The organism is Amycolatopsis thermalba, assembly GCF_023376025.1.
Lineage (GTDB): Bacteria > Actinomycetota > Actinomycetes > Mycobacteriales > Pseudonocardiaceae > Amycolatopsis_E > Amycolatopsis_E thermalba.
Genome location: NZ_CP091196.1, coordinates 7,245,053 through 7,285,716 on the forward strand (window position 1 = coordinate 7,245,053; position 40,664 = coordinate 7,285,716).

Genomic DNA, 40,664 nt, shown 5'->3' on the forward strand with positions numbered 1-40,664 from the left:
AGGCCGCGCCGAGCAATGCGACCACGACGGCGGCCGTGCTCATCGCCGTGCTCCTCGGCTCGTGAACGGAGGCGGCAGTGCTGCGCCCACAGTGGTAGATGCGCTCATCGCGGTGCTCCTCGTTTTGTGAGGTGGGCGCTCCAGGCGCTGCCCGCGACGATCAGCGCGGCGCCGAGCAGGAGGAGTGCGTTGCCGCTGCTGGTGGCGAACAGGACGTGGACCGGGTGAGTGCCCATTCCCTCGCCGAGCAGCAGGCCGAAACCGGGTAGGGTGGCGAGGACCATCGCGCTCGCGCGGGGGCCGGACATCGCCGCCTCTGCCTGGCTGGTGAACCTCAGCTCCGCGGTGATGTCCTGGCGGGCCGCATCGAGCAGGTCGGCCAGTGGGAGTCCGTGCCGTTGGCTCAGCGACCACGCCCGCACCAGTCGCGCCCGGGCCGCGGACAACGGCTCGACCGTCGGGATCGTGGCCAGCGTTTCCGCGAGGTTCCCGCCGAAGCGCGCGGCACCGGCCACCGCTTCGAGGATCTCCGCGACCGGACGGGGTGCGTCGGCCGCGGCGGACTCGGCGGCCAGTGCGGGCGGGGCGCCGGCCCGGAGGTCCACCACCATCGCGTGCAGCGCCTCGGCCATCGCGCGCCGCATCGCCAGGCCGGACTTCGATCGCCGGCGCGCGTGCCAGTGGCGCCAGCCGGCCCAGCCGAGCAGAGCACCCGTCGCCCACACCATCGGCGGCATGACGAACAGCAGTGGCATCAGCCCGAGCGCGAAAGCTTTCCGCGGCTTCGGCAATCCGCGGCGTCTCACCGACGGTGCGAGCGCGCGCAGCCGGGCGACCGCGCCCCGCACCGGGGGCCAGCACAAGGCGGCCGCCGCCGCGCAGGCCAGAGAGTGCGTCAGCACGGCCCACCTCCGTGCGGCAGCAACGCGGAGAACAGCACCCGCCGCTTGGTCCACCCGCCGTCCTGCCACACCGGAAGCACGCGGACATCTCCGTTGTCGCTCCGGCTCAGCACACCGACCTCGCCCAGCTCCCGTTGTCCCGACGAGGACCGGCGCATGTGCAGCACGACCTGGACCGCGGCGGCGAGCTGGCTGTGCAGAGCCGAGCGGGACAGGCCACCGAGGGCGGCAAGCGCTTCCAGGCGGGCGGGCACCTCCGCCGTCGAGTTGGCGTGCAGCGTTCCGGCACTCCCGTCGTGACCGGTGTTCAACGCGCTGAGAAGTTCGCAGACCTCCTGGCCGCGCACCTCGCCGACCACGAGCCGGTCGGGCCGCATCCGCAGCGCCTGGCGCACCAGGTCCCGCAGGCTGACCTCGCCGGCGCCCTCGACGTTCGGCGGCCGCGCGGTCAACCGCACGAACTGCGGGTGCGCGGGCTGGAGTTCGGCCGCGTCCTCGACGCACACGATCCGTTCGGCCGGGGACACCGCCCCGAGCATCGCCGCGAGCAGGGTGCTCTTGCCCGCGCCGGTGCCACCGGTGACGAGGAAGGCGAGCCGGGCGGCGACCACCGACTCGACCAGTTCCGCGCCCTCGGCCCCGAACGTGCCCAGCTCGCGCAACGCGGCCAGGTCGTGCACAGCGGGACGAAGGATCCGCAGCGACACACACGTCCCGTCCGCCGCGATCGGTGGCAGCACGGCGTGCAGCCGCACCCGGCCGTGCGGTCCGAGGCCCGGGAGCCAGCCGTCGACGTAGGGCTGGGCGTCGTCGAGCCTTCGCCCGGCGGCCAGCGCCAGCCGCTGCGCAAGACGGCGCACTTGCTCCTCGCCGGAGAAGTGGACGTCAACGCTGCGCAAGCCGTCCGAGCCGTCCACCCACACCTCGTGCGGGCCGGTGACCAGCACATCGGTGACGCCGGGCAGGGCGAGCAGCGGTTCCAGTGGACCGGCACCGGCCAGCTCCTGCCGGATCAGCCGCAGGGCGTCGAGCAATTCCGTGTGCCCGACCGGACGTCCGGCCTCGGCGCGGACCGCCTCCGCCACCATCACCGGGTCCGTGCCGGCACCGGCGCCGGCCAGCCGGTGCCGCACCCGTTCGACCAGCTCGGTGTTCATGCCGCCAGCACCTGCTTCGTCTGGGCCTGCGCCAGGATCAGCCGCGCGGTCTCCAGCAGCGCACCACGTGGTCGCGGAGCGAAGTTGCCCCGCTCGATCTCCCGGTCCAGCTGGCGCTCGGCCGCCATGGACGTCAGCAGGGGTAGCCCGACAGCCCCGGCCGCGACGCCCGGCTCGAGGTCGCCCGGCGCCGGTCCGCGCACGACCAGCCGCACACGGCCGGCCGGATCACCCAGCTGCTTCACCACCCGCCGGGCCGCCAGGCAGGCTCGCATCTCCGCCGGGATCACCACGACCACCAGGTCGGCTCGTGCGATGACCGCCAGGCCCGGCCCGTCCAGGTGGCGCGGCAGATCGCACACCACCGTCCGCCCGGCCCGGCGCCCGGCCTCGACCACCGCCGCCACGCCTTGCCCGGTCGGCCCGTCACCGTTGCGGTGGCAGGACAGGAACGGCAACCGCACACCGCGGTACCGGAACTCGGGCAGTGACTTCAGCAGCGCGGGCATCGACAGCCGCCCGGCTCCGGGCCGCAGCTCGGGCCAGCGGAGCCCCTCGGTGTTCTCGGCGCCGAGCAACGCGTCGATGCCGCCGGCCAGCGGATCGCAGTCCACCAGCAGCGCGCCGGGATCGGTGCGGCACGCGGCCAGCGCGGTGGCCGCCGCCAGGACGGACGCCCCGGCACCACCGCGACCGCCGAGCACGCCGATGATCCGCCCGCCCGGTAGCCCCGGCCCGTCGACGACATCGGCGAGCGCCGCGGCCAGCGTCGTCTCGTCCTCCGGCAGCGACACGACATCCTCGACACCGGCGCGGAAAGCGCGTTGCCAGGTGCGGGAATCCGGGGCGCCCTTGGTGACGAGCAGGACGCCCGGACGCCGAGGCAGCTCGACGTCACCGTCGACGGCTTGCTCGTCGACCAGCACCAGCGGCGCGTCCGGCCAGCGCGGCCGGGCGGCGAGCAGGTCGGGTGCGTGCTCGGTGTCGCAGCCCACGGCCGCGGCGACGCGCAGGATTTCGTCGAGCATGACCTCGTCGTGGGCGACGACGAGCGGTCGAGCGTGGTCCATGACGGCCCCCAGGAGTGATCGGTGATTGACCTGACTCCACGGTCGTGCTCGCGCCATGCCGCGACAAGAAGCTCCGGCGCCGCCTGTGGACAACTGGGGTCATGTGGACAACTCGCGCCCGGAACGGCTCGGGCGAGCGGGATCGTCGGTGCGCGGTGGCAGAATCCGCGCGCGCGCGAAGAAAAGGGGCGACCCCCGCCAGGGGGGAGGGGCGGGGGTCGCCGAGGGTTCAGCCCCGGGGGGTTGGACTGAACCGCCGGTGGGAACACCGGATGCGCTCCACTGTAACTCCGCGAACCGGCCCGGAACTCCTCCCGCAGCGCCCACAATTCGGTAACGGCACCGGCAATCGATTTCCCGGGGGGCAACGAATTTCCGACCGGGCGACACCATTGGTGGTCACCTCACCGCCTGCCGGCCGGTCTCCTCCTATCCTGAAGCCGTGGCAGAACCTCCCACCTCGCCGCCGAGCGAACAGCGCGCCGCGACCGGAACCGGTGTCGCGGCCTTCTTCGACCTGGACAAGACGATCATCGCCTCCTCCAGCGCGCTGGCCTTCAGCAAGCCGCTGCTGCGCGAGGGGCTGATCAGCAAACGAGCGGCGCTGAAGAGCGCGTACGCGCAGTTCGTCTTCTCGCTCTCCGGCGCGGACGAGGACCGGACCGAGCGGATGCGCGCCGAGATCTCCGCGTTGTGCGCGGGCTGGGACGTCGCCCAGGTGCGGGCGATCGTCAACGAGACGCTGCACGACATCGTCGACCCGCTCGTCTACGCCGAGGCCGCCGAGCTGATCGCGTGGCACCAGTCGGAGGGCCACGACGTGATCGTGCTGTCCGCCGCCGGCGACGAGGTGGTGACCCCGATCGCGACGATGCTCGGCGCGACCGGCAGCGTCGCGACGAGAATGGCCGTGGTGGACGGCCGCTATTCCGGCGAAATCGCGTTCTACTGCTACGGCGAACAAAAAGCGGTGGCCGCGAAACAATTGGCCGCGGAAAACGGGTACGACCTCGCCGCGTGTTACGCCTATTCCGATTCCAGCACGGACGTCCCGCTGCTGGAGACGGTCGGGAAGCCGCACGCGGTGAACCCGGACCGCCTGCTCCGCCGGACCGCGCTCGAGCGGGGCTGGGCGGTTCTGGAGTTCACCAAGCCGGTGTCGCTGCGGAGCCGCTTCCCCGCGCCGTCACCAGCGACTTTGGCGGTCGGCCTCGGCCTCGGTGCGGTCGCCGCCGCGGGCGTGACCTGGTACGGCCTGACGCGCAAACGCCGTGGGGGAGCATAGAAGTCTAGTCGCTCAGGGTGCCCGCATCACCGGATCGAGCGTCTGTACCGGTGCACCCGTCCAACCCCTTGAAGTGACGGCGGTCACTGGGTAGAAAGTGAAGTGCGGACGTCGTTCGGCCAAGGATGAGACGAAGAGAAGTCTCGTTCCTCCCCGAAGACCTCCGTGCGCGGACTCCGGGCACCCACGCGCAGCGCGCCGCGGGAGGCTTGTCGTCGAGGGACTGCGTACCGGGACGCCGGACGCCGAGTCCACGTAGGTACGACATGAGTTGCAGCTTGGTCACCCGAGCAGTCCGCGCGGGCGGGCGCCGCTAGCGATGTCGCTGCGGCGCCCGCGCATTTTTATGTCCAGGGGATTAGCCCGCCAGAGTGATAGCGGCTGAAAGACACTTTCGGGCTCCTCCGAAAGTAAGGCAGTCGTTGACCAGCTCCGGAGTGACTGAGTAGCTTCCCCCAATGCCGGCTCCATCCGCCGGTGATCATCTTCAGGGGAGGTTTCGCGATGCGCCGGAGGGTTCATGTGCTTGCCGCGATCGTCGTGGGTGTTCTCGGCGTGAGCGCGGTCAGCGCTGCCTCCGCCGCACCCGGCGGGCGGCAGGAGGGCTGGGCCGAGCAGACGCTGCGGCGGATGTCGCTCGAGGAGAAGGTGGGGCAGCTCTTCGTAGCCGACGTCTGGGGCAAGTCCGCGGACCAGGCCGCCGAGGGCAACCGCACGAAGTACGGCGTCGACACGGCCGCGGAGGTCGTCCAGCGCTTCCACCCGGGCGGCGTCATCTACTTCAACAACTCCGGCACCGACAACGTGGATGACCCGGCGCAGGTCGCGCGCTTCTCGAACGGGCTGCAGCGGGCCGCGCTCGCCTCGGGCGCGAAGGTTCCGCTGATCGTCTCGACGGACCAGGAGGGCGGCCGGGTCACGCGCATCGCCGCACCGGCCACGGAGTACCCGTCCAACATGGCCGTGGGTGCCGGACGCAGCGCCGAGGACGCGCGGACGCTGGCCACGGTGAACGGTCACGAGCTGCGGGCGATGGGCATCAACCAGGACTTCGCGCCGGACGCGGACGTCAACTCCAACCCGCTCAACCCGGTCATCGGCACCCGGTCGTTCTCCGCCGATCCGGCGCTGACCAGCGAGCTGGTGGCCGCCGAGGTCGACGGCTACCAGAACTCCGGGCCGGCGACGGAGACCGTCTCGGCGGCGGCCAAGCACTTCCCCGGCCACGGTGACGCGGCCACGGACAGCCACACCGGTCTGCCCGTCATCAACCGGACCGAGGACCAGTGGCGGCAGATCGACCTGCCGCCGTTCCGGGCGGCGATCGACGCGGGGACCGACGTGATCATGTCCGCGCACATCACCGTGCCCAGCCTCGACCCGTCCGGCGAGCCCGCGACGCTGTCCAAGCCGATCATCACCGGGATCCTCCGCGACGAGCTGCACTACGACGGGGTGGTCGCCACCGACTCGCTGCAGATGGCCGGGGTGCGGCAGCTGCACAGCGACGCGGAGATCCCGGTACTGGCCCTGGAGGCCGGGGTCGACCAGATGCTGATGCCGCCGGACCTCGGGCTGGCCGTCAACAGCGTGCTCGACGCGGTCAAGAACGGGCGGCTCACCGAGGAGCGGATCGACCAGAGCGTGCTGCGGATCCTCAAGCTCAAGGACAAGCGCGGCATCGTCGCCAGCCCGCTGGTCAACACACGGGCCGTGAAGCAGGTCGTCGGCAGCGCGGCCAACCGCGACAAGATCCAGGCCCTCACCGACCGCACGACCACGGTGCTCCGCAACGACGCCGGGCTGCTGCCCCTGCGCGATCCCGGTAAGGTCCTGGTCACCGGCTGGAACAACCCGAACTACCCCGGCTACCCGGCGGAACCGGTGCGGGCGCTGGCCGAGCGGCTCGGCGGCACGGCCGTCTCGACGGGCGCCAAGCCGACCGCGGCCAAGATCGCCGATGCGGTCGCGGCGGCCGGCGAAGCGGACACGGTCGTCGTCCTGACCAACGGCCTGCGCAGCGACACCGGCCAGGGTGACCTCGTGCGTGAACTGCTCGCGACCGGGAAACCGGTGGTCGCCGTGAGCATCCAGGAGCCGTACGACCCGGGCTACGCCGACGTACCGACCTGGGTGGCGACGTACGACTGGCGGGATGTGACGATGGCTTCGCTGGCCAAGGTGCTCAAGGGTGAGATCGCACCACAGGGCAAGCTGCCCGTCGACGTACCGGCGGGCGACGACGCCGGCCAGATCCGCTATCCCTTCGGCACAGGACTGACATGGTGAGGCTCAACCGGCGCGGGTTCCTGGTCACCGGCGCCCTCGCGACACCCCTGCTGACCGGCGGGTCCGCCCTCGCGGAACCGGTGCCCGCCATCCCGTCCGGGGCCCGTGGACCGGTGGTCACCGGCGCCGACGCCCTCGCCCGCCAGGGCTGGCGCTCGCTGGCCGGGCGCAAGGTCGGGGTGCTGTCGAACCCGACGGGTGTGCTGGAGAACGGCGATCACGTCGTCGACTCGATGATCGCCGCGGGGGTCCGGCCGGTCGCCGCGTTCGGGCCGGAACACGGGTTCCGCGGCAGCGCCCAAGCCGGCGGCTCGGAGGGCGACTACACCGATCCGCGCACCGGCATCCCGGTGTACGACGCGTACGGCGCGGACGCGGCGAAGCTGGCCGGGATGTTCACCAAGGCCGGCGTGGACACGGTGGTCTTCGACATCGCCGACGTCGGGGCCCGCTTCTACACCTACATCTGGTCCATGTACACGGCGATGGCCGCCGCCGGCCGGACCGGGGCCGCCTTCGTCGTCCTCGACCGGCCGAACCCGATCGGCGGCAAGGCCTACGGCCCGATGCTGCACCCGAAGTTCGCCTCCGGCGTCGGGCTCAAACCGATCGTGCAGCAGCACGGCATGACCGTCGGCGAGCTGGCGAAGTACTTCGCCGCCGAGTTGCTGCCCGCCGAGGGCGTGCGGCTGGCCGACCTGCAGGTGGTGCAGGCCGAGGGCTGGCGCCGGGACACGTTCTTCGCCGGCACCGGGCTGACCTGGACGCCGCCGAGTCCCAACATGCCGACCGCGGACACCGCGCTGGTCTACCCGGGCACGGGCATGTTCGAGGGCACGGTGTTCTCCGAGGGACGCGGCACGACCCGGCCCTTCGAGATCATCGGCGCGCCCGGTATCGACTGGCGGTGGCGGGACGAGCTGACGGCGCTCGGGCTCGCGGGTGTGCGGTTCCGGGAGACCTACTTCGTGCCGACGTTCAGCAAGTTCGTGAACCAGACCTGCGGCGGGGTGCAGCTGACGGTCACCGACCCGGCCGCGTTCGACGCCATCCGCACCGGGGTCGCCATGCTGGTGACGGCCAAGAAGCTGCACCCGGACATCTTCGCCTGGCGCGCGGACAACGGGATCGACAAGCTGACCGGCTCCGACCGGGTGCGGACGATGGTCGACCGCGGCGCCGGTGTGGACGAGATCGTCGGGTCGTGGCAGGCCGAGCTCGACGAGTTCACCGCCCGCCGCCGGCCCCATCTGCTCTACTGGTGAGGCCGGCATGCGAACGGGCAAACTACTGGTCGCGGCGGTGCTGACCGTTTCCGCCCTGACCGTTCCCGGAGCGAGTACCACCATCACCGAGCAGGCCTACACCGGGCGGATCGACCGCCCGCAGTACGAGTTCGCACCGCCCGACACGGTGCTGCGTCCGGGGCTGCCCGGCGACGTCGGGCTCGATTCCGGGCCCCTGCGGGCCGCCGAGCAGTTCCTGGCCGACTGGACCAAGCCGGACCCGGCCACCGGACACCCGCACTTCTCCGGCGCGGCCGGGATCCTCGGGCACAACGGGGTGGTCGTCGCCGAGACCGCGGCCGGCGGGGCGCTCCGGTACGCCGACGCCGCGGGCACGGAGCTGCCGCCCGAACAGCAGGTCCCGATGCGCGCCGACACGATCTTCGACATGGCCTCGATCACGAAGCTGTTCACCTCGCTCGCGGTGATGCAGCTCGTCGAGGACGGCAAGGTCGCGCTGGACCGGCCGGTCGCCGAGTACCTGCCCGAGTTCGCGGCGAACGGCAAAGAGTCCGTTACCGTGCGGCAGCTTCTCACCCACACCTCGGGCTTGGCGGCCGACCCGCGCCCGTCGCTGTGGCAGGGCTACCCGGACATCCCGTCCCGGCGGAAGGCCGTGCTCGACAGCCCGCTGAAGAACCAGCCAGGGTCGACGTACCTCTACTCGGACATCAACCTGATGACGCTCGGTTTCCTCGTCGAGCGGATCAGCGGGCAGCCGCTCGACGCCGTGGTGCGGGACCGGATCACACAGCCGCTCGGGATGACCGATACGACGTTCAACCCGCCCGCCGAGAAGCTCGACCGGATCGCGGCCACCGAGTTCCAGGCGGATCCGCCGCGGGGCGTGGTCCGTGGCCAGGTCCACGACGAGAACGCGTGGGCGCTCGGCGGAGTCTCCGGTCACGCCGGCATCTTCTCGACGGCGCCGGACATGGCGGTGCTCGCGCAGGCCATCCTCAACGGCGGCGCCTACCGCGGCGCCCGGATCCTGCGCCCGGAAACGGTGCGGGACATGCTGACCGACTACAACCAGGCGTTCCCCGGTCACGCTCACGGCCTCGGGTTCGAGCTGGACCAGCGGTTCTACATGGGTGCGCTGTCCTCGCCCACCACCGCGGGCCACACCGGCTTCACCGGCACGTCGCTGGTCATCGACCCGGTGTCGCGGTCGTTCGCCATCCTGCTGACCAACCGCGTTCACCCGACGCGGAACTGGGGTTCGATCAACCCGGCCCGAGAGAAGTGGGCGAGCGCGCTGGCCGAAGCGATGTAGCGCCGGCTGTAGGGAGATTTACCCGCGGCCGGACAGGTGATCTTCCGGCCGGCGACGCGCCACGCATAGCCGAGCGGTGGGCGAGTAACCAGCACGAACGAATTTCGGACACCAGCGTCCGTCACGCAGAGCTACCTATCGGCTGCTCCATTGGTAGTGAAAGTGGCCAGACTCGCGTCATACCATCGAGGCGGGCAAGTCCCTATCACTGAGACGCGAGCGGGAGCCACCGACGATCGCCGGCTGTTTCGGGAACCACAGGAAGTTGCCAAGTCGTTAACTTGATGACGTTAACAACCACGACGTAGTTGGCGACTTTCCGGGCAACTGAGTCACCGCAGCTCGGCCGTGCAGGGGCGGACGAGTTGCGATCATCCCTAAGGATGTGGGTAACCTTGTCTCAAATGCCTACGGTTAGTAACTTTCCCACGGATCTGGATACCGATTCCGTAACCGAGCGGGCACCGAACGAGATCGGTTCGGCCGCTCGCGAGTCCGAAACCAGTCCTCTGGTCCGGATCCGTTCGCTGCTGCCCGGCCTGGCCCGAGCTGAACAGCGCGTAGCCAAGGTCGTCCTCGATGACCCGTCCGCAGTAGCGCGCCGCTCGATCACCGAGGTCGCCCTGGCCGCAAGCACCAGCGAGACCACGGTGACCCGGTTCTGCAAGGCCGTGGGCGTAGGCGGATACCCGCAGCTGCGCATCGCGCTGGCCGCTGACACCGCCCGCTCCGAGGCGCGGTCCACCCGCAACCTGGGTGGCGAGATCGCCGTGGACGACGACCTGGCCGCGGTGGTGGGCAAGGTCAGCTTCGCCGACGCGCGCGCCGTCGAGGAAACCGCTGAGCAGCTCGACATCGCGACCCTGCAGCGCGTGATCGACCTGCTCGCCGACGCCGGCCGGACCGACGTCTACGGCGTGGGCGCGAGCGCTTTCGTCGCCGCCGACCTGCAGCAGAAGCTGCACCGCATCGGCCGCGTGTGCTTCGCCTGGTCGGACACCCACATCATGCTGACCTCGGCCGCGGTGCTGGGCGCCGGCGACGTCGCCATCGGCGTCTCGCACACCGGCGCGACCACCGACACCGTCGAGGCGCTGCGGGTGGCCCGCGAGCACGGCGCGACCACCGTGGCGCTGACCAACTTCCCGCGCTCGCCCATCACCGAGGTCGCCGACTACGTCCTGACCACCGCCGCCCGCGAGACGACCTTCCGCTCGGGCGCGACGGCGAGCCGGATCGCCCAGCTCACGGTCATCGACTGCCTGTTCATCGGGGTTGCCCAGCGCCACATGGACAGCGCGTCCGCCGCGCTGGAAGCCACTCGCGACGCCGTCGGCGGCCACCGCCTCGGCGTGCGACCGGACGGCCGGAGGCGTCCGCGAGAGACCGGAAAGTGAGCACGAAGGAAACGGTGAGACGCATGATGACGGTGCCCAGTCAGGTGGTCCACGTCGATTCCCCGACCGAGCAGCGCAACCCCCGCACCACCGAGATCGACCGGATGTCGACGCTCGGCATCCTGACCACGATCAACGACGAGGACCGCCGGGTCCCCGACGCGGTCGCCAAGGTCCTGCCCCAGCTGGCGGACGCGGTCGATCTCGCGGTGGAGGCGTTGCGCACCGGCCATCGTGTGCACTACGTCGGCGCGGGCACGTCCGGCCGGCTGGCGACGCTGGATGCCGCTGAGCTGGTGCCGACGTTCAACGTGCCTGCCGACTGGTTCGTCGCGCACCACGCGGGCGGCGACCGGGCGCTGCGCGAGGCGGTCGAAAACGCCGAGGACGACGCTGCGGCGGGCGCCGCGGAAATGGCGGCTTCGGTCCGGGCGGGCGACTTCGTGCTGGGCCTGACCGCGTCCGGTCGCACCCCGTTCGTGCTGGGCGCGCTGCAGGCGGCCGGGCGGCTCGGCGCGTCGACCGGGCTGGTGTCGGGCAACGCGCGTGCGGTGCGGCCGGCCGGGGTCGACGTGTTCATCGCGGTGGACACCGGGCCGGAGGTCATCGCGGGGTCGACGCGGATGAAGGCGGGCTCGGCGCAGAAGATCCTGCTGACCGCGTTCTCCACGGCCACGATGATCAAGCTCGGCCGGACGTACTCGAACCTGATGGTCAGCCTGCGGGCGACCAACGCGAAGCTGCGCGGCCGGACCCTGCGGATCCTGATGGAGGCGACGGGCGCGGACGAGCGGGAGGCCGCCGAAGCCCTCGCCGAGGCCGACGGTGACCTGAAGGTCGCGCTGGTGCACCTGCTGTGCGGTGTCGACGCGGCGACGGCGGCCGCGATGCTGGCCGCGAACGGCGGGCACGTGCGGGAGGCGCTGCTCGCCTGCGCGACGACCTGAGGTCGCGCGGTCCCGGGGAGGTGCGCTGGGAGCGTCGCACGTCCCCGGAATCACGCGACTGCGCCCGTGGGTGAGGCTGGCTGGGGCGTGGCCGGCAGCTGTTCGGCCACGCGTGCCGGCTCCGTGGATCGGCCAGTGCCGATGGCCTGCGGCATTGCGGGGGCCGGTGGGCCGCGGAACAGCAGCCTCCGCCGGTGGGCAGCCACCGGCACCGGCTCGCGCACGGCGCGGCAGAGACGTCGGCAGCCCGCGGCCAGGACACCCTGGACAGGCCGGCGGCCAACCGCGCGCACCGAGCAGGCCGGCGCCTCTACAGTCACAGCCAGATCAGCCGACATCTGGGGCAGGCCAACGGCCCCGGCCCGCGCACCGAACAGCCCACCACCCCGGAAACCACCGCCAGGCAAGCCACCAGCCGGGGCGGGCCGACGACCAGCCAACCGCCCCGGTCCCCGCGTCGAACAGCCCGCCGCCGCGGCAACCGCGGTCAGGGTCAGCCGGCGGCGTCGGCGATGCTCTTGGCCTCTCGGGCGCCTGCTTCGAGCGCTTCGCAGCTGAAGAGGAGCCACTCGCGGACTCCGGTGGGCCTTCCGGTCGCGAAGGCGGCCGCCGCCTCCTCGTACCGGGCCGCTCGGCGGAAGAACGCCACCTCGGGCACGCTCAGGCCCTTCGGGTCGACGCCGGTCGCCGTCATGGTCAGGCGGGCGGCGGCGCGGGCCAGCACGCCGTCCGCCGTGCCGAACGGGCGCAGGCTCAGCAACTCACCGTGCACGACGGCCGTCAGCACCGCGCCCGGCACCGATGTCACGCCCGTGACCAGCTGCGTCAGCAGGTCCAGGCGGGCCCCGGCAGCCGGACCGGGACGGCCCAGCGCGTTCTGGTCGCCCACCAGATCAGCGGCCGCCAGGACGTGCATCCGCGCCAGTGCCTGTCGCGGGGCGCGGCGCCACGTCGGCAGCAGCGACTCACTCGCCGAGGCGACCCGCAGCGCGCCCGCCAGGATCGGGTCCTTCACCTCGGCGTCCGCCGGGATCTCCGGGTCCGCGCCGTCCAGCGCGGCGGACGCGCGGGCGGCCCGGACGGACGCCTCGGCCGCCGTGGCGGAGCCGCCGCGCAGGTTCACCGGGAGCCGGTGCACCGCGAAGACCGCGTCCTGCGCCTTCTTCGCCGCTTCGGCCACGCCCTCCAGCTCGAGCAGGGGCGCCAGTGGGTCGCTCATGCCGCCGGCACCTCCCGCGCCACCTCGGCGGCACCATCCAGCCCCGGCACCACACGACCAGCATCCGCCGCCCCGGCGACACCATCCAACCGGCCACTCACGCGTCCAGCACCTGCCCCTCGCGGCGGATTACCGGTGGCTGTTTCGACCAGGCGAAGTTGATCCACCGGTCCGTGCGGCGCCACACGTACTCGCACTTCACCTCTGACCAGGGCTTTTCGTACACCACCGCGCAGCGCACGTCCGCGACGTGGTCGGCGCAGAAGTCGCGCACCAGCTTGAGCGTCGCGCCCGTGTCGGCGACGTCGTCGGCCACCAGGACCTTCGCGCCGGTCAGGTCCACGGCGTTGGGCACCGGCGGCAGCATCACCGGCAGCTCCAGCCGCTCGCCGACGCCGGTGTAGAACTCGACGTTCATGACGTGCAGGTTCTTCACGTCGAGCGCGTAGCCGAGCGCGCCGGCGACGAACAGCCCACCGCGGGCGATGGACAGGACCACGTCCGGCTCGTAACCGCTGTCCGCGACCTGCTGGGCGAGCTCCCGGCTGGCCGAACCGAACAACTCCCAGGTGAGCTCTTCCCGCTCAGCCACTCGGACCTCCTTCGACGCGTACCGGGAGCATATGAGGCGACCGAGTGGACCTTGAAAGCAAGCCAGCACTGGCACTAGCAGACGTCCAATCGGGAGACGTAGCGTCCCCGGCATGACCTGGCATGACCGGCCCGCCCTGCACGGCAAGCACGTCCACCTCGAACCGCTCGGCCCGGAACACGCCGAGGGCCTGCACGAAGCCGGTCGCGACCCCGAGGTCTGGCGCTGGCTCAGCCTCCGCCAACCCGTCACCCTCGACGCCACCAAGGCCATGATCGACGACATCCTCGCCGAGCCCGGCCGCCTCGCCTGGGCCCAGGTCGATGCCACGACCGGCCGCGTCGCCGGCACGACCTCCTACTACGAGATCGTCCCGCGCCACCGCGCCCTCGCCATCGGCTACACCTGGATCGGCAGGCCGTGGCAACGCACGGCGCTGAACACCGAAGCCAAACTCCTGCTGCTGGAACGCGCTTTCAACGTGCTCGGCGCGCAGCGGGTCACCTGGCACACCGACCACCGCAACGAGCAGTCACAGCGCGCCATCGAACGGCTCGGCGCCAGCCGGGAGGGCGTGTTGCGCGCGCACCGCATCCGCCCGGACGGCAGCCGCCGCGACACGGTCGTCTACTCACTGCTCGCGGAGGAGTGGCCCACGACACAGCGGAAACTGCTCGATCGCGTGCGGTGACGGCCACGAGACCTGCCGTGAGGTGCTGCGCTCTTTCGTCACGGGGGCTAACGTCGCTACCGTGCATCCGGCGTCAGCCAGAGATGAGTGACTTCAGGAGGCCGTGCACCATGACAGAGCAGTCCCCCGCGCTGGACAACCTGCTCACCGAGAACCGGACGTTCCCCCCGGGCGACGAGTTCGCGGCGCAGGCCAACGCGAAGGCCGATTGGTACGAGAAGGCGGACGCCGACCGCGAAGCGTTCTGGGCCGAGCAGGCGGAGCGGCTGCACTGGGACACCAAGTGGTCACAGGTACTGGACTGGTCGAACGCGCCCTTCGCGAAGTGGTTCGTCGGCGGCAAGCTCAACGTGGCCTACAACTGCGTCGACCGGCACGTCGAGTCCGGGCACGGTGAGCAGGTCGCCATCCACTGGGTCGGCGAGCCGGGCGACACCCGCGACATCACCTACGCCCAGCTGAAGGACGAGGTCTCGAAGGCCGCCAACGCGCTGGCCTCCCTCGGCGTCACCTCCGGCGACCGGGTCGCGATCCAGCTGCCGATGATCCCCGAGGCGATCGTCTCGATGCTGGCCTGCGCGCGGCTGGGCGCGATGCACTCCGTGGTCTTCGGCGGGTTCTCCCCGGCCGCGCTGCGCTCGCGCGTGGACGACGCCGAAGCCAAGGTCGTGATCACCTCCGACGGGCAGTACCGCCGCGGCAAGGCCGCCCCGATGAAGACCAACGTGGACGAGGCCCTCGACGGCGCCCAGTCGGTCAAGAAGGTCATCGTCGTGCGCCGCACCGGCGAAGACGTTCCCATGAGCGAGCGGGACGTGTGGTGGCACGACCTGGTCGACGGCCAGTCCGCCGAGCACACCCCGGAGGCCTTCGACTCCGAACACCCGCTGTTCATCCTCTACACCAGCGGTACCACCGGGAAGCCCAAGGGCATCCTGCACACCTCCGGCGGCTACCTGACCCAGGTCGCCTACACCCACCACGTCGTCTTCGACCACAAGCCGGGCGAGGACGTCTACTGGTGCACCGCCGACATCGGCTGGGTCACCGGCCACTCCTACATCGTCTACGGCCCGCTGGCCAACCGCGCGACCCAGGTGGTCTACGAGGGCACCCCGAACACCCCGCACGAGGGCAGGCACTGGGAGATCATCCAGAACCACAAGGTCTCCATCTACTACACCGCGCCCACGCTGATCCGCACGTTCATGAAGTGGGGCGAGGACATCCCGGCGAAGTACGACCTGTCCAGCCTCCGCGTGCTGGGCAGCGTCGGCGAGCCGATCAACCCCGAGGCGTGGATGTGGTACCGCGAGCACATCGGCGCGAGCAAGGCGCCCATCGTGGACACCTGGTGGCAGACCGAGACCGGCGCGATCATGATCTCCCCGCTGCCGGGCGTCACCTCGACCAAGCCCGGCTCGGCGCAGCGCCCGCTGCCCGGCATCTCGGCGAAGGTCGTGGACGACACCGCGACCGAGGTCGGCAAGGGCGGCGGCGGTTACCTGGTGCTGGACAAGCCGTGGCCGTCGATGCTGCGCGGCATCTGGGGCGACGACGAGCGTTTCCGCGACACCTACTGGTCGCGGTTCGCCGACCAGGGCTACTACTTCGCCGGTGACGGCGCCAAGTACGACAGCGACGGTGACATCTGGCTGCTCGGCCGGGTCGACGACGTCATGAACGTCTCCGGTCACCGCATCTCCACCACCGAGGTCGAGTCGGCGCTGGTCTCGCACCCGACCGTGGCCGAGGCGGCGGTGGTCGGCGCGTCCGACCCGACGACCGGGCAGGGCATCGTCGCGTTCGTGATCCTGCGCGGCTCGGCCGCCGAGGGCGGGGACGAGGCCGTGCAGGAGCTGCGCAACCACGTCGCCAAGGAGATCGGCCCGATCGCCAAGCCGCGGCAGATCATGGTCGTGCCCGAGCTGCCGAAGACCCGCTCCGGCAAGATCATGCGGCGCCTGCTGCGGGACGTGGCCGAGAACCGCCAGATCGGCGACGTCACCACGCTGGCCGACTCCAGCGTGATGGAGCTGATCTCCAGCGGCCTGCAGTCCGGCAAGTCGGAGGACTGACGCATAAACAAAGGGGCCTGCACCGGTTGCCGGTGCAGGCCCCTTGTCGTGGGAACCCGAGGAAGAGCCGGATCAGCCGGTGACGTCCAGGTGGGCCTTCACCGGGGTCGGCCGCGGGGCCTTGCCGTTGGCGTCGGGCTTGTCGCCCGCACCCGAGCCGGCGCCGCCACCGGAGCTGGTCTTCGTCGAGGTCGGGGTGCTGGTGCCCGGCTTCGAGGTGCTGGTCTTGGTCGGCGCGGTGGTCGGGGTCTCGCCGCCGTTGTCGTCGTCGCCCGGCGCGCAGGTGACCGACGCGATGTCCAGCGTCTGCAGGTTGTCGATCTTGATCGAGATCGCGGTGACGGTGATCGAGCCGTCGTCCTTCTTGGTCTGCTTGTTCAGCACGACCGAGAGCAGGCCCGGCACGGCGACCGTGGTGTTGGTCGGCGCGTTGACGTCGAGGGTGACGTCACCGAGCTTCGCCTTGGCGAGCGAGGAGTTGCCCTTGCCGGCCTCGCACTCCGCCTCGATGGCGGTCGCGGTCAGCAGCGGCTTGCCGACGCCGAGACCGACGTTGACGTCGGCGACGCTGGCGCGCGCCTGGCCGGCACCGGCCGACGCGTTGAGCAGCTTCACCTGCGCCAGGCCCGGCACGTTCAGCGTGGCGAGCGACTTCTGCTCGAAGCCCTTCTCGTCGGTGACGTACGGGCTGGGGTCGATGCCGAGGAGGCCCTTGGCGGCGATCGCGTAGGCGGAGTTGACGCCGTCCGCGGTGGTGGTGGTCGCCCCAGCGGCGGGCGCGAGCAGCACCGAGGTGGCGAGCGCGGTCGCGAGCACGCCGACGCCGCCGGCCACAGCCTTCTTTCTGGACAAGGAATTCCCTTTCGTGAAATGGAAATGCGGGATGAATTCGCCGGTGGCCCCCCGTGACGCATTCCGGCCACCGGCGAGGTGGCGAAGAAGCTCAGGCCGTCACGTGATGTTCACGATCGTGCCGAGCGGCAGTTTGACCAGTTCGTCGAGCGCCTCCGAGGGGACCCGGATGCAGCCGTCACTGTTCGCCTGGCCGGCGAAGCTGTTGTTGGGCCAGGTGTGCAGGCCCACCGTGCCCGGGCCGCCGCCGAAGGTCTCCAGCGAATCGGAGTGGTAGCTCAGCGGCAGGACGATCGGGCTGTAGGTGTTCTTCGTTTCCTCGATCGAGGCGATGATGTAAGCACGCCCCGCCGGGGTCGGGTGTTCGGGCTTGCCGATGCCGATCGTCCACTTGCCGATCGACTTGCCGCTCTCCAGGATCTCCAGGCTGAACGCCGCACGGTCCACGTTGACCACGTAGTCGTTCTGGGCGGATTCGGCGGCGCCGTCGCTGAGGTGGACCCAGCCGGACGCGGCGTTGGGCCGGGTGGGCAGCAGGATCTGCGCCCAGTCGCCCTGCTCCGCGATCACCGGTACCCAGGTCGGCGATCCCATTTGGATGGACGGCAGCTTCGCGATCGCTTTGCCGCCAACGGAGTCGTACACGACCATGTCGGCCTTGGGGTGGATTACGCGGCCCGCCGTCGCGCCGCCGGAGGGCTGCGGGTCGAGCGGGGCGTTCGCGACCGTGGCGAACGTGGTCGCCTCCGGCAGCTGGGTCAGATCTTCCTGGCTCACGGCGGCCGGCTTCACGCCGCCCTCGTCGCCACTGGAGCAAGCTCCGGTCAGCAGAGCCAGGGTCGAGACTCCGGCCACGGCGAGGAGCCGGACCGGGAGCCGGCCGCGGCGCGCAGATCCGTTCTGCACGCGCGAGCTGCACGTCATGGGCATTACCACAATCCTTGAGGACCTACATCGGACAAGAATTCACCAAGGCGGTCTCCCCCGAAGACATGCGGCACCGCAACTGCGCCTTGGGCCTTATTGCTATCAGGACCCCCCTAGGTGATCAAACCTCCGGGTGACGGGGGCGAACTAGGGAGAGCAGGGCAAATGTTGCGTTTGCCGAGGTCGCGCGAAAAACGAGATACACCCGATCGGGTAGAGATACGTAACGCCCACGTCAGCAAGCCCCTATCGAGCGACATCGCTTCCTCACCCTGCTGGGTGAGGATCGCAGAGTATCGACACCCGTTGCGGCGCGACGCCCCGGGGTACCCCGGCGCAGGCAGCGCGGGACAATCCAGGGGCACGACCCCAGCGAGCGGCTATCGAACGCCTGTTCTACAATTCGGGCCGACGTAGCCGGACCCCACGAGAGGGAGACCGCAGCACCGATGAGCTTGGACACCACGACCACCCCGCAGGAGCAGGAAACTCCCGTCGCGCCGGCTCCGGTCGCGGACGACTCCGCGGCCGCTCCCGCTCCCGCCTCCGCGTCCACCGAGACGGAGGAGGCCAAGCCCAAGCGCGGCCGCCCGAAGGGCACCGCGGCGAAGAAGACCCGCACCGTCGAGCTCACGCTCACCGTCACCGGCACCGCCGACGGCGAGTGGCAGGCCGAGCTCAAGCACGGCTCCAAGTGGGTCGCACAGGGACTGAAGATCCCGGCCTCGGCCGTGTCCCGCGCGGCCAAGGAACTGCACGAGGACCTGTCCATCCCGATCGACGAGGTGATCAACGCCGCCGTCGAGCAGCAGAAGGCCAAGGTCGCCGCGCTCGAGGCCGAGCTGGAGCAGGCCAAGCAGGCACTGGCCGAACTCGACGGCTGACCTCGGCCGTTCCCGCGGTCGCCCGCGGCGACCAGGACTCGCCGGGGCGGATGTCATCGATCAGGCATCCGCCCCGGCGTTCTTTTCGGTCCGGCCACTTTCCGCGTACCATCTGTATACAACGTGTATGGAGGGAGCCCGGATGCCGGCGACGAGCAAGCCCGCCCTGTCCGGGCGGGCCAAGGCCTACGACTACCTGAAGAGCACCGTGCTGGCCGACCCCGACGCCGAGGGCACGTTCATCAGCGAACAGGAGATCGCCGAGCACGTCGGCGTCTCACGCACGCCGGTGCGGGAGGCGCTGCTGCAGCTCGCGGCCGAGGAGATGGTGCAGCTCGTGCCCAACCGGGGCGCCTACATCGCCCCGCTGACCGGGCGCGACCTGCGGGACCTCGTCGAGCTGCGCGGGCTGCTCGAACGGTTCGCGGCCGAGCGGGTGATGGCGGCCGGGACCGTGCCGTGGCGGGCCATGCAGAAGGTCCTCGAGCAGCAGGAGCGCTGTGACGACCCGGCGTCGGCCAAGGAGTTCATCGAACTCGACACGCACTTCCACACCCTGCTCGTCGAGGCGGCCGGCAACGCGATGCTGAGCCGGACCTACACCGCGCTGCGAGCCCGGCAGGTCCGTGCCGGGCTCGTCGCGCTGCGGCGGTCGGGGACCCGGCACGCGGAGGTCTGCCGCGAGCACCAGGCCATCGTGACCGCACTGGCCAACCGCGAGGTCGAGGCGGCGCTGGCCGCCATCGACGACCACCACGCCCGGACCCTGAAGCATCAGCTGACGACCACCTGAGTCTCGTCGCGGGCCGCCCGCGCCAGCGCAAGACCGATGATGGTGACGACCGCGGTCACCACCACGTACAGCGCGAGCGCCAGCCAGCTGTCGAAACCGGCCAGCAGCGAGGTGAACAGCAGCGGCGCGACGGCCCCGCCGATCACCCCGGCGAGCGTGTAGGCCAGCGAGCTGCCGGTGTAGCGCAGGCGCTCGGAGAACTGCTCGGTGATCAGCGCGGCCTGCGGGCCGTACAGCGCGGCGTGGATGACGAGCGCGATCACGATCCCGACCAGCAGCAGGCCGAACGAGCGGCCGGAGACCAGCGGGAAGAACACGAACGGCCAGATCGCCGCGGCGATGGTCGCGAAGAGGTAGAGCTTGCGGCGGTTCACCCGGTCCGACAGCGCGCCGAAGGCCGGCATCAGGACGAGCTGGCCAGCGGAACCGATCATGACCGCGGTCAGGCCCTGGCTGCGGGACATGCCCAGCTCCTGGGTCATGTAGGTCAGGACGAAGACGGTGAACAACGCGTACAGCACGTCCGGGCAGACGCGGACGAAGATCGCGGCCACCAGGGCGCGGCGCTCGTGCTTGAAGACCTCGGAGATCGGCGCGCTGGGCCGCTCGCCGCTCTCCGCGATGCGTTTGAAGACCGGGGTCTCCTCCAGCTTGAGCCGGATCCACAGGCCGAACGCGACGAGCACGGCGGAGAGCAGGAACGCCACGCGCCAGCCCCACGAGTCGAACTGCGCCTCGGTCAGCAGCAGGGCGAGCAGGGCCAGGACACCGTTGGCGAGCAGGTTGCCCGCGGGTGGTCCGACCTGGGCCGCCGACGCCCAGAACCCGCGCTTCTTCGGATCGCCGAACTCGCTGGACAGCAGCACCGCGCCGCCCCATTCGCCGCCGATGCCGACACCCTGGGCGAAGCGCAGCAGCACCAGCAGGACCGCGGCGGTGCCACCGATCGAGGCGTGGGTGGGGAGGACACCGATGAGGAAGGTGGCGATGCCGGTGAGCAGCAGGGTGATCACCAGCACGCGCTTGCGGCCGAGCACGTCACCGAGGCGGCCGAAGACGAAGCCGCCGAGGGGGCGGGAGAGGTAGCCGACGGCGTAGGTGGAGAACGCGGCCATCGTGCTGACCAGCGGATCGCCTGCCGGGAAGAACTGGTGGCCGAACACGGTGGCGGCGGCGACCGAGTAGGCCGCGAAGTCGTACCACTCCAGCGAGGTGCCGGACAGGCTCGCCAGGAAGGCACGCCGCAGCGATGCCCTGTCCACGGTCGGCGTTACCGAGGTCATTGCTCACATCCCGATCTCTTGGGTGCCACGTTGCGGTAATACTCGTTGTATACAACCTGCATGCGCAAGCCCCCGCAGGTAAGAACTGGGTTACCCGACTTTACGGAGGACGACATGCCGACGCTGAGCTTCGACCTGCCCGACGGCACGACGGTGACCACGCCGGTCACGACGCTGCTCAACGCCGGGTACGCGGGCCGCGACCAGGCCGACGTCGCGGCGCACGTCGCGGAGCTGGCGGAGCTGGGCGTCCCGGCGCCGAAGGTCACGCCGGCGCTGTACCCGGTCGCCCCGTACCTGGCCGCCCAGACCGACGAGGTGCCCGTCCAGCACGACCGCACCTCGGGGGAGGCGGAGTGGGCGCTGGTGATCACCGCGGAGGGGGTGCTGCTCACGGTGGCCTGCGACCACACCGACCGGGAGCTGGAGGTGCACGGTGTGGCGTGGAGCAAGAACGCGGCGCCGGACGTGCTGGGCCGCAAGGCGTGGCGGCTGGACGACGTGGCGGACCGGCTGGACTCGCTGACGCTGCGCGGATGGGCCGACGGACAGCTGATCCAGGACGGCACGCTCGCGGAGCTGCTGACGCCGCAGCACTGGCTGGACGTGCTGCGGGAGCGCGGGCTGTACGAGCCGGGGGTCGTGCTGATCTCCGGGACCATCCCGATGGTGCCGGGGGTGAACCAGTTCGCCGCCGAATGGCGGGTGGAGCTGGGCGACCCGGCGACCGGAAACACCATCGAGGCCGGTTACCAGGTGCGCCGACTGCCCGAGGCGATCGGCTGAATCGAGTGGGGCTGTGGGCGCAGGGCCAGGGCTGGGGTACCGGCGCCCAGCGCGGGTGGAGGCACGGCAGTCGCCGAAGGCAACCACCCGGCAGGGGCTGCAGCGCTTGCACGGCCGGCATGGCCGGGGGGCCGGACGGGTCCCGGCGTGGGTAGAGGCGCGGATTACCGGAGGCCATCGCCCGGCAGGCCCTGCTGCGCCCGCGTAACGGGCATGCCCGGGGCGCAACTGGAGGCCTGACACCCGGCGCGGGTAGAAGCCGCAGGGTGCCGGAGGCCACGACCCGGCAGGGGCTGCTATGCCCGCGAACGGGCACGCCCGGGGCGCAACTGGAGGCCTGACACCCGGCGAAGGTAGAGGCCGCAGGGTTGCCGCAGGCCATGACCCGGCAGAGGCTGCTATGCCCGCGAAGTGGGCACGCCCGGGGCGCAACTGGAGGCCTGGCACCCGGCGCGGGTAGAGGCCGCAGGGTTGCCGCAGGCCATGACCCGGCAGAGGCTGCTATGCCCGCGAAGCGGGCACGCCCGGGGCGCAACTGGAGGCCTGACACCCGGCGCGGGTAGAGGCCGCAGGGTGCCGCAGGCCATGACCCGGCAGAGGCTGCTGCGCCCGCGAAGCGGGCACGCCCGGGGCGCAACTGGAGGCCTGACACCCGGCGCGGGTAGAAGCCGCAGGGTGCCGCAGGCCACGACCCGGCAGAGGCTGCTGCGCCCGCGAAGCGGGCACGCCCGGGGCGCAACTGGAGGCCTGACACCCGGCGCGGGTAGAAGCCGCAGGGTGCCGCAGGCCACGACCCGGCAGAGGCTGCTGCGCCCGCGAAGCGGGCACGCCCGGGGCGCAACTGGAGGCCTGACACCCGGCGCGGGTAGAAGCCGCAGGGTGCCGCAGGCCACGACCCGGCAGAGGCTGCTGCGCCCGCGAAGCGGGCACGCTCAGAGAGCATGGGCGAGCCAGGTCCCAGCGCGTCCCGGCGCGGGTAGGGGCGCGCCGGGGCGTCGGGGTCACCCTCGCAGCTGGGCGTTGATTCGTGCGGCTTGTCGTGTGAGGTGGTCCCGCTCGGCGAGGTTTGGTGCCTTCGCCGCGGCCTCGGCGTACAAGTGGGCCGCCGTCGCCAGGTCGCCGTTGCGTTCGTGCAGGTGGGCGGCCACCGCGGCGTACCTGGGCAGGCCCGAGTCGAGCGTCTCGAGTTCCGCCAGCCCCGCGCGGGGGCCGTCCGCCTCGCCCACTGCCACCGCTCGGTTCAGGCGTACCACCGGGCTGTCGGTCAGCCGCACGAGCTCGTCGTACCACTCGACGATCTGCGGCCAGTCCGTCTCCTCCGCGGTGCGCGCGTCGGCGTGCAGGGCGGCGATCGCGGCCTGCGCCTGGAACTCACCGAGCTGGTCGCGGGCCAGCGCCGCCTGCAGGATCTCGACCCCCTCCGCGATCGACCGCGTGTCCCACCGGCTCCGGTCCTGCTCGGCGAGCGGCACCAGGCTGCCGTCGGGCGCGGTCCGGCTCGCGCGGCGGGCGTGGTGGATCAGCATGAGCGCCAGCAGCCCCGCCACCTCGGAGTGGTCGATCGCCGCCGCGAGCCGGCGGGTCAGCCGGATCGCCTCGGCCGCCAGGTCGACGTCTCCGGAATACCCCTCGTTGAACACCAGGTACAGCACGCGCAACACGGTGCCGACGTCGCCGGGCCGGTCGAACCGCACACCGGACACCGTGCGCTTGGCACGGCTGATGCGCTGCGCCATCGTCGCCTCCGGCACCAGGTAGGCCTGGGCGATCTGCCGCGTGGTCAACCCGCCCACCGCCCGCAACGTGAGCGCCACCGCGGACGACGGCGTCAGCGACGGGTGCGCGCACAGGAAGTAGAGCTGAAGGGTGTCGTCCACCGCGGGCGCCGGCCCGGGCTCGGGTTCCTCGTCGACGAGCTCCTCCCGGCGGCGGCGGGCGGCGTCCGCGCGGGTGGCGTCGAGGAACTTGCGCCAGGCCACCGTGACCAGCCAGCCCTGCGGATCCCGCGGCGGGTCGGACGGCCACACCCGGACCGCCTCGACCAGTGCCTCCTGCACGGCGTCCTCGGCCGCCGCGAAACCGGCTCCGCGGCGGACGAGGATCCCGAGCACCTTCGGGGTGAGGCTCCGCAGCAGCGCCTCGTCCATCGGTGCGGTCACTCCGTCACAGTGGGCTGGTTCCCGAGGAACGGGCGCACCTCCAGCCACTCGTGGATCGGCTTCCCGCCCGCCCCCGGCGCCGCCGACAGCTCACCGGCCAGCTCGACCGCCCGCTCGTAGCTGTCCACGTCGACCACCATCCACCCGGCGATCAGGTCCTTCGTCTCGGGGAACGGACCATCGGTCACCGGCGGCCGCCCCTCCCCGTCGTACCGCACCCAGGTGCCGTCCGGGGCCAGCGCCTGGCTGTCGACGTACTCGCCGGTCTCCTCCAGCCGCTTGGCGAAATCGTTCATGTACCGCACGTGCGCCGAGATCTCCTCCGGCGTCCACTGCGCCATCGGCACGTCGTTCACCGAAGCCGGAGCGCCGCGGTAGTGCTTGAGAAAGAGGTACTTCGCCATCGTCCACTCCTCGCTGTGATGCGACCCATTCTGGCCGCGTTCGCACCGGGGACGGAGCCGTTCACCGGATCTCGACACCGGCGGCCGGACTTTTCCTCCGCGTGCGCACCTGCCAAGATCCACACGTGACCGATGTCCTGTCCGCGCTGGACGCGCACGTGCGGGCGTTCAACGAACGCGACCTCGCCGCCCTGCTCACCGGGTTCACCCACGACGCCACCTGGATCACCGGCACCACGACCGTCCGCGGCAGCGCGGAACTGGCCGACCTGTTCGAGGGCGCGATGCGCGGGCTCCTGCCGACGCTGACGATCGACAACGTCATCGCTTCGGGTGACCAGGCCGCGGCGCAGCTCACCGAGACGCTCACCGCCGACGGCACCGAGCACACCTTCGCGATCGCCGGTTTCTACCGTTTCCGCGACGGGCGGATCGCGGCCGCGAAGATTTACCGCGAGGGTTCCGCGGAGATTTAGGTAAGTCTCAGCTAATGCGGGAAATTCGCCGCGGGATGCTTCAATAATGACGTGACCGAGACGAAGGACGCCGCTGCGGCCCACGCGCACGAACCCCACCACGAGAGCCTGGGCAGCCGGCTGAACTGGCTGCGCGCCGGGGTTCTCGGGGCCAACGACGGGATCGTGTCCGTCGCCGGGCTCGTCGTCGGGGTCGCCGGGGCGACCACCGACCACGGCGCCATTCTGATGGCCGGAATAGCCGGACTGGTCGCCGGCGCGCTTTCCATGGCCGGCGGGGAATACGTTTCGGTGAGCACCCAGCGCGATACCGAACAGGCCGCGCTCAAGCTCGAGAAACAAGAACTGAAGACCATGCCGGAGGCCGAGGAACGAGAACTCGCCGACATCTACGAGGACAAGGGCCTGTCCCGCGAACTGGCCGAGCGGGTGGCCCGCGAACTGTCGGAGAAGGACGCCCTCGCGGCCCACGCCGAAGCCGAACTCGGCATCGACCCGGATGACCTGACCAGCCCGTGGCAGGCCGCGTGGGCGTCGTTCGTGTCGTTCTCCCTCGGCGCGCTCATCCCGCTGCTGGCGATCGCGCTGCCGCCGACCTCCTGGCGGGTGTGGACGTGCGCCATCGCCGTCGTCGTGGGCCTGGCGCTGACCGGGTACACCAGCGCCCGCCTCGGCAACGCCGGTGTGCGCCGCGCGGTGATCCGCAACGTGGGGGTCGGCGCGCTGACGATGCTGGTCACCTACTACGTCGGCGCACTGTTCGGCATCACCGCGGGCTAGCGCACGCCGGACATCAGCTTCCGCACGAAGGGGCTGATCAGCGCCAGCACCACACCGATCGCGATGGCCGCTCCGCCGACGACGCCGAAGTACGCGGCCTCGTGGTCGGTGCCGTAGTACTCGGCCAGCGAGCCGGACAGCGCGGTGCCCAGCGAGACCGACAGGAAGTTCAGCGCGACCATCTGCGTGCGGAACGCGTCCGGCGCCAGCTTCGTCGACAGGGACAGCCCCACCGGGGACAGCATCAGCTCCGCGACCGTGAACACCACCAGGATCCCGGCCAGCGCGAGCAGCGGCGTGCTGTTCCCGGTGCCGCCGGCGAAGAACAGGAACAGCAGGAACGCCGCCCCCATCACCGACGTGCCGAGCGCGAACTTGATCGGCGTCGACGGCTGGCGCTCGCCCAGCTTGATCCAGATCGCGGCCATCACCGGCGCGAGCAGCAGGATGAACACCGGGTTGATCGACTGCACCCAGCTCACCGGCATCTCCCAGCCGAACAGGTCACGGTCCAGCCGCTGGTCCGAGTACACCGCGACCACGGTGAACTGCTGCTGGTACAGCGACCAGAACGCGGCGCTCGCGATGAACATCGGGATGAACGCCAGCACCCGCCGCCGCTCGATGGCGGTGATCTTGCGGCTGGTCAGGATCACCGCGAAGTACCCCACCGACGCGATGCCGACGATCCACACGACCACGTCGGACAGGTTCGCCGCGGTGACGATCCCGGTCAGCACGGCCAGCACGATGACGCCGACCAGCACCACCAGCACGCCGCCGACCGCGGGCCGCCGCCGCGCCGGCAGCGGGTTCGGGACCTCGCGGGCGGTGTCGGGCAGGTTGCGCCGGAAGATCGTGTACTGGGTCAGGCCGATGGCCATGCCGATCGCGGCCAGGCCGAACCCGAGGTGGAACCCGACCTCGCTCTGCGCGAGCCCGGTGAGCAGCGGGCCGATGAACGCGCCCAGGTTGACGCCCATGTAGAAGATCGTGAAGCCGGAGTCGCGCCGCGGGTCCTGCTCGCCGTAGAGCGTGCCGACGACCGCGGTCGCGTTGCCCTTCAGCCCGCCGCTGCCGACCGCGACGCAGGCCAGGCCGACGCCGATCCCGAGGAAACCGGGCAGCAGCGCCAGGCTGATGTGGCCGATCATGATGAGCACCGCGCTGTAGAACAGCGTGCGCTCGGAGCTCAGCAGGCGGTCGGCGACCCACGCGCCCACGATCGTGGACAGGTACACCAGACCGCCGTAGGCCCCGACGATGCTGGTGGCGGTGGCCTCCGGCATCGCGAGGCCGCCCTCGGCGACCGAGTAGTAGAGGTAGATCGGCAGGATGCCGAGCATCCCGTAGTACGAGAAGCGTTCCCACATCTCGACGCCGAACAGGTTCGCGAGACCGATCGGGTGCCCGAAGAACCGCGCGTCGCGCTTCGCCTCGGTAGAGGTCGTCACTGCCGCCGCCCTTGAGGTCTAGACAACGTTGGCGAGTGACATGCTACGACGCTTTCCCGGGATGTTGTTACCGGCCCGTAAGGTATGATGTTGACGGTGCGCCGGGAAGTCTGGTCGGCAACAGCCCGATCGATCCCGGAGGAGTCATTCGTGGGCCAGCCGCGCCAAGCCGCCGCCGAGTTCGTGCGTTACCTGCGCACCGAGACCACCGGCGGCATGATCCTGCTCGCCGCCACCGCCATCGCCCTGCTCTGGGCCAACTCCCCGCTCGGCGAGTCCTACCGGGTGGTGCGGGACTTCCACATCGGACCGCACCTGCTGCACCTGGACCTGTCCGTCGGCGACTGGGCCAAGGACGGCCTGCTGGCCCTGTTCTTCTTCGTCGCCGGGCTGGAGCTCAAGCGGGAACTGGTGGTCGGCGAGCTGTCCCGGCCGAAGAAGGCGGTCCTGCCGATCGCCGCCGCGCTCGGCGGGATGGTCGTGCCCGCGGTCGTCGCCCTGATCGCCGGCGGCGGCGCGCCCGGCATGGATCGCGCGTGGGCGATCCCGACCGCGACCGACATCGCGTTCGCCCTCGGTGTCCTGGCGCTCACCGCGTCCAACCTGCCCAGCAGCGCACGGGTCTTCCTGTTGTCGCTGGCCGTGGTCGACGACCTGGGTGCGATCTTCCTCATCGCCGTGTTGTTCACCACGTCGTTCAACCTGGTGGCCGCGCTGGTCGCGGTGGTGTCGCTCGCGCTGTACGCGTTCCTGCAGTACAAGCGCGTGCGCACGGCGTGGATCTACGTGCCGCTCGCGATCGTCGTGTGGGTCGCAGTGCACTCGGCGGGCGTGCACGCCACCATCGCCGGGGTCGCGCTGGGCCTGCTCACGCGGGTGCGCCCGGACCAGGGTGAGGAGGAGGCGCCGGCGATCCGGCTGGAGCACCGGTTGCAGCCGTGGTCGGCGGCGGTGGCCGTGCCGGTGTTCGCGTTGTTCGCCGCCGGGATCGCGGTCAGCGGCGAATCGCTCGGCCGCGTGTTCACCGAGGCCGTGCCGCTGGCGGTGTTCCTCGGGCTGGTGGTGGGCAAGGCGGTCGGCATCTTCGGGGCCTGCTTCGCGGCGGTGAAGCTGCGGCTCGCGGAGAAGCCGAGCGGGGTCGGCTGGCGGGACATCGCGGCGTTGTCGCTGCTCGGCGGCGTCGGGTTCACGGTGTCGCTGCTGATCGCCGACCTCGCGCTGGAGGGCGAGGCGAGCGAACTGGCCCGCACCGCGGTGCTGCTGGCCTCCGCGGTGTGCTCGCTGGCCGGGGCGGCGATGCTGGTGCGGCGGAACAAGGTACACGCCGCTGCGGAGGACTAACCGAGCCCCGGGTGGGGTCTTCTGGCACGATGACCCCCGTGAGCAGCCAGGAGCACGAACGCAACGGTCGGGATGCCCACGGGGCCGTGCCCTACATCCCGCTGAGCCCGGAGGCCGAGTCCTCCGCCGACGGCCAGTCGATCGGGAGCCTCGTCAGCCAGGCGACCCAGCACCTGTCCACCCTGGTCAGGGCCGAGGTCGAGCTGGCCAGGTCCGAGGTCGTGGGCGAGGTCAAGAAGGGCGTCAAGGGCAGCGTCTTCTTCATCGTCGCCGGGGTGATCGGGCTCTACAGCTCGTTCTTCTTCTTTTTCTTCCTCGGCGAGCTGCTGTCCGAGTGGCTCAAGCGCTGGGCCGCGTTCGGCATCGTGTTCCTGCTGATGCTGCTGGTCGCCGGCCTGTTCGGCCTGCTCGGCTGGCGCAAGGTCAAGAAGATCCGGGCGCCGGAGCGCACGATCACCAGCGTCAAGGACACCGCCGCGGCCCTCAAGCCGCGCCGGGACACCGTCCCCGAACACAGCTGAACCGCTCAGTCGCGACCGTGACGCCGCCCGACCCGTCCATCGTCCGGATCGACGGGCCCTGGGCGCACCGCGACGTGTCCGCGAACGGCATCCGGCTGCACGTCGCCGAGGCCGGGCACGGGCCGCTGGTGTTGTTCCTGCACGGCTTCGGGCAGTTCTGGTGGACCTGGCGGCACCAGCTCACCGCCCTGGCCGACGCGGGTTACCACGCGGTGGCGGCCGATCTGCGTGGTTACGGCGATTCGGACAAACCCCCGCGCGGCTACGACGCCTGGACGCTGGCCGGTGACGTCGCCGGCCTGGTCCGCGCGCTCGGCGAACGGCAGGCGCACCTGGTCGGGCACGCGTGGGGCGGGCTGCTGGCCTGGACCGCGGCCGCGCTGCACCCGCGGGTGGTCGCGTCGGTGACGGTGCTGGGTGGGGCCCACCCGCTGGCCCTGCGCAGCGCGCTCGCCCGCACCGCGTTCCGCCGCAAGCGGTCCAACCAGACGCGGGCGCTGGCGCACCTGTTCCGGTTCCAGGTGCCGATGGCGCCGGAGCGGTGGCTCACCGAGGACGACGGGGCCAACCTGGAGACCCTGCTGCGCGCCTGGTCCGGTCCGCGGTGGACGGCCACCGCCGACTTCGACACCAGCGCCGCGATGTTCCGCGAGGCGGTGCGGATCCCGGGCGTGGCGCACAGCGCGCTGGAGTACTACCGGTGGGCGTTCCGGGCCCAGTTCCGCGGCGAAGGACGCCGGTTCGCGGACGCGGTCGGCACCCGGGTGGCGGCGCCGGTGCTGCAGATCCACGGCGCCGCGGACCCGTGTGTGCTGCCGGAGACCGCCCGGGCGTCCGCGCCGTGGCGGGGGCCGCACTCGGCGCTGGAGGAGCTGGCGGACGTCGGCCACTTCCCGCAGCTCGAAGCACCCGCCGAGACGACCAAGACGCTGCTGGACTTCCTGGCGAAGGCCTGACGGCGGCAGACGGCGGGCGGAACTCACGCGGCTGAACGTGGAACTCGCGGCCGGGAACGTGGAACTCGCGGCCGGGAACGTGGGACTCGCGGGCGCGAGCGTGGGACTCGCCGCCCGGAGCGTGGAACTCGCGGCCGCGAACGCAGAACTCGCGCGCCTGAGCGTGGGACTCGCGGACGGGAGCGTGGGACTCGCGGGGGGTCAGGCGGCGCAGGCGCCGGTGGAGACCCGCGCGCTCAGGGACGGCGCCGATTCGATCACCGGGCGCACCTGGTTGCCGGTCAGCGTGAAGCCGGTGTCGGAGTCCTCCACCGAAGCCCCGAACACCACGCCGACGACCTGCCCCTGCGGATCCACCAGCGGGCCGCCCGAGTTGCCGCTGCGCACCTGCGCCCGCACGGTGTAGACGTCCCGCCGCACGGTGCGCGAATCGTAGATGTCCGGGCCCTGCAGCGTGATCTCGCTGCGGATGCGGGCGGGCGTGGCGCGGTAGGGGCCGTCCAGCGGGTAGCCGAGGACGATCGCGCTGTCACCCGCCTTCGCCGGCTCGGGCGCGAGGCTCAGCGGCGCCGCCTCCAGGCGGGGCACCGCGAGCACCGCGACGTCGACCTCCGGGTCGAAGTACACGACCCGCGCGGGCAGCCGGCCGGCCGAGGTCTCCACCGCCGTCGTCTCCGTGCCCGCCACTACGTGCGCGTTCGTCATCACCCGCTGCGGCGCGATCACGAACCCGCTGCCCTCCAGCGTGCGCGAGCACGACTCGGCGGTGCCGCGGATCTTCAGCACGCTCCCGCGCAGCTGCTGCACCACGGCGCTGTCCTGCAGCGTCGTGTCCGGCGGCGCGGTGTCGTTGATCTGCGTCTTCTGGAACGGGTCCACAATGGACGGGAATCCGGAGACGTCGAGCAGCTTCCGCAGTTCGCTGGGCAGACCCTCGGCGGCCGGCGGCATCGCCTTGTCGACCGTGCCCAGCACCGTCGAGTTGTTGATCGCGCGCGCCAGGCCGGGCAGCGCCGCGACCCCGGTCAGCGGCACCGCGATCAGCCACGCCACCACGAACACCACGACGGCCTGCACGATCGCGCCGAGCGTCTGGTCGATGCCGGTCAGCTTGTCGGTGTTGACCCGCCGCTTGACCGCGTACTTGAACCGCCGCCCCAGCCACACGCCGAGCGTCTCGCCGAGCGCGACCAGGAACACGACCGTCGCGACGGCGAAGGCGACCTTGGCGGCCGGGTTCTCGAACAGCTCGACGACCCACGGCGCGATGCGGATGCCGAGGATCGCACCGCCGATCACGCCCACCAGCGCGGGCAACGCGATCACGACGCCCTGACGCGCGCCGGAGACCGCCGCCACCAGCGCCAGCAGAATGACCAGGACGTCGACCCAGTTCACCGCGTCTCCTCAGTCGGTCGCGAGCAGATGATCGCGCAACGCTACGTCAAGATCCCGGACGTCGCCGCGATCCCACTCACGTGCCCAGCCGCCCAGTTCGAGCAGGACGGTCAGCAGTCCCGCGGTGAAGCCCCACACGAACAAACCGTTCACGGTGAACGCCGGCCCCTGGTACGTGGTGCCGGACCGGCGCACCTGGAACCGGTTGGCCGGATCGGCCAGGTCGGCCAGCGGCACCCGGGCCACCGCCGCGGTCTCCGCCGGGTCGACGGCGTGCACCGGCGAGGGCGCGTGCCAGTGGGCGAGCACCGGCGTCACGGCGAACCGGGACACCGGGATGAACAGCTCCGGCAGCACCGCGACCGGCCGCACCCCGGACGGGTCGACCCCGGTCTCCTCCTCGGCCTCGCGCAGCGCGGTGGCGACCGCGTCGGCGTCCTCGGGATCGGCGCCGCCGCCGGGGAAAGCCACCTGGCCGGCGTGCGAGCCGAGCGTGTCGGCGCGGCGCAGCAGCAGGACGTCCGGTCCGCGCTCGCCGTGGCCGAACAGGATCAGCACCGACGCGGCGCGGGTGAACTCGTCCTCGGGCGGGGTGAACCGGGTGAACGCGGTCGAGTCGAGGTCACCGCTGATCTCGACCAGCGGGCGCAGCCAGTCCGGCACCGACGCCGGCTCGACGAGCGGTCCGTTCACGACAGCCTCCGCACGACCTCACGCACCTGCTCAGGATCGGTGAAGGTGCGTGGGCTTTCGATGAGGCGGACCTGGCCGTCCGCGGTGACCAGGTAGGACGTGGGCAACGCGGGCGGCACCTTCAGCGCGCCGCGCACCGGGCCGGTCCCGCCGTCGCCGTCGCCGTCGCCGTCGAACACGGTCGGCAGGCGCACCCCGAGTTCGGCGAGCAGCGCCAGCCCGTCGTCCGGCTTGCTCTGGACCTGCACCGTGAGCACCCGCGCCGCGCCCGGCTCGTCCGCGTACCGCTGGAGCACGGGCAGCTCGGTCCGGCACGGCTCGCACCAGGTGGCCCAGACGTTGACCAGCGTCACCTGGCCGGCCAGCGCGCTGCCCAGGTCGACGGTGGACCCGTCGCCGAGGCACTCCGCGCGCACGCCCGCCAGCTGGGCCACCTCGCCGGTGCCGGACGGGCACGGCGCCAGCGCGGCGGCGGCCCGGGCGGCGGTCAGGTCCGGGCCCGCGGGCGTGTCGTCCGACCGCACCTGCGGCAGCACCGCGATGATCACCGCGAGCACCAGCACCCCCGCCGCGAGCGCCCACCTGGTCGCCGTCGTCACCGCTGGGTCACCATCGCGAGCAGGTGGTCCCGCTCCGGGCCCTTGACCAGCTTCGCGGCCTCCTCGAACTCGATCGGGCCGGTGCCGAAGGAGGGGCAGTCACGGGCCAGCGGGCACGCGCCGCAGGCCGGTTTGCGGGCGTGGCAGACGCGGCGGCCGTGGAAGATCACCCGGTGCGAGAGCATCGTCCACTCCTTGCGGGGGATCAGCTCGCCGATCGCGTGCTCGACCTTGACCGGGTCCTCCTCCGCGGTCCAGCCCCAGCGGCGCACCAGGCGGCCGAAGTGCGTGTCGACCGTGATCCCGGGCACGTCGAAGGCGTTGCCGAGCACGACGTTCGCGGTCTTGCGGCCGACGCCGGGCAACGTGACCAGGTCGTCCAGCTTGCGCGGCACCTCGCCGCCGAACCGCTCGACCAGCGCCGCGCCCAGCCCCATCAGCGAGTTGGCCTTGGCCCGGTAGAAGCCGGTGGGCCGGATCAGCTCCTCCAGCTCGGTGCGGTTCGCGCCGGCGTAATCGGCCGCGGTGCGGTAGCGGGCGAACAGGGCGGGAGTCACCTCGTTGACCCGCACGTCCGTGGTCTGCGCCGACAGCACGACCGCGATCAGCAGCTCCAGCGGCGTGGTGAAGTCCAGCTCACAGTGTGCGTCCGGATACGCCTCGGTCAGGCAACGGAGCATGCGGCGTGCGCGTCTCACGAGCGCGAGGCGGCTCTCTTCCCCCTTGGCGGGGCTAACACGAGACGCATTCGGCACGCCGCTAGCCTACGGAAGCCGACACGCCGGACCCCGGACACCACCCCCGAACCCGTGATGAGCGAGGATCAGAACCGATGACTGTCTGGTTCGTAGTAGCGGTGCCACTCGTGATGATGTTCTTCGCGCTGGCGATGGAGCGAGTTGAGCACCGGCTGCGCCACGTCGCGGTCCAGGAGGAAGAGGTCGAGGAGTTCCTGGAGCAGGCCCGGCCCAACGAGGTCAGGGCGCTCTACGGGCACGGCATCGGTCGCGCGCTGGAGCTGTTCCGGCTGCGCCGCCTGGGTGGTCGCGCGGCCAAGTTGCGCCCCCGGAAGACCCGCTGACCTCAACCGATTCAGCGACGATTACTCCCGCCCGTCGCCCACCACCACCCTCAGCGGACGCGCTTCGCGCGACAGTTAGTCCCACCCGTCGCCCACCACCACCCTCAGCGGACGCGCTTCGCGCGACAGTTAGGCTGTTCCCTCGGAGCGAGATCGCCCTCGCCCGGCCGGGCGGTGATCGGTCTGTCCTCGGCGTGCCCTGAGGCGATCTCGTCCGAACGGCCTAGACTGCACGCAAGTGATCGGCGACACGCCCCGGTTCGCGGGAACACGGTCGCCACCGACGAGGAGGCACGAGGTGGACGAGACCCTGGCCCGGGCGGGCATCTTCCAGGGGGTGGAGCCGGCCGCGGCTGAGGCGCTCGCCCAGACCCTGGAAACTGTGGAGTTCCCGCGGGGTCATGTGATCTTCTCCGAGGGCGAGCCCGGCGACAAGCTGTACATCATCCTGTCCGGCAAGGTGAAGATCGGCCGCAAGTCGGCCGACGGCCGGGAGAACCTGCTGTGGATTGCCGGTCCCTCGGACATGTTCGGCGAGCTGTCCATCTTCGACCCCGGCCCGCGCACCTCGACCGCGACGACGGTCACCGAGGTGCGGGCGGTGTCGATGGACCGGCCGTCGCTGCGCAAGTGGATCGCGAACCGGCCGGAGATCGCCGAGCAGCTGCTGCGGGTCATCGCCCGCAGGCTGCGCCGGACGAACAACATGGTCGCCGAGCTGATCTTCACCGACGTCCCGGGCCGCGTGGCGCGGGCGCTGCTGCAGCTGGCGCAGCGGTTCGGCAGCCAGGAGGCCGGCATCCTGCGGGTCACGCACGACCTGACGCAGGAGGAGATCGCCCAGTACGTCGGCGCCTCGCGGGAGACCGTGAACAAGGCGCTGGCGGACTTCGCGCACCGCGGCTGGCTGCGGCTCGAGGGCAAGTCAGTGCTGATCCTGGACCCGGAGCGGCTGGCCCGCCGCGCCCGCTGACCCAGCGCCACACCAGCAAAAACAAAGGAACCGGGCGCCACCCCCGACGTGGCGCACCGGTTCCTTTGCATTTCGCGCGGGCCATCCCCCGACAGACCGCGCTCCCCGCCCTCCGGTTCTGGCCCCGACCCTTCGCCGGAGGGAGCTATATCTATTTGTCAACCTTGCCACGGCCAGTACCCCGAAGTTCAAGGCCGTTCACCCTCACAGACGCGCCCGTTGCGGGTTCGTTGCGTCGGTCCGGCGAAAAAGTCCCGCCGTTACCGAACCGAGACCTGAGCGGTAATCAACTGGTACCGGCGTACCAGTCTGAGGCATACTGGTACGCGTGTCCCAGACTTCCCTCGCCGACTACCGTGCTGCCCTGACCACGCCGGGCGCGACCCGTCCGGTGATCGCGTCCATCCTCGCGCGCCTGCCGATCGCGATGATCGGCCTGTCCGCGCTGCTCTACGTGCAGCAGGAGATGGGGTCGTTCGCCGTCGCCGGGCTGGTGTCGGCCAGCTCGCTCGTCGGCGTCGCGGTGGGGTCGGTCGTGCAGGGCAGGCTCATCGACCGCTTCGGCCCGACGCGCCCGCTGCTGTCCACCGCGGCGATGTTCGCGGTGATCCTGGTGACACTCTCGCTCGCGATCGAGGCCCACGCGGCGACCCCGGTGCTCGTCGCGCTCGCGTTCGGGATCGGCATCACGGAGCCGATGGTCGGTTCGGCCTCGCGGGCGCTGTGGGGACGGCTGGTGCCCGCCGAGGCGACGCGCAACGCGGCCTACGCCTACGAGGCGATCAGCATGGAGGTGTTCTTCATCCTCGGCCCCGGCCTGGCCGGTCTGCTGGTCGCCGCGCCGTGGCCGGGCACCGGGATGGTGGCCGGCGGCGCGTGCATGGTGGTCGGCGCGACCCTGTTCGCGCTGAGCCCGGCCGTGCGGGCGTGGGGACCGGCCGGCCGGACGCACCGGTCGCTGCTGGGCGCGCTGAGCAGCCCGGGCATGCGCACCCTCGCCCTGGCCGCACTCGGGTTCGGTGTGGTGATCGGGTTCGTCGAGGTCGCCGTGCCCGCCGCGGCCACCGAGGCCGGGGAACCGGCGCTCGGCGGGGTGCTGCTGTCGGTGTGGTCGGTCAGCTCGGTCGCGTTCGGCGTGGCCTACAGCCTGCGGCCGTGGCCGCGGGAGATGTCGCTGCGCCTGCCGGTGCTGCTGGCCGGGTTCGGGGTGCTCGTGGCGCTGCTGGCCTGGCCGTCGACGCTGTGGGGCCTCGCGATCGCGATGCTCGCCGCCGGTGCGCTGATCACCCCGCAGTCGGCCACGCACTCGGCCGCGATCGAACTGGTCGCGCCGAAGGGCACCGCGGCCGAGGCCTTCGGCTGGGTGCTGACCGCGGTGACGCTGGGGCTGGCGTTCGGGCAGTCGGTCAGCGGCTACCTGGTCGAGCACTCGGGCCCGTCGACGGCATTCCTCGCCGCGACGGCCGCGGCGCTGGTGATCGCCGCGGTGGTGTACCTGCTGCGCGGCACGGTGAAGGCACCGCGCGAGCAGGTCCTGGTGCCCTAGACGGCCGTCGAGCGGCTGACGCCTTCCGCGAGCGCGACCCAGACGTCCGGCCGCGCACCGAGGACACCTCGGTCTCCTCCCTCGTCGCGGGGCTGCGCGACGGCCGCTACGACGCCGCGTTCAGCCGCCCGTCGCTGGTCGACGGGCTCGCCGCGCGCGCTGGCGGTCGAGCAGGTGTGCGCCGTCCTGCCGGAAGGGCACCCGCTCGCCAGTCTGGACGAGCTGACGCTGGCCGACCTCGCGGACGAACCCTGGGTGCTGGCCGAGCGCGGCTCGTGGCCGCCGTGGCACCGCGAGTACGACGAGGACTTCCGGCGGGCCGACTGAAGATCGTCCAGCGTGCCGAGCCTGCTCGGGCTGGTGGCCGCCGGGGTCGGGATCTTCCAGCTGGCCCGTTCGACGCACAGCCTGCGCCGCTCGGGCGTGGTGTTCGTGCCGCTGGCCGGCGAGCCGGCGCGCACGGCGGGTCCTGTGGCTGCCGGACGCGGACACACCGGCCCTGCACAACCTGCGCTACGACCGCGCCGCCCGCGCGGAGCGGCCTCACCCAGGCCGGTGGGACCGCAGGTACGCCAGCTGCGCGTTGACGCTGTGTTCGGCGGGCGCCCACAGCGCCCGGTCCACGTCCGCGTACACCAGCTCCACCACCTGGCGCGCGGTGGCGTCCGCGCCCAGCTTCTCCAGCGCCGCCCGCACCTGGGCCAGCCGCTGCTCGCGGTGGTCCAGGTACTCCTGCGCGACCGCCCGCAGGTCGGCCATCTCCGGGCCGTGCCCGGGCAGCGCCAGCAGCCCGGACGGCAGCTCGATCAGCCGCCGCAGGGAGTCCAGGTACGCGCCGAGGTCGGTGAGCACCGTGGTGCCGCGGCCGAGGATCGTGTCACCGGTCAGCACCTGGTCGCCGACGCGCAGGCACACCGAGTCGCCGGTGTGGCCGGGCGTGTGCAGGACCTCGATGTCCAAACCCCCGGCGGAGATCACGTCACCGTCGGCGAACGGGCCCGCGTCCCGGCACAGCGCCGCGTCGAAGGCCCGCACCGGCGCCTGCACCCGCTCGGCCAGCCACGGCGCGCCCTCGACGTGGTCGGGGTGGTGGTGGGTGAGCAGGATCACCGCCACCGGCCCCTGCTCGGCGAGCAGCGACAGGTGATCGAGGTCCTGGTAGCCGGGGTCGACGATGACGCACTCGGCCGAGCCGGGCGCCCGCAGCACCCACGTGTTCGTGCCCTCCAGCGTCATCGTGGACGGGTTGTTCTCCAGCACGACCGCGGCGGAAGGCGAGACCTCGCGGCGCACGCCGTACGCGGGGTGGCTCATTCCGCGACCACCCGGATCACGTCGCCCTCGCGGATCAGCTTCGGGATGATCGCCTCGACCGTGCGCTCGCTGGCCAGCGCCTCCGCGGCCGTGCCGAACTCCGCCAGCTCGCTCAGGGTGTACCAGGTCGGCGGCATCAGCGTGCTGCGGCCCGCCTCCGCGTCGGCCAGCGCGTCGGCCGGGCGCCACCAGCCGGACGACTCGGCCTCGGTGGTCTTGCCGTCGGCCTCCTGGCCGGCGGGCAGGATCGCGGCGAAGAACCGGGTGTCGTAGCGGCGCTTCTCCTGCGCCGGCGTGATCCAGTGCGCCCACGGGCGCAGCAGGTCGGAACGCAGCGTCAGCCCTTCGCGCGCCAGGAAGTCGGCCAGCGACAGTTCCCGCGACACCAGCGCCTCCCGCGCCCCGGCGTACTCCGCGGTGTCGGTGACCACCTCGTCGGCCGTGCCGGCGAGCAGCACCCCGGACTCCTCGAACGTCTCCCGCACCGCCGCGCACACCAGGGCCCGCGCGACCTGCTCGGTCCCGTTGAACCAGCTCGCCCAGTCGGTGGCGGGCGGCCCGGCCCACGCGATCGTCGCGTCGGCGTCGCGCTGGTCCACCCCGCCGCCGGGGAAGACCGTCATGCCGGCGGCGAACGCCATCGCGTTCACCCGCCGCTGGAGGAAGACTTCGAGACCGTCGTCGCCGTCCCGCAGCAACAGCACCGTCGCCGCGTCGCGGGGCACGGCCGGTTCGGCCGGCACCGCGTCGGAGAAGTTCATGCTCCCCGGGATCCGGAAATCAAGTTGCACCACACGAGGCAACTTACGGGGTAATCAGGAACCGGAGAAGCCGTCGACCCAGCGCGGGTCGTCCTCGGGCCGCCCGGAACCGTTGGCCCGCACCTTGGCGGCCTCGGCGCGTTCCCGCTCGGCGAGCTCGGCGTGCAGCTCACGCAGGAGCTGGCGGTCGCGCTCGGACAGCTGCGGGTCGTTGAGGTCGAGTTCCGGGATTTCGATCACTTCACCCGGGCCGATCGTCGCCGAAGCCACGGCTCTGGGCTTCTCGCCGTCCTCCGCCGCCAGCTGCGCCCGCAGCTGCGCGACCTCCTCGGACGTCATGTCCATGGTGTTCTCCACGCGGCTGGGCTCGGGGCCCTCCTCGCGCGGCTTGAACATGTGGCCCGGCCCGCCCGGGGACCGGACGACCTCGGTCGTCTCGGTCTCGGCGGCCACTTCGGTGGTGGTGGTCTCCGGCGCGGCCGGAGGTTCGGGCTCCTCGGGCTCGTCCCCGGCGGCGACCGTGGCGTGCGCCACATGCCGGCCGGAGCCCTGGCGCTGCGCCGGCGCCGTGGGAGCGGACGACGGGACGGCCCCGCCGGAGAGCCAGACGGCGGTGGCCGCGGTGAGCGCCTGCTCGTGGTAGCGGGAGCGCTCGGTGGACGGCCCGGTGACCTCGACGACCGACCGGATCCCGGCGCGCCGCAGGGCGGCGTCGATGCGGTACGCGGCGGCCGGCGGGTTGCCCTCCGGGCCGATCTCGACGAGCACCACGCGCTGCGGCAGCGGGCCCGGCACGCTGCCGGCCGGGGTGTTGCGCCACACCGCGTGCACCGACCGCAGGTCCGGCAGCACCTGGAGGGTGCGGTCGAGCGCGTCGGCGATGCCCTGCTCGGGCTGGTCGTCGCCGGTGAAGCGGTGCACGACGCCGGTCTCGGCCTCCGGGTCGTTCACCACCAGCTGGTCGGCGAGCGTCGCGTCCGACCGCGTCAGCTCCAGGACCAGCGCCAGCTCGTGCCGCTCCGCCTCGCGGACCGGCAGGCGGCCCGCGATCAGCGCGCCCGTGGTCAGCTCGGCGGCCTCGTCGAGGCGCGCTCGCGCGACCAGCTCACGCGCCTCCGACAGCAGGCTGTCGTCCAGGCGGCCTGCCAGCCCCAGCAACAGGTTGTGCAGCCGCAACGGCACCGCGAACCCGTCGCCCGCGATCCCGTCGTGGACGTCCACCATCTAGCTTCTCCCTCCAGCTCGGCAGGAGTGCCGTTACGCGGCGACGAGCCGGTTCCCGGTGTCCACCGCACCGACGCAGACGAGCTCGGAGCTCGCCAGTGCGGCCTGGTGGTACTCCGGCAGCTCGAACCGCGGCGGCATCACCTCGACGCTGGGTTCCTCGTCCCCCAGCACCCGCAGGACCCGCTGCAGCTCCCCGGTCAGCCTCGGCAGTCCCGACAGGGCCGTGATCAGCAGCACGCGCTTGGATTCCTCCCCCGTGCGCTGACGCCAGCTCTGCCGCACCTCGCCGACGTCCGGCCGGCCCCGCAGGGTGGCGTGGACGAGCGCGGACACCGAGTCAACCGAGTTCACCTGATCGGGTGCACTCGGGGTGAATGTGTACCGGTTCTCGCCGACCTCGTCCACCCCCAGGGTCGAACTCACCTGGTGCCAGTCCGCGCCGTGCGGCACGAGACCCGCCACGAGCAGGCGGTATTCCGGCTGGTCGAGATCGATGTTGTGCTTGAGCAGCGTGCGCGGCAAGGTTCGAGCCAAGGTCGACATCGCGCCCTCGCCCAGCCAGTCCCGGTAACGCCAGAGCAGGCGGTCGGGCATGCGGCCGGCCAGCCGCAGCAACAGCTCATGACACGAGGCTTCGATATCCGGGTCCATCAGCTCACCTCGACAATCAGTTCGACCTCGACCGGTGCCCCCAGCGGCAGCTCGGCCACACCCACCGCCGAGCGGGCGTGCGCGCCCGCGTCGCCGAAGATCTCGCCGAAGAGCTCGGACGCGCCGTTGATCACAGCCGGCTGGCCGGTGAACCCCTCCGCGGACGCGACGAACCCGACGATCTTCACGATCCGGACGATCGATTCGAGACCGACGAGCGCGTCCACCGCCGCGAGCGCGTTCAGCGCCGCCGTCCGCGCGTAGCGCTTGGCCTCCTCCGGGCTCACCTCGGCCCCGACCTTGCCGGTCGCCTGCAGCTTGCCCTCGACGAACGGCACCTGACCCGAGGTGTAGACCTGCGACCCGCTGCGGACAGCCGGCACGTAGGCAGCCACCGGCGCGGGGACGCTCGGCAGCTCGATCCCCAGTTCGGCCAGACGCTCGCCCCAGCTCATGCCTTGGCCCGCTTCAGGTAGGCGACGTGCTGCTCCCCGCTCGGGTTCGGCAGCACCGTGACCAGCTCCCAGCCGTCCTCACCCCACTGGTCGAGGATCTGCTTGGTCGCGTGGATCAGCAACGGAACCGTGGCGTACTCCCACTTCGTGGCGCTCATGGG

Annotated in this window: 41 protein-coding genes and 1 pseudogene (1 of these 42 cut by a window edge); 20 read left to right on the forward strand and 22 right to left on the reverse strand. The window is 71.6% G+C overall.

Annotated elements, in window-relative coordinates; all coding sequences use genetic code 11:
• The 4 genes from L1857_RS35090 to ssd all read right to left on the reverse strand — a co-directional run.
• Window positions 1–43, reverse strand: the 5' end (the start) of a protein-coding gene (locus L1857_RS35090; RefSeq protein WP_116110197.1) for a type II secretion system F family protein. Its footprint begins 539 nt before the window's first position; only the first 43 of its 582 coding nucleotides appear in the window; it begins with the start codon at window positions 41–43; its stop codon lies beyond the left edge, outside the window.
• A 61-nt stretch (window positions 44–104) separates the two neighbouring features.
• Window positions 105–902: a type II secretion system F family protein gene (locus tag L1857_RS35095; protein ID WP_249467332.1), complete on the reverse strand. Its 798-nt coding sequence runs from the start codon at window positions 900–902 to the stop codon at window positions 105–107.
• Window positions 896–2,059 carry a TadA family conjugal transfer-associated ATPase gene (locus tag L1857_RS35100; RefSeq protein ID WP_116110196.1) on the reverse strand — a complete coding sequence of 388 codons (1,164 nt, stop codon included), beginning with the start codon at window positions 2,057–2,059 and terminating at the stop codon, window positions 896–898. Before L1857_RS35100 ends, L1857_RS35095 begins: the two co-directional genes overlap by 7 nt.
• On the reverse strand, window positions 2,056–3,129 hold the full coding sequence (gene ssd, locus L1857_RS35105) for a septum site-determining protein Ssd (RefSeq protein WP_249467335.1): 1,074 nt from the start codon (window positions 3,127–3,129) through the stop codon (window positions 2,056–2,058). Before ssd ends, L1857_RS35100 begins: the two co-directional genes overlap by 4 nt.
• A gap of 442 nt (window positions 3,130–3,571) precedes the next feature.
• On the opposite strand from ssd, the gene L1857_RS35110 reads away from it, so the two are divergent.
• From L1857_RS35110 to L1857_RS35135, 6 genes and pseudogenes are all read left to right on the forward strand, one after another.
• Window positions 3,572–4,414 (forward strand): HAD family hydrolase, encoded by an 843-nt coding sequence (locus L1857_RS35110; protein WP_116110194.1) that lies wholly within the window; start codon window positions 3,572–3,574, stop codon window positions 4,412–4,414.
• Between the two features lie 504 nt (window positions 4,415–4,918).
• Complete coding sequence (locus tag L1857_RS35115; RefSeq protein WP_167481533.1) at window positions 4,919–6,703, forward strand: glycoside hydrolase family 3 protein; 1,785 nt, start codon at window positions 4,919–4,921, stop codon at window positions 6,701–6,703.
• Complete coding sequence (locus L1857_RS35120) at window positions 6,700–7,968, forward strand: exo-beta-N-acetylmuramidase NamZ family protein (RefSeq protein ID WP_116110239.1); 1,269 nt, start codon at window positions 6,700–6,702, stop codon at window positions 7,966–7,968. Before L1857_RS35115 ends, L1857_RS35120 begins: the two co-directional genes overlap by 4 nt.
• A gap of 7 nt (window positions 7,969–7,975) precedes the next feature.
• Window positions 7,976–9,262: pseudogene (locus L1857_RS35125) on the forward strand (serine hydrolase domain-containing protein); the annotation flags it as partial.
• A 407-nt stretch (window positions 9,263–9,669) separates the two neighbouring features.
• On the forward strand, window positions 9,670–10,662 hold the full coding sequence (locus tag L1857_RS35130) for a MurR/RpiR family transcriptional regulator (protein ID WP_205413206.1): 993 nt from the start codon (window positions 9,670–9,672) through the stop codon (window positions 10,660–10,662).
• A gap of 23 nt (window positions 10,663–10,685) precedes the next feature.
• Complete coding sequence (locus tag L1857_RS35135; protein WP_094005589.1) at window positions 10,686–11,609, forward strand: N-acetylmuramic acid 6-phosphate etherase; 924 nt, start codon at window positions 10,686–10,688, stop codon at window positions 11,607–11,609.
• Window positions 11,610–12,102: 493 nt separating this feature from the next.
• Here L1857_RS35135 and L1857_RS35140 read toward each other — a convergent pair whose 3' ends face one another.
• Both L1857_RS35140 and L1857_RS35145 read right to left on the reverse strand, forming a co-directional pair.
• Window positions 12,103–12,828, reverse strand: a complete 726-nt coding sequence (locus L1857_RS35140; protein WP_094005588.1) for an oxidoreductase — start codon at window positions 12,826–12,828, stop codon at window positions 12,103–12,105.
• A gap of 97 nt (window positions 12,829–12,925) precedes the next feature.
• Window positions 12,926–13,420, reverse strand: a complete 495-nt coding sequence (locus L1857_RS35145; RefSeq protein WP_116110191.1) for a phosphoribosyltransferase — start codon at window positions 13,418–13,420, stop codon at window positions 12,926–12,928.
• Between the two features lie 112 nt (window positions 13,421–13,532).
• On the opposite strand from L1857_RS35145, the gene L1857_RS35150 reads away from it, so the two are divergent.
• Window positions 13,533–14,111 carry a GNAT family N-acetyltransferase gene (locus tag L1857_RS35150; RefSeq protein WP_116110190.1) on the forward strand — a complete coding sequence of 193 codons (579 nt, stop codon included), beginning with the start codon at window positions 13,533–13,535 and terminating at the stop codon, window positions 14,109–14,111.
• A gap of 110 nt (window positions 14,112–14,221) precedes the next feature.
• Window positions 14,222–16,189: an acetate--CoA ligase gene (acs, locus tag L1857_RS35155; RefSeq protein WP_116110189.1), complete on the forward strand. Its 1,968-nt coding sequence runs from the start codon at window positions 14,222–14,224 to the stop codon at window positions 16,187–16,189.
• 72 nt (window positions 16,190–16,261) lie between these two features.
• Here the strand turns inward: acs and L1857_RS35160 are convergent, their stop codons facing one another.
• Together L1857_RS35160 and L1857_RS35165 are read right to left on the reverse strand one after the other, a co-directional pair.
• Window positions 16,262–17,041, reverse strand: coding sequence for a choice-of-anchor P family protein (locus tag L1857_RS35160; RefSeq protein ID WP_233157273.1), 780 nt, complete (start codon window positions 17,039–17,041; stop codon window positions 16,262–16,264).
• A 99-nt stretch (window positions 17,042–17,140) separates the two neighbouring features.
• Window positions 17,141–17,971, reverse strand: a complete 831-nt coding sequence (locus tag L1857_RS35165) for a L,D-transpeptidase (RefSeq protein WP_094005583.1) — start codon at window positions 17,969–17,971, stop codon at window positions 17,141–17,143.
• A gap of 446 nt (window positions 17,972–18,417) precedes the next feature.
• Between L1857_RS35165 and L1857_RS35170 the strand changes: the two genes are divergently transcribed.
• On the forward strand, window positions 18,418–18,852 hold the full coding sequence (locus tag L1857_RS35170; protein ID WP_094005582.1) for a DUF6319 family protein: 435 nt from the start codon (window positions 18,418–18,420) through the stop codon (window positions 18,850–18,852).
• A gap of 142 nt (window positions 18,853–18,994) precedes the next feature.
• Entirely contained in the window at window positions 18,995–19,645 is a 651-nt protein-coding gene (locus tag L1857_RS35175; RefSeq protein ID WP_116110188.1) for a GntR family transcriptional regulator, read from the forward strand.
• Here L1857_RS35175 and L1857_RS35180 read toward each other — a convergent pair.
• Window positions 19,627–20,928, reverse strand: coding sequence for an MFS transporter (locus L1857_RS35180; protein ID WP_094005580.1), 1,302 nt, complete (start codon window positions 20,926–20,928; stop codon window positions 19,627–19,629). The two genes, L1857_RS35175 and L1857_RS35180, sit on opposite strands and share 19 nt — an antisense overlap.
• A gap of 114 nt (window positions 20,929–21,042) precedes the next feature.
• On the opposite strand from L1857_RS35180, the gene L1857_RS35185 reads away from it, so the two are divergent.
• Entirely contained in the window at window positions 21,043–21,714 is a 672-nt protein-coding gene (locus L1857_RS35185; RefSeq protein WP_094005579.1) for a DUF2848 domain-containing protein, read from the forward strand.
• A 1,001-nt stretch (window positions 21,715–22,715) separates the two neighbouring features.
• Here the strand turns inward: L1857_RS35185 and L1857_RS35190 are convergent.
• Together L1857_RS35190 and L1857_RS35195 are read right to left on the reverse strand one after the other, a co-directional pair.
• A complete protein-coding gene (locus L1857_RS35190) occupies window positions 22,716–23,861 on the reverse strand; it encodes an RNA polymerase sigma factor (protein WP_116110187.1) in 1,146 nt (381 codons plus the stop codon).
• Window positions 23,862–23,869: 8 nt separating this feature from the next.
• Window positions 23,870–24,277, reverse strand: coding sequence for a YciI family protein (locus L1857_RS35195; protein WP_116110186.1), 408 nt, complete (start codon window positions 24,275–24,277; stop codon window positions 23,870–23,872).
• 125 nt (window positions 24,278–24,402) lie between these two features.
• On the opposite strand from L1857_RS35195, the gene L1857_RS35200 reads away from it, so the two are divergent.
• Window positions 24,403–24,753: a nuclear transport factor 2 family protein gene (locus tag L1857_RS35200; RefSeq protein WP_116110185.1), complete on the forward strand. Its 351-nt coding sequence runs from the start codon at window positions 24,403–24,405 to the stop codon at window positions 24,751–24,753.
• Window positions 24,754–24,804: 51 nt separating this feature from the next.
• On the forward strand, window positions 24,805–25,533 hold the full coding sequence (locus L1857_RS35205; RefSeq protein ID WP_094005575.1) for a VIT1/CCC1 transporter family protein: 729 nt from the start codon (window positions 24,805–24,807) through the stop codon (window positions 25,531–25,533).
• On the opposite strand, the gene L1857_RS35210 is transcribed toward L1857_RS35205, so the two are convergent.
• Entirely contained in the window at window positions 25,530–26,987 is a 1,458-nt protein-coding gene (locus L1857_RS35210) for a peptide MFS transporter (RefSeq protein WP_094005574.1), read from the reverse strand. The two genes, L1857_RS35205 and L1857_RS35210, sit on opposite strands and share 4 nt — an antisense overlap.
• Before the next feature lie 87 nt (window positions 26,988–27,074).
• Between L1857_RS35210 and nhaA the strand changes: the two genes are divergently transcribed.
• Genes nhaA through L1857_RS35225 form a run of 3 tightly spaced genes read left to right on the forward strand, consistent with a single transcriptional unit; the run spans window position 27,075 to window position 29,805 of the window.
• A complete protein-coding gene (gene nhaA, locus L1857_RS35215; protein ID WP_429728325.1) occupies window positions 27,075–28,328 on the forward strand; it encodes a Na+/H+ antiporter NhaA in 1,254 nt (417 codons plus the stop codon).
• A 38-nt stretch (window positions 28,329–28,366) separates the two neighbouring features.
• Window positions 28,367–28,849: a phage holin family protein gene (locus L1857_RS35220; RefSeq protein WP_094005572.1), complete on the forward strand. Its 483-nt coding sequence runs from the start codon at window positions 28,367–28,369 to the stop codon at window positions 28,847–28,849.
• 17 nt (window positions 28,850–28,866) lie between these two features.
• Window positions 28,867–29,805 (forward strand): alpha/beta fold hydrolase, encoded by a 939-nt coding sequence (locus L1857_RS35225; protein WP_116110183.1) that lies wholly within the window; start codon window positions 28,867–28,869, stop codon window positions 29,803–29,805.
• Between the two features lie 201 nt (window positions 29,806–30,006).
• On the opposite strand, the gene L1857_RS35230 is transcribed toward L1857_RS35225, so the two are convergent.
• The 4 genes from L1857_RS35230 to nth are packed head-to-tail and all read right to left on the reverse strand — an operon-like array spanning window position 30,007 to window position 33,175.
• Entirely contained in the window at window positions 30,007–31,203 is a 1,197-nt protein-coding gene (locus L1857_RS35230; protein WP_094005570.1) for a MarP family serine protease, read from the reverse strand.
• A gap of 9 nt (window positions 31,204–31,212) precedes the next feature.
• The gene (locus L1857_RS35235) at window positions 31,213–31,896 is read right to left on the reverse strand and encodes an NUDIX hydrolase (RefSeq protein ID WP_094005569.1); all 684 of its coding nucleotides are present in this window, start codon (window positions 31,894–31,896) and stop codon (window positions 31,213–31,215) included.
• On the reverse strand, window positions 31,893–32,495 hold the full coding sequence (locus tag L1857_RS35240; RefSeq protein ID WP_116110182.1) for a TlpA family protein disulfide reductase: 603 nt from the start codon (window positions 32,493–32,495) through the stop codon (window positions 31,893–31,895). The genes L1857_RS35235 and L1857_RS35240 overlap by 4 nt, the downstream gene beginning before the upstream one ends.
• Window positions 32,492–33,175 carry an endonuclease III gene (gene nth / locus L1857_RS35245; RefSeq protein ID WP_094005567.1) on the reverse strand — a complete coding sequence of 228 codons (684 nt, stop codon included), beginning with the start codon at window positions 33,173–33,175 and terminating at the stop codon, window positions 32,492–32,494. The genes L1857_RS35240 and nth overlap by 4 nt, the downstream gene beginning before the upstream one ends.
• 152 nt (window positions 33,176–33,327) lie before the next feature.
• Here nth and L1857_RS35250 point away from each other — a divergent pair, with 152 nt between their 5' ends.
• The 4 genes from L1857_RS35250 (at window position 33,328) to L1857_RS35265 (ending at window position 36,422) form a co-directional block, all read left to right on the forward strand.
• Window positions 33,328–33,576, forward strand: a complete 249-nt coding sequence (locus L1857_RS35250; RefSeq protein WP_094005566.1) for a hypothetical protein — start codon at window positions 33,328–33,330, stop codon at window positions 33,574–33,576.
• 298 nt (window positions 33,577–33,874) lie between these two features.
• Complete coding sequence (locus tag L1857_RS35255; RefSeq protein WP_017985500.1) at window positions 33,875–34,549, forward strand: Crp/Fnr family transcriptional regulator; 675 nt, start codon at window positions 33,875–33,877, stop codon at window positions 34,547–34,549.
• A gap of 328 nt (window positions 34,550–34,877) precedes the next feature.
• Window positions 34,878–36,095 (forward strand): MFS transporter, encoded by a 1,218-nt coding sequence (locus L1857_RS35260; protein ID WP_116110181.1) that lies wholly within the window; start codon window positions 34,878–34,880, stop codon window positions 36,093–36,095.
• A gap of 174 nt (window positions 36,096–36,269) precedes the next feature.
• Window positions 36,270–36,422 carry a LysR substrate-binding domain-containing protein gene (locus tag L1857_RS35265; protein ID WP_233157271.1) on the forward strand — a complete coding sequence of 51 codons (153 nt, stop codon included), beginning with the start codon at window positions 36,270–36,272 and terminating at the stop codon, window positions 36,420–36,422.
• 216 nt (window positions 36,423–36,638) lie between these two features.
• On the opposite strand, the gene L1857_RS35270 is transcribed toward L1857_RS35265, so the two are convergent.
• The 6 genes from L1857_RS35270 to sp36 are packed head-to-tail and all read right to left on the reverse strand — an operon-like array spanning window position 36,639 to window position 40,661.
• Complete coding sequence (locus tag L1857_RS35270) at window positions 36,639–37,409, reverse strand: MBL fold metallo-hydrolase (RefSeq protein WP_116110180.1); 771 nt, start codon at window positions 37,407–37,409, stop codon at window positions 36,639–36,641.
• The gene (locus L1857_RS35275) at window positions 37,406–38,170 is read right to left on the reverse strand and encodes an NUDIX hydrolase (RefSeq protein WP_094005563.1); all 765 of its coding nucleotides are present in this window, start codon (window positions 38,168–38,170) and stop codon (window positions 37,406–37,408) included. The genes L1857_RS35270 and L1857_RS35275 overlap by 4 nt, the downstream gene beginning before the upstream one ends.
• A gap of 54 nt (window positions 38,171–38,224) precedes the next feature.
• Window positions 38,225–39,394 carry a hypothetical protein gene (locus L1857_RS35280; protein ID WP_094005562.1) on the reverse strand — a complete coding sequence of 390 codons (1,170 nt, stop codon included), beginning with the start codon at window positions 39,392–39,394 and terminating at the stop codon, window positions 38,225–38,227.
• Between the two features lie 33 nt (window positions 39,395–39,427).
• The gene (locus L1857_RS35285; RefSeq protein WP_094005561.1) at window positions 39,428–40,048 is read right to left on the reverse strand and encodes a hypothetical protein; all 621 of its coding nucleotides are present in this window, start codon (window positions 40,046–40,048) and stop codon (window positions 39,428–39,430) included.
• Window positions 40,048–40,503 carry a RidA family protein gene (locus tag L1857_RS35290; protein ID WP_094005560.1) on the reverse strand — a complete coding sequence of 152 codons (456 nt, stop codon included), beginning with the start codon at window positions 40,501–40,503 and terminating at the stop codon, window positions 40,048–40,050. Before L1857_RS35290 ends, L1857_RS35285 begins: the two co-directional genes overlap by 1 nt.
• Window positions 40,500–40,661: a Sp36 family protein gene (gene sp36 / locus L1857_RS35295; protein WP_017985509.1), complete on the reverse strand. Its 162-nt coding sequence runs from the start codon at window positions 40,659–40,661 to the stop codon at window positions 40,500–40,502. Before sp36 ends, L1857_RS35290 begins: the two co-directional genes overlap by 4 nt.
• Between the last annotated feature and the right edge of the window lie 3 nt (window positions 40,662–40,664).

Bases quoted from the DNA above. Each gene is read 5' to 3' on its own strand.
- L1857_RS35150 (WP_116110190.1), top strand. From the start codon at position 13,533: ATGACCTGGCATGACCGGCCCGCCCTGCACGGCAAGCACGTCCACCTC.
- L1857_RS35290 (WP_094005560.1), bottom strand. From the start codon at position 40,503: ATGAGCTGGGGCGAGCGTCTGGCCGAACTGGGGATCGAGCTGCCGAGC.
- L1857_RS35250 (WP_094005566.1), top strand. From the start codon at position 33,328: ATGACTGTCTGGTTCGTAGTAGCGGTGCCACTCGTGATGATGTTCTTC.
- L1857_RS35175 (WP_116110188.1), top strand. From the start codon at position 18,995: ATGCCGGCGACGAGCAAGCCCGCCCTGTCCGGGCGGGCCAAGGCCTAC.
- nhaA (WP_429728325.1), top strand. From the start codon at position 27,075: ATGTTGACGGTGCGCCGGGAAGTCTGGTCGGCAACAGCCCGATCGATC.
- L1857_RS35285 (WP_094005561.1), bottom strand. From the start codon at position 40,048: ATGGACCCGGATATCGAAGCCTCGTGTCATGAGCTGTTGCTGCGGCTG.
- L1857_RS35185 (WP_094005579.1), top strand. From the start codon at position 21,043: ATGCCGACGCTGAGCTTCGACCTGCCCGACGGCACGACGGTGACCACG.
- ssd (WP_249467335.1), bottom strand. From the start codon at position 3,129: ATGGACCACGCTCGACCGCTCGTCGTCGCCCACGACGAGGTCATGCTC.
- L1857_RS35275 (WP_094005563.1), bottom strand. From the start codon at position 38,170: ATGAACTTCTCCGACGCGGTGCCGGCCGAACCGGCCGTGCCCCGCGAC.
- L1857_RS35100 (WP_116110196.1), bottom strand. From the start codon at position 2,059: ATGAACACCGAGCTGGTCGAACGGGTGCGGCACCGGCTGGCCGGCGCC.
- nth (WP_094005567.1), bottom strand. From the start codon at position 33,175: ATGCTCCGTTGCCTGACCGAGGCGTATCCGGACGCACACTGTGAGCTG.
- acs (WP_116110189.1), top strand. From the start codon at position 14,222: ATGACAGAGCAGTCCCCCGCGCTGGACAACCTGCTCACCGAGAACCGG.
- L1857_RS35140 (WP_094005588.1), bottom strand. From the start codon at position 12,828: ATGAGCGACCCACTGGCGCCCCTGCTCGAGCTGGAGGGCGTGGCCGAA.
- L1857_RS35180 (WP_094005580.1), bottom strand. From the start codon at position 20,928: ATGACCTCGGTAACGCCGACCGTGGACAGGGCATCGCTGCGGCGTGCC.
- L1857_RS35170 (WP_094005582.1), top strand. From the start codon at position 18,418: ATGAGCTTGGACACCACGACCACCCCGCAGGAGCAGGAAACTCCCGTC.
- L1857_RS35280 (WP_094005562.1), bottom strand. From the start codon at position 39,394: ATGGTGGACGTCCACGACGGGATCGCGGGCGACGGGTTCGCGGTGCCG.
- L1857_RS35195 (WP_116110186.1), bottom strand. From the start codon at position 24,277: ATGGCGAAGTACCTCTTTCTCAAGCACTACCGCGGCGCTCCGGCTTCG.
- L1857_RS35115 (WP_167481533.1), top strand. From the start codon at position 4,919: ATGCGCCGGAGGGTTCATGTGCTTGCCGCGATCGTCGTGGGTGTTCTC.
- L1857_RS35165 (WP_094005583.1), bottom strand. From the start codon at position 17,971: ATGCCCATGACGTGCAGCTCGCGCGTGCAGAACGGATCTGCGCGCCGC.
- L1857_RS35270 (WP_116110180.1), bottom strand. From the start codon at position 37,409: ATGAGCCACCCCGCGTACGGCGTGCGCCGCGAGGTCTCGCCTTCCGCC.
- L1857_RS35135 (WP_094005589.1), top strand. From the start codon at position 10,686: ATGATGACGGTGCCCAGTCAGGTGGTCCACGTCGATTCCCCGACCGAG.
- L1857_RS35190 (WP_116110187.1), bottom strand. From the start codon at position 23,861: ATGGACGAGGCGCTGCTGCGGAGCCTCACCCCGAAGGTGCTCGGGATC.
- sp36 (WP_017985509.1), bottom strand. From the start codon at position 40,661: ATGAGCGCCACGAAGTGGGAGTACGCCACGGTTCCGTTGCTGATCCAC.
- L1857_RS35130 (WP_205413206.1), top strand. From the start codon at position 9,670: ATGCCTACGGTTAGTAACTTTCCCACGGATCTGGATACCGATTCCGTA.